Source organism: Neptunitalea chrysea (genome assembly GCF_027924145.1).
In the GTDB taxonomy this organism is placed as follows: domain Bacteria; phylum Bacteroidota; class Bacteroidia; order Flavobacteriales; family Flavobacteriaceae; genus Neptunitalea; species Neptunitalea chrysea.
Genome location: NZ_BRVP01000004.1, coordinates 1 through 57,152 on the forward strand (window position 1 = coordinate 1; position 57,152 = coordinate 57,152).

At 32.8% G+C, this 57,152-nt stretch carries 64 protein-coding genes (1 of these 64 running past the window's edge); 38 read left to right on the forward strand and 26 right to left on the reverse strand.

Annotation, left to right across the window (positions count from 1 at the left end; translation table 11 throughout):
* Positions 1-39 precede the first annotated feature (39 nt).
* The 3 genes from NBRC110019_RS03160 (at position 40) to NBRC110019_RS03170 (ending at position 4,460) form a co-directional block, all read left to right on the forward strand.
* Positions 40-294: a hypothetical protein gene (locus NBRC110019_RS03160; protein ID WP_281752293.1), complete on the forward strand. Its 255-nt coding sequence runs from the start codon at positions 40-42 to the stop codon at positions 292-294.
* A gap of 448 nt (positions 295-742) precedes the next feature.
* Complete coding sequence (katG, locus tag NBRC110019_RS03165) at positions 743-2,971, forward strand: catalase/peroxidase HPI (protein WP_281752295.1); 2,229 nt, start codon at positions 743-745, stop codon at positions 2,969-2,971.
* Positions 2,972-3,458: 487 nt separating this feature from the next.
* The gene (locus NBRC110019_RS03170) at positions 3,459-4,460 is read left to right on the forward strand and encodes a glycoside hydrolase family 43 protein (protein ID WP_281752298.1); all 1,002 of its coding nucleotides are present in this window, start codon (positions 3,459-3,461) and stop codon (positions 4,458-4,460) included.
* 68 nt (positions 4,461-4,528) lie between these two features.
* Here the strand turns inward: NBRC110019_RS03170 and NBRC110019_RS16880 are convergent, their stop codons facing one another.
* The 5 genes from NBRC110019_RS16880 to NBRC110019_RS03190 form a co-directional block, all read right to left on the reverse strand.
* Positions 4,529-4,984: a T9SS type A sorting domain-containing protein gene (locus NBRC110019_RS16880; protein ID WP_373876992.1), complete on the reverse strand. Its 456-nt coding sequence runs from the start codon at positions 4,982-4,984 to the stop codon at positions 4,529-4,531.
* Between the two features lie 24 nt (positions 4,985-5,008).
* Entirely contained in the window at positions 5,009-5,206 is a 198-nt protein-coding gene (locus NBRC110019_RS03175) for a hypothetical protein (protein ID WP_281752300.1), read from the reverse strand.
* Positions 5,187-5,327 (reverse strand): hypothetical protein, encoded by a 141-nt coding sequence (locus tag NBRC110019_RS03180; protein WP_281752302.1) that lies wholly within the window; start codon positions 5,325-5,327, stop codon positions 5,187-5,189. Before NBRC110019_RS03180 ends, NBRC110019_RS03175 begins: the two co-directional genes overlap by 20 nt.
* Positions 5,328-5,432: 105 nt before the next feature.
* The gene (locus NBRC110019_RS03185) at positions 5,433-6,041 is read right to left on the reverse strand and encodes a trimeric intracellular cation channel family protein (protein ID WP_281752304.1); all 609 of its coding nucleotides are present in this window, start codon (positions 6,039-6,041) and stop codon (positions 5,433-5,435) included.
* Positions 6,042-6,098: 57 nt separating this feature from the next.
* Positions 6,099-6,713, reverse strand: a complete 615-nt coding sequence (locus NBRC110019_RS03190) for a tRNA (guanine-N1)-methyltransferase (protein ID WP_281752306.1) — start codon at positions 6,711-6,713, stop codon at positions 6,099-6,101.
* Between the two features lie 279 nt (positions 6,714-6,992).
* Between NBRC110019_RS03190 and NBRC110019_RS03195 the strand changes: the two genes are divergently transcribed.
* The 17 genes from NBRC110019_RS03195 (at position 6,993) to trxB (ending at position 20,684) form a co-directional block, all read left to right on the forward strand.
* A complete protein-coding gene (locus NBRC110019_RS03195) occupies positions 6,993-7,628 on the forward strand; it encodes a GDSL-type esterase/lipase family protein (protein WP_281752308.1) in 636 nt (211 codons plus the stop codon).
* Positions 7,629-7,633: 5 nt separating this feature from the next.
* Complete coding sequence (locus tag NBRC110019_RS03200; protein WP_281752310.1) at positions 7,634-8,362, forward strand: esterase family protein; 729 nt, start codon at positions 7,634-7,636, stop codon at positions 8,360-8,362.
* 354 nt (positions 8,363-8,716) lie between these two features.
* Positions 8,717-9,049, forward strand: a complete 333-nt coding sequence (locus NBRC110019_RS03205; RefSeq protein ID WP_281752312.1) for an ArsR/SmtB family transcription factor — start codon at positions 8,717-8,719, stop codon at positions 9,047-9,049.
* 47 nt (positions 9,050-9,096) lie between these two features.
* Positions 9,097-9,984 (forward strand): arsenite methyltransferase, encoded by an 888-nt coding sequence (locus NBRC110019_RS03210; protein WP_281752314.1) that lies wholly within the window; start codon positions 9,097-9,099, stop codon positions 9,982-9,984.
* Positions 9,985-10,001: 17 nt separating this feature from the next.
* Positions 10,002-10,622: an arsenate-mycothiol transferase ArsC gene (locus NBRC110019_RS03215; RefSeq protein ID WP_281752316.1), complete on the forward strand. Its 621-nt coding sequence runs from the start codon at positions 10,002-10,004 to the stop codon at positions 10,620-10,622.
* Complete coding sequence (gene arsB, locus NBRC110019_RS03220; RefSeq protein WP_281752318.1) at positions 10,619-11,659, forward strand: ACR3 family arsenite efflux transporter; 1,041 nt, start codon at positions 10,619-10,621, stop codon at positions 11,657-11,659. Before NBRC110019_RS03215 ends, arsB begins: the two co-directional genes overlap by 4 nt.
* Positions 11,660-11,832: 173 nt before the next feature.
* Complete coding sequence (locus NBRC110019_RS03225; protein WP_281752320.1) at positions 11,833-12,672, forward strand: universal stress protein; 840 nt, start codon at positions 11,833-11,835, stop codon at positions 12,670-12,672.
* A gap of 191 nt (positions 12,673-12,863) precedes the next feature.
* Positions 12,864-13,220 carry a DUF4890 domain-containing protein gene (locus NBRC110019_RS03230; protein ID WP_281752322.1) on the forward strand — a complete coding sequence of 119 codons (357 nt, stop codon included), beginning with the start codon at positions 12,864-12,866 and terminating at the stop codon, positions 13,218-13,220.
* Entirely contained in the window at positions 13,213-13,641 is a 429-nt protein-coding gene (locus NBRC110019_RS03235; protein WP_281752323.1) for a DUF6515 family protein, read from the forward strand. The genes NBRC110019_RS03230 and NBRC110019_RS03235 overlap by 8 nt, the downstream gene beginning before the upstream one ends.
* A 24-nt stretch (positions 13,642-13,665) precedes the next feature.
* Positions 13,666-14,391, forward strand: a complete 726-nt coding sequence (locus NBRC110019_RS03240) for a hypothetical protein (RefSeq protein WP_281752325.1) — start codon at positions 13,666-13,668, stop codon at positions 14,389-14,391.
* Positions 14,392-14,477: 86 nt separating this feature from the next.
* The gene (locus NBRC110019_RS03245) at positions 14,478-15,497 is read left to right on the forward strand and encodes a sensor histidine kinase (protein ID WP_281752327.1); all 1,020 of its coding nucleotides are present in this window, start codon (positions 14,478-14,480) and stop codon (positions 15,495-15,497) included.
* A 3-nt stretch (positions 15,498-15,500) separates the two neighbouring features.
* Positions 15,501-16,280: a LytR/AlgR family response regulator transcription factor gene (locus tag NBRC110019_RS03250; RefSeq protein WP_281752329.1), complete on the forward strand. Its 780-nt coding sequence runs from the start codon at positions 15,501-15,503 to the stop codon at positions 16,278-16,280.
* A 271-nt stretch (positions 16,281-16,551) separates the two neighbouring features.
* Complete coding sequence (locus NBRC110019_RS03255) at positions 16,552-17,304, forward strand: hypothetical protein (protein WP_281752331.1); 753 nt, start codon at positions 16,552-16,554, stop codon at positions 17,302-17,304.
* Between the two features lie 143 nt (positions 17,305-17,447).
* A complete protein-coding gene (locus NBRC110019_RS03260; protein ID WP_281752332.1) occupies positions 17,448-18,623 on the forward strand; it encodes an MFS transporter in 1,176 nt (391 codons plus the stop codon).
* Positions 18,624-18,697: 74 nt separating this feature from the next.
* Positions 18,698-19,177: a glutathione peroxidase gene (locus NBRC110019_RS03265; protein ID WP_281752334.1), complete on the forward strand. Its 480-nt coding sequence runs from the start codon at positions 18,698-18,700 to the stop codon at positions 19,175-19,177.
* Positions 19,177-19,620 carry a MarR family winged helix-turn-helix transcriptional regulator gene (locus tag NBRC110019_RS03270; protein WP_281752336.1) on the forward strand — a complete coding sequence of 148 codons (444 nt, stop codon included), beginning with the start codon at positions 19,177-19,179 and terminating at the stop codon, positions 19,618-19,620. The genes NBRC110019_RS03265 and NBRC110019_RS03270 overlap by 1 nt, the downstream gene beginning before the upstream one ends.
* Before the next feature lie 101 nt (positions 19,621-19,721).
* Entirely contained in the window at positions 19,722-20,684 is a 963-nt protein-coding gene (gene trxB, locus NBRC110019_RS03275) for a thioredoxin-disulfide reductase (protein ID WP_281752338.1), read from the forward strand.
* 225 nt (positions 20,685-20,909) lie between these two features.
* On the opposite strand, the gene NBRC110019_RS03280 is transcribed toward trxB, so the two are convergent.
* From NBRC110019_RS03280 to NBRC110019_RS03290, 3 genes are all read right to left on the reverse strand, one after another.
* The gene (locus NBRC110019_RS03280; RefSeq protein ID WP_281752340.1) at positions 20,910-22,670 is read right to left on the reverse strand and encodes a PspC domain-containing protein; all 1,761 of its coding nucleotides are present in this window, start codon (positions 22,668-22,670) and stop codon (positions 20,910-20,912) included.
* Positions 22,671-22,676: 6 nt separating this feature from the next.
* Positions 22,677-23,009 (reverse strand): PadR family transcriptional regulator, encoded by a 333-nt coding sequence (locus NBRC110019_RS03285; protein ID WP_281752342.1) that lies wholly within the window; start codon positions 23,007-23,009, stop codon positions 22,677-22,679.
* Positions 23,010-23,121: 112 nt separating this feature from the next.
* Entirely contained in the window at positions 23,122-23,595 is a 474-nt protein-coding gene (locus NBRC110019_RS03290; protein ID WP_281752344.1) for a DUF4870 domain-containing protein, read from the reverse strand.
* Positions 23,596-23,736: 141 nt separating this feature from the next.
* On the opposite strand from NBRC110019_RS03290, the gene NBRC110019_RS03295 reads away from it, so the two are divergent.
* The 3 genes from NBRC110019_RS03295 (at position 23,737) to NBRC110019_RS03305 (ending at position 25,341) form a co-directional block, all read left to right on the forward strand.
* The gene (locus tag NBRC110019_RS03295; protein WP_281752346.1) at positions 23,737-24,192 is read left to right on the forward strand and encodes a DUF4442 domain-containing protein; all 456 of its coding nucleotides are present in this window, start codon (positions 23,737-23,739) and stop codon (positions 24,190-24,192) included.
* Between the two features lie 64 nt (positions 24,193-24,256).
* The gene (locus NBRC110019_RS03300) at positions 24,257-25,057 is read left to right on the forward strand and encodes a TIGR00266 family protein (protein WP_281752348.1); all 801 of its coding nucleotides are present in this window, start codon (positions 24,257-24,259) and stop codon (positions 25,055-25,057) included.
* Between the two features lie 86 nt (positions 25,058-25,143).
* Positions 25,144-25,341, forward strand: coding sequence for a hypothetical protein (locus tag NBRC110019_RS03305; protein ID WP_281752350.1), 198 nt, complete (start codon positions 25,144-25,146; stop codon positions 25,339-25,341).
* 184 nt (positions 25,342-25,525) lie between these two features.
* On the opposite strand, the gene NBRC110019_RS03310 is transcribed toward NBRC110019_RS03305, so the two are convergent.
* Positions 25,526-26,467, reverse strand: a complete 942-nt coding sequence (locus NBRC110019_RS03310) for a hydrogen peroxide-inducible genes activator (RefSeq protein WP_281752352.1) — start codon at positions 26,465-26,467, stop codon at positions 25,526-25,528.
* Positions 26,468-26,820: 353 nt separating this feature from the next.
* Here NBRC110019_RS03310 and NBRC110019_RS03315 point away from each other — a divergent pair, with 353 nt between their 5' ends.
* Together NBRC110019_RS03315 and NBRC110019_RS03320 are read left to right on the forward strand one after the other, a co-directional pair.
* The gene (locus NBRC110019_RS03315; RefSeq protein WP_281752354.1) at positions 26,821-27,099 is read left to right on the forward strand and encodes a T9SS type A sorting domain-containing protein; all 279 of its coding nucleotides are present in this window, start codon (positions 26,821-26,823) and stop codon (positions 27,097-27,099) included.
* Positions 27,100-27,205: 106 nt separating this feature from the next.
* A complete protein-coding gene (locus NBRC110019_RS03320) occupies positions 27,206-27,685 on the forward strand; it encodes a Dps family protein (protein WP_281752356.1) in 480 nt (159 codons plus the stop codon).
* A gap of 88 nt (positions 27,686-27,773) precedes the next feature.
* Here NBRC110019_RS03320 and NBRC110019_RS03325 read toward each other — a convergent pair whose 3' ends face one another.
* From NBRC110019_RS03325 to NBRC110019_RS03355, 7 genes are all read right to left on the reverse strand, one after another.
* On the reverse strand, positions 27,774-28,193 hold the full coding sequence (locus NBRC110019_RS03325) for a DUF2141 domain-containing protein (RefSeq protein WP_281752358.1): 420 nt from the start codon (positions 28,191-28,193) through the stop codon (positions 27,774-27,776).
* A gap of 117 nt (positions 28,194-28,310) precedes the next feature.
* Entirely contained in the window at positions 28,311-29,642 is a 1,332-nt protein-coding gene (locus NBRC110019_RS03330; RefSeq protein WP_281752360.1) for a DUF58 domain-containing protein, read from the reverse strand.
* Positions 29,642-30,652, reverse strand: a complete 1,011-nt coding sequence (locus NBRC110019_RS03335) for an AAA family ATPase (RefSeq protein ID WP_281752362.1) — start codon at positions 30,650-30,652, stop codon at positions 29,642-29,644. The genes NBRC110019_RS03330 and NBRC110019_RS03335 overlap by 1 nt, the downstream gene beginning before the upstream one ends.
* An 8-nt stretch (positions 30,653-30,660) precedes the next feature.
* Positions 30,661-31,935 carry a DUF4350 domain-containing protein gene (locus NBRC110019_RS03340; RefSeq protein WP_281752363.1) on the reverse strand — a complete coding sequence of 425 codons (1,275 nt, stop codon included), beginning with the start codon at positions 31,933-31,935 and terminating at the stop codon, positions 30,661-30,663.
* Positions 31,928-32,650, reverse strand: coding sequence for a hypothetical protein (locus NBRC110019_RS03345; RefSeq protein ID WP_281752365.1), 723 nt, complete (start codon positions 32,648-32,650; stop codon positions 31,928-31,930). Before NBRC110019_RS03345 ends, NBRC110019_RS03340 begins: the two co-directional genes overlap by 8 nt.
* A 1-nt stretch (position 32,651) precedes the next feature.
* Complete coding sequence (locus NBRC110019_RS03350) at positions 32,652-33,590, reverse strand: hypothetical protein (RefSeq protein ID WP_281752367.1); 939 nt, start codon at positions 33,588-33,590, stop codon at positions 32,652-32,654.
* Positions 33,562-34,539, reverse strand: coding sequence for a stage II sporulation protein M (locus tag NBRC110019_RS03355; RefSeq protein ID WP_281752369.1), 978 nt, complete (start codon positions 34,537-34,539; stop codon positions 33,562-33,564). The genes NBRC110019_RS03350 and NBRC110019_RS03355 overlap by 29 nt, the downstream gene beginning before the upstream one ends.
* A 35-nt stretch (positions 34,540-34,574) precedes the next feature.
* On the opposite strand from NBRC110019_RS03355, the gene NBRC110019_RS03360 reads away from it, so the two are divergent.
* Entirely contained in the window at positions 34,575-35,300 is a 726-nt protein-coding gene (locus NBRC110019_RS03360) for an RDD family protein (RefSeq protein WP_281752371.1), read from the forward strand.
* A 9-nt stretch (positions 35,301-35,309) separates the two neighbouring features.
* Here NBRC110019_RS03360 and NBRC110019_RS03365 read toward each other — a convergent pair whose 3' ends face one another.
* Positions 35,310-36,044: a peptidylprolyl isomerase gene (locus NBRC110019_RS03365; RefSeq protein WP_281752373.1), complete on the reverse strand. Its 735-nt coding sequence runs from the start codon at positions 36,042-36,044 to the stop codon at positions 35,310-35,312.
* On the opposite strand from NBRC110019_RS03365, the gene NBRC110019_RS03370 reads away from it, so the two are divergent.
* On the forward strand, positions 36,043-36,684 hold the full coding sequence (locus tag NBRC110019_RS03370) for an NUDIX hydrolase (RefSeq protein WP_281752375.1): 642 nt from the start codon (positions 36,043-36,045) through the stop codon (positions 36,682-36,684). The genes NBRC110019_RS03365 and NBRC110019_RS03370 overlap by 2 nt on opposite strands.
* Positions 36,685-36,730: 46 nt before the next feature.
* On the forward strand, positions 36,731-37,540 hold the full coding sequence (locus NBRC110019_RS03375; RefSeq protein ID WP_281752378.1) for a lysophospholipid acyltransferase family protein: 810 nt from the start codon (positions 36,731-36,733) through the stop codon (positions 37,538-37,540).
* Between the two features lie 28 nt (positions 37,541-37,568).
* On the opposite strand, the gene NBRC110019_RS03380 is transcribed toward NBRC110019_RS03375, so the two are convergent.
* Both NBRC110019_RS03380 and NBRC110019_RS03385 read right to left on the reverse strand, forming a co-directional pair.
* Positions 37,569-38,225, reverse strand: coding sequence for a DUF8845 family protein (locus NBRC110019_RS03380; RefSeq protein ID WP_281752380.1), 657 nt, complete (start codon positions 38,223-38,225; stop codon positions 37,569-37,571).
* 4 nt (positions 38,226-38,229) lie between these two features.
* Positions 38,230-38,724, reverse strand: coding sequence for an RNA polymerase sigma factor (locus tag NBRC110019_RS03385; protein WP_281752382.1), 495 nt, complete (start codon positions 38,722-38,724; stop codon positions 38,230-38,232).
* A gap of 176 nt (positions 38,725-38,900) precedes the next feature.
* Between NBRC110019_RS03385 and NBRC110019_RS03390 the strand changes: the two genes are divergently transcribed.
* A complete protein-coding gene (locus NBRC110019_RS03390; protein WP_281752384.1) occupies positions 38,901-40,217 on the forward strand; it encodes an NAD(P)/FAD-dependent oxidoreductase in 1,317 nt (438 codons plus the stop codon).
* 60 nt (positions 40,218-40,277) lie between these two features.
* Here NBRC110019_RS03390 and NBRC110019_RS03395 read toward each other — a convergent pair whose 3' ends face one another.
* Genes NBRC110019_RS03395 through NBRC110019_RS03405 form a run of 3 tightly spaced genes read right to left on the reverse strand, consistent with a single transcriptional unit; the run spans position 40,278 to position 42,217 of the window.
* Entirely contained in the window at positions 40,278-40,856 is a 579-nt protein-coding gene (locus NBRC110019_RS03395; protein WP_281752385.1) for a DUF1572 family protein, read from the reverse strand.
* Positions 40,846-41,340 (reverse strand): peptide-methionine (R)-S-oxide reductase MsrB, encoded by a 495-nt coding sequence (msrB, locus tag NBRC110019_RS03400; RefSeq protein WP_373876991.1) that lies wholly within the window; start codon positions 41,338-41,340, stop codon positions 40,846-40,848. The genes NBRC110019_RS03395 and msrB overlap by 11 nt, the downstream gene beginning before the upstream one ends.
* A gap of 13 nt (positions 41,341-41,353) precedes the next feature.
* On the reverse strand, positions 41,354-42,217 hold the full coding sequence (locus NBRC110019_RS03405) for an alpha/beta fold hydrolase (RefSeq protein ID WP_281752387.1): 864 nt from the start codon (positions 42,215-42,217) through the stop codon (positions 41,354-41,356).
* Positions 42,218-42,445: 228 nt separating this feature from the next.
* On the opposite strand from NBRC110019_RS03405, the gene glgB reads away from it, so the two are divergent.
* From glgB to NBRC110019_RS03445, 8 genes are all read left to right on the forward strand, one after another.
* Complete coding sequence (gene glgB, locus NBRC110019_RS03410; RefSeq protein ID WP_281752389.1) at positions 42,446-44,350, forward strand: 1,4-alpha-glucan branching protein GlgB; 1,905 nt, start codon at positions 42,446-42,448, stop codon at positions 44,348-44,350.
* A gap of 87 nt (positions 44,351-44,437) precedes the next feature.
* Positions 44,438-46,840 carry a glycoside hydrolase family 31 protein gene (locus NBRC110019_RS03415; protein ID WP_281752391.1) on the forward strand — a complete coding sequence of 801 codons (2,403 nt, stop codon included), beginning with the start codon at positions 44,438-44,440 and terminating at the stop codon, positions 46,838-46,840.
* Positions 46,841-46,868: 28 nt separating this feature from the next.
* Positions 46,869-47,675 (forward strand): M48 family metallopeptidase, encoded by an 807-nt coding sequence (locus NBRC110019_RS03420; protein ID WP_281752393.1) that lies wholly within the window; start codon positions 46,869-46,871, stop codon positions 47,673-47,675.
* 114 nt (positions 47,676-47,789) lie between these two features.
* A complete protein-coding gene (locus tag NBRC110019_RS03425; protein ID WP_281752395.1) occupies positions 47,790-48,653 on the forward strand; it encodes a CPBP family intramembrane glutamic endopeptidase in 864 nt (287 codons plus the stop codon).
* A 155-nt stretch (positions 48,654-48,808) separates the two neighbouring features.
* On the forward strand, positions 48,809-49,519 hold the full coding sequence (locus tag NBRC110019_RS03430; RefSeq protein WP_281752397.1) for a hypothetical protein: 711 nt from the start codon (positions 48,809-48,811) through the stop codon (positions 49,517-49,519).
* 100 nt (positions 49,520-49,619) lie between these two features.
* Positions 49,620-50,951 carry an MFS transporter gene (locus NBRC110019_RS03435; RefSeq protein ID WP_281752399.1) on the forward strand — a complete coding sequence of 444 codons (1,332 nt, stop codon included), beginning with the start codon at positions 49,620-49,622 and terminating at the stop codon, positions 50,949-50,951.
* Positions 50,952-51,252: 301 nt separating this feature from the next.
* Positions 51,253-51,786 carry a hypothetical protein gene (locus NBRC110019_RS03440; protein ID WP_281752401.1) on the forward strand — a complete coding sequence of 178 codons (534 nt, stop codon included), beginning with the start codon at positions 51,253-51,255 and terminating at the stop codon, positions 51,784-51,786.
* Between the two features lie 20 nt (positions 51,787-51,806).
* Positions 51,807-52,895 (forward strand): FIDD domain-containing protein, encoded by a 1,089-nt coding sequence (locus tag NBRC110019_RS03445; RefSeq protein WP_281752403.1) that lies wholly within the window; start codon positions 51,807-51,809, stop codon positions 52,893-52,895.
* 98 nt (positions 52,896-52,993) lie between these two features.
* Here NBRC110019_RS03445 and NBRC110019_RS03450 read toward each other — a convergent pair whose 3' ends face one another.
* From NBRC110019_RS03450 to NBRC110019_RS03465, 4 genes are read right to left on the reverse strand one after another with little or no spacing between them, the layout of a single operon-like run.
* A complete protein-coding gene (locus NBRC110019_RS03450) occupies positions 52,994-53,722 on the reverse strand; it encodes a head GIN domain-containing protein (protein ID WP_281752405.1) in 729 nt (242 codons plus the stop codon).
* An 11-nt stretch (positions 53,723-53,733) separates the two neighbouring features.
* Positions 53,734-54,819 carry a hypothetical protein gene (locus NBRC110019_RS03455; protein ID WP_281752407.1) on the reverse strand — a complete coding sequence of 362 codons (1,086 nt, stop codon included), beginning with the start codon at positions 54,817-54,819 and terminating at the stop codon, positions 53,734-53,736.
* Positions 54,803-55,369 carry a hypothetical protein gene (locus NBRC110019_RS03460; RefSeq protein ID WP_281752410.1) on the reverse strand — a complete coding sequence of 189 codons (567 nt, stop codon included), beginning with the start codon at positions 55,367-55,369 and terminating at the stop codon, positions 54,803-54,805. The genes NBRC110019_RS03455 and NBRC110019_RS03460 overlap by 17 nt, the downstream gene beginning before the upstream one ends.
* Positions 55,360-55,917 (reverse strand): RNA polymerase sigma factor, encoded by a 558-nt coding sequence (locus NBRC110019_RS03465; protein WP_281752411.1) that lies wholly within the window; start codon positions 55,915-55,917, stop codon positions 55,360-55,362. Before NBRC110019_RS03465 ends, NBRC110019_RS03460 begins: the two co-directional genes overlap by 10 nt.
* 242 nt (positions 55,918-56,159) lie before the next feature.
* On the opposite strand from NBRC110019_RS03465, the gene lon reads away from it, so the two are divergent.
* Positions 56,160-57,152, forward strand: the beginning of a protein-coding gene (lon, locus tag NBRC110019_RS03470) for an endopeptidase La (protein ID WP_281752413.1). The gene runs 1,458 nt beyond the window's last position; the window shows 993 of its 2,451 coding nt (coding positions 1-993); the start codon lies at positions 56,160-56,162; the stop codon falls past the right edge of the window.

Here is a 57,152-nt window from a genome sequence, read left to right on the forward strand (position 1 = left end):
ATATGAATAAAAATTTGTCGAATTTAGTAATGTCTGATTTTGGGTAAGCCTACAAATGTAGATGTAGATCATTTTCAAAACAGAGTGGCATCTGTAAAGGAGAATAATTATTTTTTGAATCTGGGATATCAATTTACCTTCAGTAAATATCATATAGATGCTAAGCTAGAATGGAACAATGTACTTAATACCAAAAGTTATATACGCTATATAAATAGTGATTTTTATAGTATTCAGAATAGTTTTATAATTAGACCTTCACAAATTTTGTTTAGTTTACAATTCAATTTGTAGTGTTCTTAGGTATAAATTCATACTAGGTTAATAGACTTTATCGTTAGTAACGGTGAATATTGTTATCACATGGAGAAAATAGTTTAAATATCATAGCGCTTTATGAATATACATTAGGAAGATCTGTCCTAATATGGAGGAAGTCCGTGGTATATAAATTAGTTAATGATTCTTATACAAGAATTATTTTTTTTGAGTTTTTTCTCACATTTAATTTTTTATTATTAAAAGCATAAGCCTAATGTGTTAAAAGTTACCAGTAATAACACCCTGTTGTAACCTGTATGGATATAATATAATAACAAGAATTTAACGTATTACAACGTTGTAATTTTTGCTATTCTATTTGCTATTAGTTAAATTGCAGTAAATCAATATGCTATATTTCAAAAAGAAACTCCCCCTTTGTCGTAGCATTATCATTTATTAAATTCTAACAAGTAGTATAATGGAAAAAGAAACCTCTAGAGGGAGAAGTTTCGAAGTAAACGATTCTAGTAAATGCCCATTCTCGGGTAGAGCTCCAAAACATACCGCAGGTGGTGGTACCGGAAATTTAGATTGGTGGCCGGATCATCTTCGTGTGGAAATTTTACGCCAGAATTCACCCAAATCAAATCCTATGGGATCAGATTTTGATTATGCAGCGGCATTTAAATGTTTAGATTTTGCGGCGTTAAAAAAAGATTTAGAAAATTTAATGACCGACTCTCAAGATTGGTGGCCAGCCGATTTTGGTCACTATGGAGGGTTATTTGTACGAATGGCATGGCACGGTGCCGGTACCTATAGAGTAGGTGACGGGCGTGGTGGTGCCGGAGGCGGGCAACAACGGTATGCACCTTTAAATAGTTGGCCTGATAATGCCAGCTTAGATAAAGCAAGAAGGTTGTTGTGGCCTATCAAACAGAAGTATGGGAATAAAATTTCGTGGGCCGATTTAATGATATTAACTGGGAACGTGGCGTTAGAAACCATGGGCTTTAAGACTTTTGGTTTTGGTGGAGGTCGTGCAGATACTTGGGAACCGCAAACCGATGTGTATTGGGGTTCTGAAACCAAATGGTTAGAGGATAAACGATATTCAGGTAAAAGAGATTTAGAAGATCCGTTGGGGGCTGTAGTAATGGGACTTATTTATGTAGACCCGGAAGGGCCTAACGGAAATGGAGATCCGATTTCTGCGGCAAATGATATTAGAGAGACCTTTAAGCGTATGGCTATGAACGATGAGGAAACGGTAGCATTGATTGCCGGTGGTCACTCTTTTGGGAAAACCCATGGAGCAGCCAATCCAGCTGAGTATGTAGGGCCAGAACCGGAAGCAGCACCCATTGAGGAGCAAGGGTTTGGATGGAAAAATTCCTTTGGAACTGGAGCTGGGACGCATGCGATTACAGGCGGACCAGAAGTTACCTGGACGCAAACGCCTATTATGTGGAGCAATCATTTTTTTGATAACTTATTTAAATATGAGTGGGAGCTAACTAAGAGTCCAGCTGGAGCAAAACAGTGGGTTGCTAAGAATGCAGAGCCTTCCATACCCGATGCTTTCGATCCGCATACCAAACATTTACCAACCATGTTAACGACCGATTTATCGTTAAAAATGGATCCCGAGTATGAAAAAATATCCAGACGTTTTTATGAAAATCCAGATGAATTTGCCGATGCTTTTGCCAGAGCATGGTTTAAGTTGACTCATAGAGATATGGGACCTTTGTCTCGTTATTTAGGACCAGAAGTACCGGAAGAAGAATTACTATGGCAAGATCCCATACCTGCAGTAAATCATGAATTGGTAACCGAAGCTGATGTAGAAGCGCTTAAAGAAAAAATATTAGCTACTGATGTGGCAATAGTTGAATTGGTGTATACTGCTTGGTCTTCGGCCTCTACATTTAGAGGCTCAGATAAAAGAGGTGGTGCTAATGGTGCCAGAATACGTTTAGCACCCCAAAAAGATTGGGAAGTTAACAAACCAGAACAATTGACCAAAGTGTTAGGTGTTTTAGAAGGTATTCAAAATGCCTTTAATGCAGAACAGTTAGGCAACAAAAAAATATCACTGGCAGATATGATTGTGTTAGCTGGATGCGCAGCTGTTGAAAAAGCGGTGAAAAATGCGGGGTACGAAATAACTGTTCCGTTTACACTGGGTAGAATGGATGCCTCTGCTGAACAAACTGATGTTGAAGGATTTGGTTATTTAGAACCTATAGCAGATGGGTTTAGAAACTACAGAAGAACCAAGTTTGATGTAAAAACAGAGAAATTGTTACTCGATAAAGCACAGTTGTTAAGCTTAACAGCGCCAGAAATGACCGTATTGTTAGGTGGTATGCGAATGCTTAATACCAATTACAACGGATTAGATTATGGTGTTTTTACCGATAAGGTAGATACATTGTCAAATGATTTCTTTGTGAATTTATTGGATATGAATACACAATGGAAACCTGTAGATGATAGCAACGAATTTTTTGAAGGAACAGATAGAAAAACAGGAGAACCTAGATGGAGAGCTACCAGAGCCGATTTAATTTTCGGATCGAATGCTGAGCTAAGAGCCTTGGCTGAGGTATATGGTACTTTTGATGCAGGAGAAAAATTTGTTGCTGATTTTGTAGCAGCATGGAATAAAGTAATGAATCTAGATCGGTTTGATCTGGGTTAATTTTGTTGTATACTTTTAAGTTTAAGGGGGTTCTTAAAATGAGAACCCTTTTTTACGTTATAATCGAGGTTAAATATACCTAATATTGTTCTAAATATATCTTGTAAAGTGGAGAATTAAGGTAATTACCCTAGTTGTTTTCCTAAGTAATAAATTTCTCTTCTCCTTTCAGTTTCAAAAAAATAACTAGTTAACACTTAAATCTTCAAGTAGCTGAACATCTTCTCGGAATAATAAAGAAATTAAGGTATGCTGCTGTAATAAGCCTTCATATAAGGTAATGTCTTTATCGGTTAGTAATTGATAGGTTTTTACATTAGTTATAAATTACCAGGTGTTCTAAAGATATTTATAACTATTTTAAAATTGTTGGGTATACTAAGTGATAGTATTATAAAATTAAATGTATAAATAACACTTTTTATTTCTGCATTTTTTTTGAACTCATTTAATCTCTTAAATTTGTACTGTTTAGAAACTACAACAAATGAATTATTTTAAAACTTTAGTCCTTATTTTATTAACTATCATATTTTTAAATGATAGTGTAGCGCAAACGTATGAGTTTGATAATCCGATAGCTGAAAAAAGAGCAGATCCATGGGTATATAAATCGGAAGATGGTTTTTATTACCTCATAGCTACCGTACCTGAATATAATAAGATAGTACTTAGAAAGGCAAAGAGAATTAATGAGCTAAAAGGAGCAAAAGAAAAAGTAATTTGGAAGAAGCATGATAATGGAGTTATGGGGAGTCATATTTGGGCTCCTGAGCTACATAGAATAAATGGGAAATGGTACATTTATTTTGCGGCAGGGGATGTGGATGATATCTGGAAAATTAGAATGTGGGTTTTGTCATCGGATAATAAGGATCCTATGAATGCTATTTGGAAAGAAGAAGGGCAAATAAAAACTGATTACGACTCGTTTTCTTTGGATGCTACGACTTTTGAACATAATGGAAAAAGATATCTTATATGGGCACAGAATTTAGAAGGAATGCAAGGAACTGCGTTGAAAATGAGTGAAATGAAAACCCCAACAACCTTAACAGGTTCTGAAATTGTAATTACACGTCCTGAGTTTGATTGGGAGCGAGTAAAGTATAATGTAAATGAAGGCCCTGCTGTTATAAAACATGAGGGGAAGATTTTTGTAACGTATTCTGCCAGTGCTACAAACAAAAATTATTGTTTAGGATTACTTTGGATAGATGAGAACGCTAATTTATTAGATGAGGCAAACTGGAATAAGTCACCAGGACCGGTATTCACTTCGGAAGAAGACTTTAAAAGATATGGACCAGGACACAATAGTTTTACTGTATCGGAAGATGGAAAGGCTACTATTATGATTTATCATGCCCGAGATTATAAAGAGATTGAAGGGCCTGAATTGAATGATGTTAACAGAGCTACGCGTGCCCGTGAGGTAAAGTGGTTGCCTAGTGGTTTCCCAGATTTTATGCAAAAACATAAAGATTAATTGGGTCACTATCCTAAACAATAGAAAATATACTGGTACTGTTGTTTAGGATAGCATTCCCAAATGGATTATTCTTTAATTAATTTAGTTGTAGAACTACCTTTTAATGTTTGTACCTTAAGAAGGTAAACACCTTTTTCTAGAGCCGCCATATCAATTTGATTATTAGAAAAAGTTACATCTTGTTTTTGCCCAAGTACATTATAGATATCAGCAGCAATAATATCTTCTGCTTTAATATTTAGAATATTTTTTATAGGATTAGGATATATTTCTGTATTGCTAACATTTATGTTATTTAAACCTAAAGTGGCATCAACAGTAGCAACGTTGTCAACTCTTATGTTTACCGAAGTATCACTAGCTGTACCATTTACTCTAAACGCAATATGAACATCTTGCCCAAGATAATTAGTTGGTATATTAACTACAAACGTTTCGTAGTCATCTAATGTGAAATTTACGGTTTGTAAAAATGTAAAATCATTTGCAGATGTATTTCCAATACCAGTAGATATTAAAATTTCTAGATCTAACGTTCCAAATGCTCAGGTTGCATCAAAACTAATGGCATCTGTACTTCCCGAAACAACATTGAAAGCTGGTGTAATTAGATAGTCATCATTGGTAGATCCGTAAGAGGTCCAAGATCTCATAACACCAGTATCATTAACGCCAGTATCATTAACGCCACTAGCTGCAATTTGATACCATGCATTATAACTACTAGTTGACCCCCCCGTCAATAACTGTCCAGGTAGTTGGAATTACTCCGTTGTCGAAATTCTCATTAATTTGAGATACTGCTAAAGAAGGTAGCAACAATAATAATAGTTGCCACTGAATTTTTGAATAGAAATGACTCATTTTGTTAAAAAACATATAAATGTTGAATGATTAACAAGTTTATATGTTTTTTAACAAGATAAAAGTTGTTTCTGAATTTAATTAACAGTATTTCTCTGTGTTTTTTTATGATTTATATAAATAAGGTAGCTTTAGTTTGTATTTAACAGCTAATATTCTAATGATAATTATTACTAATATTGAAAGACTATTAATAACAAGAGAATTTTGAGGTGATATTTGATGTAACCCAAAATAGGTAATACCCCCAAGCATACAGGTGGTGGCATAAATTTCTTTTCTAAAAATAACGGGTATCCTTTGGCAAAGAATATCTCTTAGTACACCACCAAAACATGCAGTAATAATTCCGATAGCAATACAAATAACCGGATTTGAATTAATTATAAGACTTTTTTCTATCCCAGAAATAGTGTATAGAGCTAATCCAAGAGTATCGAACAGGAAGAGTGATTTGTTTAGAATTTTTAAGTATTTTCTAAAAACGATAGCCAGTATTGTAGTGCAAATAATGGTATACACAATAGAGGTGTCAATTAACCAAAATACGGGTCGAACCCCTAATAGCAAATCTCTGATGGTACCACCTCCGGTAGCTGTAATAAAACCAATAATAAGAATACCAAATGCATCGAGCTTCGTTTTAAGTGCTACAAGAACTCCGGATATGGTAAAGGAAATAACAGCAAGAAAATCAATAATAGTTAATAGCATATAGATTCTGTATTTCGATAAATTCGAAATATAAAAGGTTATATATTAAAATTTAGATTAATTACCGTGTTTACGCTTGTTTAATTCATCTTGTAGTTGTCTACGTACCTTTTGTTCGCGTTCAAGAGCTAATCGTCTGTGGTTGTCATATTCTTCTTGTAATTCAGATAGTCGGTCTTGCGCTTCTTTAGTTACCAAATGGCTGTTTTTAAACTTGTATATAAACAATAATAAGGCTACCATTAACGCTATTATAGTTCCCCAAAGTACCATATTGTAACCTGTTTTAGACATTTGCATGCCAAATAATAACATACTGTCTTTTTCAGAACGCGTTTCGTCTAAAGTAATTTTAGTATCTGCTAGTTTTGATTTTAGAGTAGTAATTTCTGCTTCTTGACTAGTAACATTTTCATTAGAAGTAATTAAATCTTTACGAACTGATTTTAAAGAGTCTAAGGTGTGCTTTTTAAGTGCCTCAAACCATTCTATTTTAATCACTTTGTTACTTTTATACTTATATGACTTTTTGAAAACATAATTAAATTGACTTTCTAGTGTTCCACTTTCTAAGGAAGGTTCTTCTTTTTCAGTAGCATCATTTTGAGCAGAAACAGTTAGTGTAATACAGGTAAAAAGGAATAATAGAAAGTGTAAGCGAAATGTTTTCATAATGTCTTGGAATGTTATTCGAAATTTAAAATTAATTTTTTAGTTAGCAATAAATTAATAGTAGGAATCAGTTGTAAAAATATATAAACCATTTTTGGTATACTATATTTGAGCAACGTATTTGTGTTAAACTTTATTATCAAGAGGAGGTTAATAAATTGATGGATGAAGATTAAACCTGATATTTTGAGTTAAATAATAGTAATCAAATTAGCTGTAACTGTATGATAATCTGTTTTTTCATATTTTTGCAGTACAAAATAATGACAATAGAAGGATATGTTTTGGTACCATGAAGAAGTAGAAAGACTAGAGCGCAAAGAAGTTTTACCAAAAGGAGAAAAGTTAAGAGTTTTATTTTACGGCAGTTCATCCATAAGGTTATGGCCAAATCTTGAAGAAGATTTTTCTGAACTCGATATTATTAATCAAGGATTCGGAGGGTCTACACTAGCGGCTTGTTGTTGGTTTTTTAAACGACTTGTTCCGCAATACAAACCAGACATAATTGTGTTTTATGGAGGTGATAACGATTTAGGAGATGGAAGACACCCAGAAGAAGTGTTTATTTTTTTTAAAGAAATAATGGGATTGATAAAGGAGTTCTGTGGAGATATACCAGTTGGTTTTATATCTGTAAAACCGAGTTTTAATAGAGAGTACTTACTTAATTCAATTGATTATACCAATAAAATTATTGGAGAAGAAATTACAGATAGATATCCGAATTGCCAAATGATTGATGTGTATACCGAAATGTATGCTATTAATAAGGTAAGTGGAGAGCTTTTTGAGAGCGATGGTTTACATATGACGGAAGTGGGATATGATATATGGAGAACAGCAGTAAAAGAGCAATTTCTAAATAGGTTTATTTCAGAATCCTTTCCTATAGATAAAACACCCAAAATTTAAATGCTATGAAACGAGCGTACCATAAATGGTTTAGTCCTAATTTACAAAGAGATATGGAGTTACTTATTTATGGTCATGCAGGGGCAAGGGTGTTGTTTTTTCCAACGCGAATGGCACGTTTTTATGATTATGAAAACTGGCGTGTAATACAGTCGGTAGAACATATGATTAGTAATGGCTGGATTCAAGTTTATTGCCTTGATAGTGTAGATAGCGAAAGTTTTTACAATTCTTGGACACATCCTGCGGGAAAGGTAGCGAGGCATTTACAGTTCGAAAACTACGTGCTTAGAGAAGTAATGCCTTTTAGTTATAAACTAAATCCTACTAATTATTTAATGTCTGTTGGTTGTAGCATGGGAGCTTATCATGCTATGAATATCGCTTTACGACACCCTAAATGGTTTTCTAAAATAGTAGCTTTAAGTGGCAGATTTGATATTGCCATGCAGGTAGGGTATTTTGGGAATTTGCTAGATGGTTTTTATAATGAAGATGTTTATTTTCATATGCCTAGTCATTATATGGCAAATATGCCGGAAGGCGAACAACTGGAGCAAATAAGAAGACTAAATATTACTTTTACCATAGGAAAGGAAGATCCGTTTCTTCAGAATAACCGTGAATTTAGTAGAAAGTTAAAAGAAAAGCACGTTACTCATAACTTTTATGAGTGGAATGGGTTGGCACATAGTGCACGGTATTGGCGTCAAATGCTACCGTTATATGTATAAGATTATATTTTGTGTAACGAAAGTTTAAAAAGTATATAATATATCTAAAAAATTAAATAGTAATTCCTTAACCTGATTTTAATCTTTGGTCAATACGCCTTAACTACACTTGTATGTAAAGGTAAATAGTTCATGTTCTAATAAAGGTAACTGCTCCGTCATGTCTATCTAAACAATCAATTATAGCGTTAAGAGCAATTTTTTTTGCTTTTAGTTGATTTTGAGCCTTAAAACCATTGTAAAATGATGTTTTTTATAATTTCAAAGCAGTAAAGTTTAAGAAAAATAAGAGGCAATTTTTTTTGTATGATATATATTTATCGTAATATTGCAATATAACAATTAATAGAATTAATGGGAGTATCTAAAACAGAGATTTTTACAGAGGAACAAAACAGAATAGCGCTTTATGCTAAAGTGTTAGGGAATCCTGCACGGGTAGCTATTTTACAGTATTTGTTTAGCATAAGCGAATGTGTTTGTGGTGATCTTGTAGATGTTATTGGTTTAGCACAACCAACAATTTCTCAACATTTAAAAGAGTTGAAGAACTTAGGAATCATACAAGGTAATGTAGAAGGCACTAGTGTTTGTTATTGTGTAAATATGGAGAATTGGAATACCATGAAAACAGTGATGCATCAATTTTTAGATTTAGATGCTGCACCAAAAAAGAAATGTTGTTAAGAAATTTGAATTAATTAATCGTAATATCACAATAAATAGATTTTGTTATGAAGAATGAACAAGAATTAAAACAAGTGGTAAAAGAGCGTTATGCTCGCATTGCTGAACAAGGAAAAGCAGAAAATGCGGCTTCTTGTTGTGGTGCAACAACACCTTCTAATAAGGTGTATAACATTATGATGGATGATTATTCGGAAACTGGAGGCTATATTGAAGATGCCGACTTAGGTTTAGGATGCGGATTGCCAACTCATTTTGCAAAAATTAAAAAGGGAGATACTGTAATTGATTTAGGTTCTGGAGCTGGAAATGACTGTTTTGTAGCTAGACATGAAACAGGAGTTGAAGGTAAAGTAATTGGAATTGATTTTACCCTTGCTATGATAAACAAGGCTCGAATAAATGCTGAAAAGTTAGGATTTAACAACGTAGAGTTTAGAGAAGGAGATATTGATGATATGCCTGTAAACAATAATGTTGCAGACGTAGTAGTTAGTAACTGCGTATTGAATTTAGTGCCTAACAAGCAAAAGGTAATAAACGAAATTTTTAGGGTATTAAAACCGGGAGGTCATTTTAGTATTTCTGATATTGTTTTGGTAGGAGAGCTACCTGATGCTTTACATAAAGATGCTGAAATGTATGCAGGATGTGTAGCGGGAGCTATTCAGAAAGTTGATTACTTAAAAGCTATTGAGGACGCTGGTTTTAGTGAGATTTCATTGCAGAAAGAAAAAACCATTACCATACCTGATGATATTTTAGAAAAGTATCTTTCTGAAAAGGAGATTACTGATTTTAATAATGGTACTACCGGAATTTTTAGCATTACCGTATATGCTGAAAAACCTGGACAAACCTTAGAAAAGAAAAAAGTTAAACTAGAAGATTTACAAACAACCTCATGTTGCGATCCTTCAACTGGTTGTTGTTAAGATAAAAAAAACAGTAGATGGCATTATATCCCAAAATTTTCGATTTTGTAAAATCACTTTCTTTAGAAGGAGTTTCTGAAGAGCGAAAGAAAACCTTACAACCTTTAATAGAGTTTATAGAAACTAAAGTAAAAGCTAAAGAGGCTGTGCGAATTAATTTTATATGTACCCATAACTCAAGACGTAGTGTACTGTCGCAAGTTTGGGCGCAAGCTTTGGCACATTATTTTAATATAGAGAATCTGTATTGTTATTCTGGAGGAACAGAAGCAACGGCTGTATATCCCGAAGTTATTAAAACTTTGGCAGCTAGTGGTTTTAAAATAGAAACACTTTCAGAAGGTAATAATCCGGTGTATGCTATAAAGTATAGTGCTATTGAGCATCCTGTTATTGGTTTTTCAAAAACATTTGATAGTCCTTTTAATCCAGATTCTGGTTTTGTGGCTATTATGACATGCTCTAGTGCAGATGCGGGATGTCCTTTTGTACCCGGATCTGAAAGGCGTGTACCCGTTACGTACGAAGACCCAAAGCAGTTTGACGAATCACCTTTAAAAGCTCATAAGTATATGGAACGTAGTATTCAAATAGCAAGTGAGTTATTCTATGTATTTTCAGAAGTTAAAAGCAAATGAGTAAAAAAGTAAAGCTTAGTTTTTTAGATAGAAATTTAACCTTATGGATTTTTCTAGCTATGTTAGTAGGGGTAGGACTTGGTTATTTTTTGCCATTGGTACCCGAAAAAATAAATGCATTAGGCGATGGAACTACCAATATACCTTTGGCTATAGGACTTATTTTAATGATGTACCCACCTTTGGCTAAGGTAGATTATAAACTTTTACCCAAGGTATTTAAAAATGTAAAGATACTATCGGTGTCCTTATTGTTAAACTGGATTATAGGTCCGATTCTAATGTTTCTCTTAGCTATTATTTTTTTAAGAGATTATCCAGAATATATGATTGGTTTAATTCTTATAGGTTTGGCTAGGTGTATTGCTATGGTTTTGGTATGGAATGATCTTGCAGAAGGAAGTAGCGAATACGGAGCAGGATTAGTAGCACTAAACAGTATTTTTCAGGTATTTGCATATAGCTTTTATGCGTGGATTTTTATAACAGTACTACCTCCGATTTTTGGTTTTGATGGAGCATTGGTAGACATATCTATTGCTACAATAGCTAAGAGTGTAGCTATCTATTTAGGAATTCCTTTTGCTTTAGGTATCGCCACTAGATTTATCGGTGTTGCTTTAAAAGGTGAAACATGGTATATGAATAAATTTATTCCTACCATTGCACCCTTAACATTAATAGCACTGCTGTTTACTATAGTAGTAATGTTTTCCTTAAAAGGAGAATTAATAGTAGAAATACCTTTAGATGTACTTATAATAGCACTTCCTTTATTAATTTATTTTGCTTTAATGTTTGTTATTGGCTTTTTCGTAACCAAGGCATTAGGAGGAAGCTATGATAAAACAGCTTCGGTTGCTTTTACTGCTACAGGTAACAATTTTGAGTTAGCTATTGCTGTTGCTATTGCTGTTTTTGGTTTAAATTCTGGGCAAGCCTTTGCAGGTGTAATAGGTCCTTTAGTAGAAGTACCTGCCTTAATTTTATTAGTACGAGTATCTTTCTGGTTCCGTAAAAAATATTTTAAAAGTTAAACTTATTATTATCTATTTAAAAAAGATGATATGCCCATATAGTCCCCAGAAGAAAGCCCTTTTAATAAGGGCTTTTTTTTATATAAAAAAATGAAAGAGTACATGAAAAATTAACGCTTCATATTATTTAAATATGTGAAAATTCGTTAAATTTAAGTATAAATAATGTTGTTATGAGAAAGCTGTTAATACCTACCGATTTTTCCGAAAATTCGCTAAATGCTCTCGAGTATGCTGTGGAATTATATAAAGATGAAGAATGTATTTTTTATTTGTTGAATACCATTTACGATACAGATAATATTTTACATAGTAGTATTTATGATATTTATAAAGAACGTGCTTTTAAGGAACTAGATCAATTAGAGCATAAGATGCAATCTAAGTATAATAATGAGAAACATACCTTTAAAAAAATCGCTACTGTAAATTTATTAAACGAACAGATTAAGTCTACTGTAAAGACAGAAGAGATCGATTTAATAGTGATGGGTACTCAGGGAGCTACCGGAGCTCAGGAAGTGCTTTTTGGTAGTTATACAGTGAGTGCTATAAAAGTATCGGAGTGTCCATTATTAGCGGTGCCAGAGGGATTTAAATATAAGAATCCTAAAAACATTGTTTTTGCTACTGACTTTAATAAAGACTTTGAAAAATATCAGTTAGATATATTGCAAAAAGTAGCAAGAGGGAATAATTCCAATTTAAATGTATTACATGTAAATATAGACTACTTGCCACTTAATGAAAAACAACAGCAATCTAAAAGGGCTTTTAAGGATGCTATGGCAGATATTAATGTTGTATTTGATGAGATTGAAGATGAAAGTGTACAAAGAGCCATTTTTAAATATGATACCATGAATCCAGTTGATTTACTAGTTATGATTAAAAACAAACACACATTTTTTGAAAGATTGTTTTTTGGATCTGAAATTAATAAAATAGGATACCATACAACTTTTCCGTTTTTAGTACTCCCTAGTGAGAATTATACAGAAGTACCTGCCTAATTTATTAGAGCATAAACCTATAATACTTCTTATTTATTATAGGTTTATGCCTTTCTATACCACAATACAGACACTATATGAGTCTGTGAATATGTTATTTCAACCTTAAAATTTTCTGCTTCACCTTGTTGTACTCAAAGTTGCTTTGTACTTATAACTATTATTGTTCTAGAAATTAAAAAACAATAGTTATGAGGAAATTATTAGTAGTAGTAATGTTGTTACTGGGAGTAGTAGCATTTGGACAAAGTACAGATAAGGAAGCTTTCAAAGAAGAGGTAAAACAGAAGTTTGCTGCCTTAGAGTTATCGGATGAGCAAAAAGAAAAGTTTGAGGAAATTCAGCTTAAATATTTCGATAAAATTGATGAGGTTAAAGAATCTGAGGCTTCTCGTATGAGTAAGTTTAAAACCTTAAAATCGCTTCAAAAAGAAAAAAATGAAGAAGTGAAGGAAGTTTTATCTGAAGAGCAATATGATGAATATCTAGAACTTCAGAAAGAATTAAAACAATCTATGAAAGATAAATTCAAATCACGAAATGAATAGATTGTTGCTACTATTGGTACTAGGCTTGTTTTTCTGTACTTCGGAAGTGCATAGTCAAGTAGTTGTGGTAAGACGTCCTGTAAAACCGGTTTATTACCGTCCGTGGGTGCGTCCAGTACCAAGAAGATTACCCCCACCGGTTGTAGTTCCGGCGGTGGTAGTAAGAGTGTTGCCTCCGCATAGGGTTATTTATTATGCAGGAATCCCTTATTATTATGCATCTGGTGTATACTATGTTCAGGTACAAAATACAGAAACTTATAAAGTTGTAGAAGCACCATCTGGTATGATGAGAGATACATTACCCGAGAATGCTAAACAAACTGTAATAGATGATGAGGTGTATTATGTAGCAGCAGGAGTATACTATAAAGTAGTTAAGATAGACGGTGTTAAGAAATATACTGTAGTTAAACTTTAAATTTTAAAAATAACAATGAAAATTTTGAGAAAAGTACTAGTAGCCATCTTGGTTTTAATGTTAGGCATTTTGTCATCTTGTCAAGACGACGACGATGTTGTGATAGTAAGATATGTATATGCTTATGAAGATGCCGAAGAAATTTTAGCAGAGTCTATAGCATACGGATCGTATGGTTTTGTGGCTAACCTAAGGCAGGCAAGTGAAGAGATACAAACCAACACCTGTGAACAAAGCATAAACAATTCTGATAGTTTTTCTGATACAAATCTTTGGGGTAGTGTAACCTATGATTATATGTATACCGAGGAATATACCAATTATTGTAATCCTGAGGCGTATGTTACTTACGATTTAGAAGCTACACAGAATTTGGGTGCTTATAATTATGATTTTGAACATGATATTTCACTAAACTTTCAAGTAACAGGATTAGATGTTAGCTCTGATAGTGAGTATTACTTAGGAGATTATGATAGAAGTGGTGAATGGAAAGCTTTATACGATGATGATCTACGATACACATTTATATTAGATATCGATTTTGAAAATCTATCAGTATCTAAATCGTCTAATAAAATTTATGCAGGAGAGGCAAACTTTGTACTAGAACAGGTTTATAATGCGCCCGGATTGGTGTATACCTATAGCGGGAGTATTGAATTTTTGAGTGAAAATGAAGCTAAGGTAACCTATGATAACGGGGAAAGCTTTATAATATATTTGAATAATATTAGTTTGAGCAACTAGGAATAGTTACTTTTATAGTTGGTGGTTAAGGCTCCATTAAGTTATAATGGAGCCTTATTTTAAAGTAGTTTTTTGAGTGACGAGTTATGATAAGCAGATTAGAAAATAAGATTATAATATATGTTTCTATTTTGTTAGGAACTGTATTGAACATACATAAACTATTGGTTTTAGTGCCTCACAAGAAATTGATTAGTTTTTGGGTATTTAATCTTCCCGAACTTGTGTTTCAGTCATTTACTAATATTCTATTTTGTTTACTGATAGGTTTTATAAATCTGAAGATTCTTAAAACTAAAGATAAGAGAAGAAAAAACCTATTTTTATGGGTAGGTAATATTGTTATAACGGTAGTATGCACCTTAATTTTATTTAAAATACAGGAGTTAATTTTTGATAACGTTAAACTACTTCTGGTATCCTTTGGAGGTAACTTACTACGTTTTGGGTTTTCAACCTTATCAATGATTATTTTAGTTCGTTTTCTAATACTCTTAGAAGCAAATGAGATGAAAGAAAAGGAAAACAAAAAATTACAGGAGGCCTATTTAAATGCTGAAATAAATAACTTAAAAGGACAAATTAACCCTCATTTTTTATTCAATTCGTTGAGTAATTTATCTGCCTTGGTAAGAGAAGACACTAATAAAGCACAATTGTTTATTGCTAATCTTTCTAAGGTTTTTAGATATTCATTGAATACACAAAATGTATTTTCTACCACATTAGAAGAAGAACTAAAAGTTTTAAAAGCCTATGCTCAATTACAAGAAATTAGATTAGAGAATAGCCTTAAAATTAGTATAGAGATACCTTTTGGATATTTAAAATACACACTGCCCGTAATAAGTTTACAGCCTTTATTAGAAAATGCTATTAAACATAACCATGCCTCTGAAAGTTCACCATTAGTGGTAATTATTTATGTTGAAGACGATTGTGTTGTAGTTGAGAATAACCTGCAAAAAAATAACATTATTGAGAATAGCACGGGTAATGGACTTGCCAACTTGGCAGAACGTTACCGATTATTATATAAGGAAGAAATTACAATAGTTGAGGGAGACGAATTTTTTAAAGTAGCTTTACCATTAGAATTAGTGTAAATTATGGAATTAAATGTAGTTATTATAGAAGACGAACCGGCAAATGCTCGGAATTTGCAGTACCTTATTAATGAAATAGATGATACTATAAATATAGTGAAAGTATTAGGTTCTGTTAAAGAATCGGTAGAATGGCTACCACAACATTTAGATATCATAGATTTACTTTTTATGGATATTAGGTTAGGAGATGGAATTTCCTTTGATATTTTAGAAAAGATAACTGTAACCAAACCTATAATTTTTGCAACCGCTTACGAAGAGTATGCACTTAAGGCGTTTAATACGTATGGTATTGCATATGTATTAAAACCGTACGAACGTGATGATTTAGAGCAAGCATTAGATAAATATAAGCTTATTACCAGTTCAGGGGAAGCTCCTGAGACCCCTCCTCAAGATATCTTGAGAACGGTTTTAAATACCATTCAGCAAAAAGAACATTTTAAGAAAACCTTCTTGGTTCATTATCAAAATAAATTAATTCCTATAGCAGCCAGTTCTATCGCATGGTTTTACAGTAAAAATGAAATTACCAAGGCGTGTACTGTAGATGGTAAACAGTATTTTATAGAAGATACATTAGAGCATTTGGGTTCCTTATTAAATCCTGATATTTTTTTTAGAGCAAACAGACAATTTATTGTAAACAAAGATGCTATTGAAGTTATAGACTTCTATTTTAATGGAAGGTTATTGGTAAAAGTAACTCCGAAAGCAGATGAACAAATGATTATAAGTAAGGCTAAGGCAAGTGTTTTCAAAAGCTGGTTAGATAGTTAACCATACATTTGTTTTAATGGGGGCTTGTGATATGGGAATCTTTTAATATGTAGCGTTTTTTTATTGGCACCTATTGTAATTGATGGCTATTTATAAAGATACCGTGTAGTAAAACAAAGCCAAAAGTAAGTTTATCTGTAAATGATTCACCCTTATCTAAAGAAATTTCACCCCCAATAAACTCAGTTTAACCTATTTTATGTAGCCAACCCTATCTGAAAATAAACACCTTTGGAGTATCAGAAAAACATAACTTATAAAAATTCAAAAAATGAAAAGAGTCAGACAGGGTAAAAATTATTTTTTAATAATGTTATTAGCAGTAGGGATGCTTGCATCATGTTCAGATAATGATGAAGGATCAGGAACATCTGCAGAACAAGAAGAGGCGGCAGCCGAAGCCATTATGAATGCAATGTCTCCAGAGAGTGGTGGAGCAGTTACGAAAACCGATGAAGCGGTAGAAAAAGCATCTACAATAGAAGAAGCATCTAAAGGAATGGATGAACCGGGAATATCGTGTGGTGTTGTTTACGCAGATGATGCTACTTTATCGGGTACGCAAGGTGGTGTTAATTACTATGTTACAGCTAGCTGGAACTGGATGTTGAGCTGTACAGGTTTTGGGATACCTGAAACATTGGAAATGGGATTTGCTTCTACAAGAGAGTATACCTCTACACGAATGAGTTCTGATGACGAGTCTGACGGAAATATTAAGGTAAGCGGTATAGAATTATTATCAGATGCCTATGTAGTAAATTCTAACGTAGATAATGATGGTACACAGGTTTTTACATTAGGCAATGGGTATACGTTAAGTAGTGACATTTCTTTTACTATAGTTAATTTAACTTACGATAAAGCGACTATGGAAATTGTATCTGGTACTGCAGAGGTTAATTTTAGCGGGGTGTTTAATGGAGCGAGTAGTGCTACTTATAGTGGAACTATTGAGTTTTTAGGAAACAATGAAGCTTTGTTGACTATGAGTAGTGGAAGTACCTATACTTTTTCGTGGTAATAGCTTGTTAAAATGACTTTAGTAAAAATTATATCGTAAATTATTACGTTGTAGTTAATTAAATTAAAGTGAATATTAAAAAGATAGCCTTTTACATTTGTGTAAAGGGCTATTTTAGCATTCTATAACCAGATATTTTATGTATGTTATTTAAGAAAAGCTTAATCTCGTTGGCTATTGGAGGATTTGGAATTGGATTAACCGAATTCATTATGATGGGAATATTAAGGTATGTGGCCAAGGACTTTGGTATAACGATTCCTGAAGCCGGACATTTTATTTCTTCATATGCTTTAGGGGTAGTGGTTGGTGCACCTATACTAGTATTGATTGCAGGTAATTATCCTCCTAAAAAAATACTACTGACATTAATGTTGGTTTTTACCGTTTTTAACTCAATGTCAATATTTGCTTCAAATTATACGTTTTTGGTTATAACTCGGTTTTTATCAGGATTACCACATGGTGCTTATTTTGGAGTGGGAGCAGTGGTAGCCAGTAGACTGGTAGATAGTAGTAAAAGAGCTAGTGCTATTAGTATGGTGCTTGCCGGACTTACTGTAGCTAATATTATTGGTATTCCTTTAACCATTAAATTAGTGAATTTATTAACATGGAGATATGCATTTTTGGTTGTGGGTATAGTAGGTGTTTTAGCTATGTTATTTATTACTATGTGGTTACCTGACTTGAAACAGGAGAGAAGAAATAATGCAAAAAATGAACTGAAAGTATTTATAAAGGCAGAGCCTTGGTTTGTATTAGCTATTACTGCGGTAGGTACAGGAGGCTTTTTTGCATGGTTTAGTTATATAGAACCAATGTTAGTTAAAATTACAGGGTTTTCTGAAGGAAATACCATTAGTGCTATTTTAGCCTTAGCTGGCTTAGGAATGTTTGTCGGTAATTTTGTGGGAGGTTATTTAGCAGACAAAGTAAGTCCAGGAAGAGCCATCATTATCTTATTATCTGTCATGGTACTATGCTTAATTGGCGTATCGTTATTATCTCCTTATAAAATACCAACACTTATAATGACGTTTATTACGGCAGCTTTTGCATTTTCAACAGGATCCCCGATTCAGATGTTAATGATTAATGCGTCTAAAGGAGGAGAAATGCTGGCCTCAGCTTCTAATCAGGCTGGGTTTAATATGGGGAATGCTTTAGGAGCTTATTTAGGTGGGTTACCTATAGCATATGGTTTTGGTTTGGCGTCTCCAGAATGGTCTGGTGCTGGTATGGCAGCTGTAGGTGTTTTAATTACTTTAATGATGCTTATAAGAAGAAAAAAGAAAACAAAGGTAGGTACTATCTAGAGGTAAATTACTTTGTATTTGTAGTTTATAAATTGTATATTTGAGTCGTGCACGACTCAAATATACAATTTATTATGAAAACTTCTTTTTATGATTTAACTGCTAAAACTCCTAAAGGAGAAGAAATTTCTATGAACTCCTATAAAGGGAAAGTTGTTTTAGTAGTAAATACAGCTACGAAATGCGGATTAGCACCACAGTTTACCGGACTAGAAAAATTACATGAAAAGTATAAAGACAAAGGACTGGTTGTACTTGGGTTTCCATCAGATCAGTTTGCAGGGCAGGAGCCGGAATCAAATGATACCGTTGAGCATGTGTGTGAAATGAATTTTGGAGTTACTTTTCAGTTATTTGAGAAATCGCATGTAAACGGATCTTTTACCAATGAGATTTTCAAATTTTTAAAAAGTAAATTGGGGGGTATTTTTGGGAGTAAAATTAAATGGAACTTCACCAAATTTCTTATTGATAAGAATGGGGAACCGATAAAGCGTTTTGCACCTATAACCAAACCGGAATCCATAGAAAAATACATTAAGGATTTATTGTAATGAAGGCCAAAGAAGAATATCAGAAATTAGAAAATCAAATATGTTTTTCTTTGTATGCGGCGTCTCGTTTGGTAACCAAGTGCTATAAACCCTTGTTAAAAGATTTTGAGATTACCTATCCGCAATATTTAGTACTATTGGTTTTATGGGAACAAGAAGCTGTATCTCTTAATTTTATTGCAGAGAAGCTTTTATTGCAATCTAATACGTTAACACCTTTAGTAAAGCGGATGGAGGAATTAGAATTGCTTACCAGAACAAAATCTCATATGGATGAAAGAAGCATCATTATATCATTAGCAGAAAAGGGGAGAGCCATAAAGGATGCGGCAATAGACCTACCTTTTGAATTGGTCTCGGGGTTTAATTTTAGCATGGAAGAAATAACAATGTTAAAAACGTTATTAGATAAGTTAGTAAATAACTTAAACGACGACCAATAGTTTAAGTATCGTTTATAAACCCATAAGAAGTTTCAATAGCGGAATAGTTTGTAAATAATTTAAAAACGATATTTTTGTTTACATAATTAAGAAAGAAGATCATGTCAGAAACAATAGAAAAAGTAAAATGTATTATTATAGGGTCAGGACCAGCAGGATATACTGCTGCAATTTATGCTGCAAGAGCTAATATGAGTCCTGTAATGTATAGAGGAATGCAACCAGGAGGACAGTTAACAACAACCAATGATGTTGAGAACTTTCCTGGATACCCAGAAGGGATAACAGGACCTGAAATGATGATGCAATTAGAGCAACAAGCAAAGCGTTTTGAAGCAGATGTAAGAGATGGTTGGGTTACTAAAGTTGATTTTTCAGGAGAAGTACATAAAGTATGGGTAAATGATGAAAAAGAAATACATGCCGATACCGTAATTATTTCTACAGGTGCTTCTGCAAAATATTTAGGATTGCCATCGGAGCAACACTATTTAAGCATGGGGGGTGGTGTATCTGCTTGTGCGGTTTGTGATGGTTTCTTCTATCGTAACCAAGAGGTAGTTATTGTAGGTGCTGGAGATTCTGCTTGTGAAGAGGCTCATTATTTATCTAAGCTTTGTAAAAAGGTAACCATGTTGGTTAGACGTGATGAGTTTAGAGCTTCAAAAATTATGGCAGAACGTGTAATGAAAACTAGTAACATTGAAATTATGTTTAACACAGAAACTGTTGAAGTTCTTGGGGATGAACAGGTAGTTAGTGGTGTTAAAGCTATTAATAATGTAACCAAAGAGACTACAGAAATACCTGCAACTGGTTTCTTTGTAGCTATAGGTCACCAGCCAAACACCGAAATTTTTAAAGATTATATAGAGTTAGATAGTACTGGTTATATTGTAAATGTATCTGGAACATCTAAAACCAATGTAAAAGGAGTTTTTGTGGCAGGTGATGCTGCAGATAGTGTATATAGACAAGCAGTTACGGCAGCAGGTACAGGTTGTATGGCTGCTTTAGACGCAGAACGTTATTTAGCAGAAGTAGAAGCGCATCAAGAAGCTTAATTGCTATTAAAAGAGAGTAAATAAAAAAGAGGTTGTAAAATTTACAACCTCTTTTTGTATATCTAATCCTTTATTAAAATAAAGGGAATGTTCTATGTTAACTGCTTATAGCATTAATAATACTTTACAAAGTATAAGAATAATTGTAATAACAAGTTTAGATAAAAATTCCATAGCTTTAAATTAGTTTTTAGATGTAAAAATACTATTTATTAATTAATTATATTAATTTTCAGATTTAATTTTTTCAACTTCTAAAAACTGATTACCAGTAGTTTCCGATTTAGTGTCAATTTTTTCAGTTGTAATTTTCTCAGTTTCCTTCAAATTTAAAGAATCAGATGTAGAAGAAAATAAAGGATTGCTCTCGTCTTTCTGATTTTCATCTAGTTCCATTTCTTCTTTTTCTTCTTCAGAATAACAATTTAAACACTCCAATTCTTCATTTCCCATTACCCATTCATAATCGGGCATATCGCGGTCATAAATTCTTTTGTCGTTCTTTATATTACTGATAATGTATTTAATAGAAGGATCTAATTCTACATATATGTCTTCAGGAACGTAAATTGTTACATAAACACTCTGATTTAAATATTTATTTTCGTCATCAGACAATATGTAGTCGTCAAGTTTTATCAAGTTATTGTTGATGGTATAGTTAAAAGAAATATTCTCAGCAATGCTTTTAGCTTGATTGTAATTCTTTCCAGTAGACTTTTTTTCTACCTTAATGTACATGACGGTGTCTATAGTAGGTCTAACATTTAATCGTACATGATGATTTAGTATTTTTTCTTGCCCGTCACTTTCTACTATTGTAATTCCATTCGATTTGTAAGTGTGACTAAATATTCTATCCTGAGACAGGGCAATAGTTACCTTTTTTGGAGAGCCAATGGTATATTCATATTTTTCAGTATTGGTACTGCTAATACTATTCTCAAAGTTATGTTCAATAGCTACATAAATAAGACCAACTATAGCTAATATCCATACAGCTAATAGACTATATCTACTTACATTACCGATAGACTTTGTGTTATTGGCAATAATTTTAATTCCTAAAATTAGTAAGAAAAAGAATGGAATACCCACAGCAAATAAAACAAGCAACATAAAGAACCAAAATGGAACATCATGTAAAAAATAACTTTCATTCATTCCAAATGGTCCAAAGTGCACACTAAATGAGCCACCAATAATAGCTGCTATAACACCCATTAGTAAACCTATAAGCGTAGCAACAGCTACTATAATAAGTAGCACACCAGCAAATTTTCCGAATACTTTTAAAATAGTCACAATAATGTTTCCAATAGTTTCGAAAAAGGTTTGACCAGTAGATTTAATTTTTCTACCTGCTTTTTCATAATCAGCGTTTTTTACTCTATCGGCCACATCCTCAAATCCTTCTTTTACTTTTTTCTCGATATTGCTAATGTTAACCGGCTCCCCCCGCATAGACAATTTTTGCGCAGTAGTAACAGCTTCTGGCATAATTATCCATAAAATGATATAGAGTAAAATAGGAGATCCAAATCCTGCTATTACTAATAATACCCATAATAAACGTATCCATAACGGATCTATGCCAAAGTAATAACTTAAACCAGATGAAACCCCAGCTATATATTTGTTATCTGGGTCTCTAAGTAATTGTTTGTGTGTCCCTTTTGGAGCCGATTTTTGACGTATAGGTTCATCCTCAAAAATTTCTTCATCTACCATGTAATCTTCCGGTTGTCCCATAATATCGATTACTTCAGAAACGTCTTTCATACTTACAACCTGACGTTCGTTCATTAATCGCTCTGAAAATAGTTCGGCTATACGAGCTTCTATGTCACCTATTATTTCGTCTCTTCCTGGTGATGAGGATAACGATCGTTTAATAGTATCTAAGTATTTCTGTAACTTAAAATAGGCTTCTTCATCTATATGAAAAAACAGACCTCCTAAGTTTATATTTATCGTTTTGTTCATGGTACATTAGTGTTTTTGAGTTGTTACAACGGTTACTGCATTATGTAATTCGTTCCAGGTATTGTTTAATTCTTTTAAGAAAATCTTACCAGTTTCTGTAAGTGCGTAATATTTTCTCGGAGGACCGGATGTTGATTCTTCCCAACGATAATTTAGTAATCCGGAGTTCTTTAATCTGGTCAGTAAAGGATAAATAGTTCCTTCAACTACCAGCATCTTTGCGTTTTTTAAGGTCTCAAGAATTTCTGCAACATATTTATCTTCATCTTTTAAGATAGAAAGAATGCAATATTCTAGAACCCCTTTACGCATTTGCGCTTTGGTATTCTCAATGTTCATAAGCCTTTTCTTTGAATGTGATTAAACTGTTCGTTTTTTTGATTGATGATGTTCATTTTTTGATTGATGATGTTCATTTTTTGATTGATGATGTTCATTTTTTGATTGATGATTATTGATTGATGAATTTTAAAAAATTAATACTCAATGGAAACTGATAATATTCTCCTCTATTGGCTTTTATAGCTGCGCTTATAACACACACAAGCTCTAAAACTTTAAGCCCTATAAATAGGCAACCCAAAATAATTGTTTGAAAGAAATTACGGTTTCCAACGTGAAAATTTTCAAATGAAAAGTAATTGCTATGAATGGCATTGTCATATACATCCCAAATGTTACCAATGTTAAAAGCGAAAAGCGAAACACCGGCAATACCTAAGACTATATGATAAATAAGAATACTTAATTGAAAATTAATAGCTTGTTTGCCATGATTGTCAATAAAGGAACTTTTTTCTTTATTAATAGCCCAAAGTACTATTGGTACAATAAAGTTTCCTAACGGAATAACAATTTTACTAAACACAGAAATTTGTATTACTGTGGCTACATTTTTTTGATGATTTGTGATTGATGAGTCCATTACATATTATTTTCTTATACAAATATATGTCTTTAAAAAGGTATTATGCAAAACATAGTACCTAAATTTAACATAAATTTAAGATTTAGCATCAATAATCATTTACTATCTTTTTGTTGAAATAAGATGTATATTTAACATATGAACTTTACTCCTAAAAAATTAAATACTTTTTTAATGGTTAAATTACCTTCTGCATGGCTATGTGGAGTACGAGTACAAACCATTGATACCAATAGCTGTACAGTAAATGTACGCCACAAATGGATTAATAAAAACCCGTTTAAATCTATGTTCTGGGCTGTGCAAGGTATGGCAGCCGAAATGTCTACCGGAACCTTAGTAATGAAAGAGATGTATGAGAGTAAGAAAAAAATCTCTATGCTTGTAGCTTCTAATAAAGCAACGTTTACAAAAAAAGCTGTTGGAAAAATAACCTTTACAACTAATGATGGCGTTAAAATAAAGAAGGCTATAGAAGACACTATTAGAACGGGTGAGGGACAAACGTTTTGGATGGAATCTATTGGGGTAGATGAGGTAGGAGATGTGGTTTCTAATTTTGCATTTGAATGGACTATAAAGGTTAAATCTTAAAAATTAGATGTAACAAATTACTACAGGCATAAACCAATAGTGTATAATTAAAAAAAAAGAAGAAATGACATCACACGAAATAGACTATGAAATTTTTGGAGAAGAAATGCAATATGTAGAAATAGAATTAGATCCTCAAGAAGCTGTAGTAGCTGAAGCAGGTACCTTTATGATGATGGATAATGGTATTGCAATGGATACTATTTTTGGAGATGGTTCTAAACAAAATCAAGGAGTTATGGGGAAACTATTTTCTGCAGGTAAACGTTTGCTAACTGGTGAGAGTTTATTTATGACTGTATTTCTTAATAACGATTATGGAAAGAAAAAGGTAAGTTTTGCTTCTCCGTATCCAGGGAAAATAATTCCTATAGATTTAACTAACTACAGAGGTAAGTTTATTTGCCAGAAAGATGCTTTTTTGTGTGCTGCTAAAGGGGTTACTATTGGTGTAGAGTTTTCTAAAAAATTGGGAAGAGGCTTTTTTGGAGGAGAAGGTTTTATTATGCAAAAGTTAGAAGGAGATGGTATGGCATTTGTACATGCAGGCGGAACCTTAGCTAGAAAAGAATTGGCGCCTGGTGAAATACTAAAAGTAGATACCGGATGTATTGTTGGTTTTACACAAGATGTGGATTATGATATTGAGTTTATAGGGGGGATAAAGAATAGTATTTTTGGAGGAGAAGGGTTGTTTTTTGCAACCTTACGAGGTCCGGGAATTGTTTATATGCAATCGTTACCGTTTAGCAGATTAGCAGGAAGAGTATTAGCAGCTGCTCCACAAGTTGGTGGTAAACAAAAAGGTGAAGGTAGTATATTAGGAGGTTTAGGTAATTTACTTGACGGAGATAACGAATTTTAACTGTTAAATTATTGTATTAACAATTTTTAACAAAATATTTCGCAATATAAACGTTATTTTTAAAGTGACCTAAAATATGAATACCTATGGCTAGAGCAATGTTGGAGTATACCAAAACAATACTTTCAAAAGTTAGTTTTGATGCTGTACTCTTTAAAAAAGAACTGGAGAAAGCAGTTAAGAGATTATTGCCTTATGAGATTGAAGAATTACGATTATGGCTGAAGCGATTTACAATACAAAATCCAGAACTTTCAGAATGTATATTGTTATTAAATAACTAAGAAAACAAAGAGCCACTTACTAAGCGGCTCTTTGTTTTCTTAGTTGTTTTAAAATAAAATTTTAACTCAATAATTGAGATTAAATACTCCGATACTTGTCTCGAAATAGAAATGCCATGCTTACTAAATGTTTCGTGGGGTTGCCCCGAAATAGTTTATTTTTATAAGTATGCTTAGCAGGCTTTTATCTTTTTGCAACTGGGCTAATAATCTGAACATTCTGAAATGCAATAGCACCTCGTATAACACCCATAATAACTTCTCTTAATGCCTCAATAATGTGTAGTTTTAATTCGCTCTTATGATAAATAAGACTTACTTCTCTGGCAGGTGTAGGCTCATTAAAATAGTGTAGATTGTCTTTTTCGGTACCTTTAAGATCTAATGAATGTAAGTACGGTAATAAGGTCATACCCATACCTTCATTTGCCAATTTAATCATGGTTTCAAAACTTCCACTTTCTAATTGGAAACGTTCATCATTAAAACCTTTATTGCTCTTACATAAATTTACAACGCCTTCTCTAAAGCAATGTCCGTCTTCCAGTAATAATATATCTTCTATAGCTAAATCTGTAGTGTCAATTTTTTTGTTGCTATACAATCTATGATTTTGCGGAATATAAGCAACAAAAGGCTCGTAGTACAACACACGTTCTTTAATATGCTCATGTTGTAATGGGGTGGCTGCAATGGCAGCATCTAAATTACCGTCCATCAATTTTTCTATAATTCCTTTTGTATTTAGCTCCTCAATTTTAAGATGAACTTTGCTATATTTTTTTATAAAGTTGGTTAAAAACATAGGGAGTAGAGTAGGCATTACTGTTGGTATGATGCCTAATTTAAATTCACCGCCAATAAATCCTTTCTGTTGCTCAACAATATCCTTAATACGATTGGCTTCGTTTACAATATTTTTAGATTGTTCCACCAGCTTTCTTCCTATTTCGGTAAGTTGTATTGGTTTTTTACCTCTATCAAAAATAAGAATATCTAATTCGTCTTCTAATTTTTGAATTTGCATACTAAGAGTAGGTTGGGTAACAAAACTTTTTTCTGCAGCTAATGTAAAATTTTGATATTTAGCTACAGCTAACACATATTGTAATTGCGTAATTGTCATTAGTTATAATTTAAGGCTATAAAAATACAAAAACTATCAATATTACTTATAGTAAATAAGAAAGTTTATGAGTGATATAAGTTATTGAAAATCAATTTTTTTTTATTTTAAACATTTTGTCTGTTTTAAATATTTAGAATATTTTTATAGTAAGTGGTTAACTAATCTATTACCAATAAGCTTATGAAAAAACTTCTACTTTTATTTTTACTTTTTTAGTTGTCAATTTTTCGGTAGCCCAAACTACAGCAATACCAGATCAAGGCTTTGAGCAATGGTTAATTTAGCAAGGAATAGATAGCGATAATACCTTAAATGGTTAGGCTCCTTATGATCAGTTGAATATTAGTCAATTGCACACACCCATAAATTATTCATCCGATTGTGCCTTAGGAGTAGATGTTGTAGAAGGTAATCAGACGATAGCTGTATATCCTAATCCTACAAGTAACTTTATTACTATAGATACACCAATGGATATAGATTATATAGAACTGTATGATTTAACAGGTAGAAAGCTGAACACATTTTATACAGGTTTTGAAAAGTTACCGTTAGATTGTGCCAAAGGAACCTACCTTCTTAAGATGTACGCTAGTGTTTTAGAAACCAAAAAAGTGGTAGTAAGGTAGGGTATAGGTGTTGTAAATTAAGGTATAAGAACTATCAATGTTATCTATGGTAATTGATTTTTATTATTTGTAAATTTGATACTGTAAATAAGAAAAAATTATTCTAATGAACTATAATAGTTTAGGCCTTGATGCCCAGAAAACAGAAAAAATAGCTGAAAAATTGAATGTTTTGTTGGCTAATTTTCAAACGTACTACCAGAATTTAAGAGGAATACACTGGAATATTCGTGGTAAAAGATTTTTTGATCTTCATGTTAAATTTGAAGAATTATACACCGATGCTAATATTAAGGTAGATGAAATTGCCGAGCGTATACTTACCTTAGGGAAGGTACCACTTCATACATTCGACGATTATGTAAAGGCTTCTAAAGTACCTGTAGGTAAAAATATTCATAATGATGAGCATTCGGTACAATTAGTAGTTAATTCCCTGAGCGAATTATTAAAGATAGAACGTGAAATTTTAGATGATTCTGGGGATGCAAGTGACGAAGGAACAAATTCTATGATGAGTGACTTTATAACTGAGCAAGAGAAAACGGTTTGGATGATGAAGGCGTGGTTAGACGAGAAAATTTAATTTAAGTAATAGTAAATGAAAACGGCTGCCATGTGCAGCCGTTTTTTATTATGTATAGCTCAAAGTATGTTAAATCTTGATTATTGATTTAAAAACGTATTTCAAGAGTTTTATCTTCGCCAGATACCTCAAACTTACTACCGTTAAATTGTGGAGGACCAAATGGCATAGGGTTGTTAGAGCAGCCGTAGCTTTCTTTTGGTATACCATTTACAGTATAATCCATTTTCATGTTTTCATTTTCATCATGTAATACAAGTATAGCATATGTTCCAGGAGCAACGTTTTCGAAACTAGCTTTTGCTACACCATTTTCTATAGTAGCAATAACCGTTTGAACTCCTTTACTTTTTAAAAAAGTTTCTGCTGTGTGTAATCCAAAAATTACTTTTCCGTTGTTATTGGTAACGTTGGCTACTTTAGCAGTAATGGTTGCTGTGTCTGTACTTTGTGAATAAGATACAACAGATGTAAAAACAAATAAAAGAAGTGTAACTAATGATTTCATGGTATAATGTTTTAGTGATTATTAATTTGTACACTTCAAAAGTGCGTTAAATCACTGGTACATGAAAAGTTAGGTTACCCAATTGTGTTTTTTGAGAGATGAATCGTAATGATAGGGTTACAGTAAACCTCTAGCCTTTATTTCAAGATATTTATTAATAGTGTTTACGGTTAAATTTTCAGGGTTGGTAAGTATGGTTTGAATTCCGTGTTTTCTTAATTCGTTTACAATAAGTTTCTTCTCAAACACAAATTTTTCTGCAATCGTTTTTTGAAAAATATCATAGGTTGATACCGCTTTTTTCTCTGTAGCTTTTTTAAGTTCGGTATTCTCGAAGAATATAACCACTAACAAATGATTTTTAGCTAAAGCTTGTAAATAAGGTAGTTGCCTGTGTAAGGCATCTAAGGTCTCAAAGTTTGTATATAACAGTAGTAAACTACGTTGATTAATGGTACGCTTTATTTCGGTATACAATCTAGAAAAATCGGGCTCAGTAAAATTAGTATCAACATTGTATAATGTTTCCAGAATAAGATTCATTTGAGCAGGTCTACGTTCTGCTACAACTCTGTTTTCTATTTTACTAGAAAAAGTCATCATCCCTGCTTTATCTTGTTTCATTAGCGCAATATTGCTAATTACCAAGGTTGCATTTATAGCGTAATCTAATAAGGTAAGTCCGTTAAAAGGCATCTTCATAACTCTACCTTTGTCGATAACACTATATACCGGTTGCGATTTTTCATCCTGAAACTGATTAATCATTAGTTGATTCTTCTTAGCAGTGGCTTTCCAGTTAATATTGCGTATATCATCTCCTTGTACATATTCTTTAATTTGTTCAAATTCCATGGTATGACCAATACGTCTTATTTTTTTAAGACCGAATTCATTAATACGATTAGAAAATGCCATTAACATGTATTGGCGCAACTGCAAAAAAGAAGGGTAATTAGGTGCCATAGCATCTTTTCCGAACTGAAATCTTCTTGATAAAAGATTTATTGGAGAGGTAACGTACACATTTAAATTTCCAAAATGATACTCACCACGTTCTATCGGGCGTAGGTTATAGGTGATTTTTTTTAATTCTGATTTTTTTAATGTGGTGTCTATTTCAAAATCACGTTTTTGATATTGAAAAGGTAACTCATCTATAAGTGTAAGTTCAACAGGAAAATTATAACTGTTTTCAAGTTGAATTTCTATTTTATTATAATCTCCGTTACTTAGCTTTTTTGGTAATACTCTTGTGGCGTTAATTCCTTTTTGTTTGTATAGTAAAATACAATCTGCAAACAGAGTGAATACAAATGTATAAAATAACATTATAGAAATTGAGTATATAGTAGGGTACATGTAGCCCAGAATAAAGAGTATCACTAGAGCTACAATAACCTTAAAAAACCTAGGTTGCAGATATATATTTTTAAAAAGCCTTTTCACTAACGCGGGATTTCAATGGTTTCCAAAATTTGACTTACTACTTTTTCAGTAGTAAATCCTTCCATTTCTCTTTCAGGTGTAAGCACCAATCTATGATTTAAAACGCCTTTGGCACATCTCTTAATATCATCGGGTGTTACAAAGTCTCTACCGTTAATAGCGGCATTAGCTTTAGCAGCATTTAAAATAGCAATAGAAGCTCTTGGCGATGCACCTAAATATAAGTTAGGATTGTTTCTGGTATTAATTACAATAGAGGCTATATAGGAGATTAAATGATCTTCTACTAAAATATCTTTAATAGTGTTTTGATATTCTGCAATTTTATCCGCAGTTAAAATCGGTTGTATTGCATCAAAATCAATAACATCTTTTCTTTGGTGATTCCCCGTGATAATAGCAATCTCTTCTTCTAAGTTTGGGTAATTAACATCTATTTTAAATAGAAAACGGTCTAATTGTGCTTCAGGTAATCTATACGTACCTTCTTGTTCAATAGGGTTTTGAGTAGCAAAAACTAAAAATGGAGGTTGCATATCATGGTGTATGCCATCAATAGTAATTTGTCTTTCTGCCATTACTTCAAAAAGAGCTGCTTGTGTTTTTGCAGGAGAACGGTTAATCTCATCAATCAGAACAATGTTTGAAAAAATAGGCCCTTTTTTAAACTCAAACTCATTTGTTTTTACATTAAAAACAGAGGTTCCTAAAATATCACTTGGCATTAAATCAGGGGTAAACTGAATTCTGCTGAAATCTACATTTAGCGTTTTGGCTATTAGTTTTGCTGTAATGGTTTTAGCTACTCCCGGAACACCTTCTATTAGCGTATGACCATTTGCTAAGATTGAAATAATCATAAACTCTACAAACTCTTCTTGTCCAACAATAACTTTTCCTATTTCAGTTTTAATGGCTTCAACCGCTTGTTGTAAAGGAGATAAATCTATACGTGCGTTAAAGTTTACGTTCTCGTTTTCAGACTCTATATCCCTATTTATATTCTCCATAAGCTATGTTATTGTTTTAAAAATTGTTCTATTTTTTTATTTAAGTTAATTAGGTCGTTTTCAGAATGATTTTTTTTATTGGTTAAGTGTACAATAAGTTTTACTAATTTATTCACCTCTTCAATGTTTTTACCGGATTTAACCGAGAGATTTTCAATAAATTTTTTAGAAAGGTTATTGGTGTCTAAATAATAATAGGTTCTAACATGTTCTAAAAAATAGATGATTTTATTTTTAACTAAGTTGCTGTAATTCTTATGTTCAAAGTACAAGTTGCCTATTGTTCTTGTAAATTCAAGAGTATGATTCTTATTAGGCTCAATTATTGGGATGATACGCTGTTTTCTTTTTCCGTTAAAAATGGTGAACAGAATTAGCGAAACAAGACTTATATAGAAAGCCCATTTTAAGGCTTCTGTTCGCAAAACAAATCGTAGCGGAGAACTAACATTTTTTCTCCCCGATTTATAATAATTGTCCCAAATAATATTGTTTTTAAAAGCATACGATAGAACAGCTTCTGCATACGCTTCATTATTGTTTAACAGATGGTAATTGGTAAAAGCATAAGGGTTACTATGTATATAAAATGCTCCTTGTGAAGCACCATAAGGTACTTTTATATAATTGATTAACTCTTTTTCATAAGTAGGAGTATTATAGTTATAAATATTATCATCCTCATTTACATAATCACCGTAATGTTCAGCATTTGTTGTAGTTTTTTCTTTGTGATATTTTGCATATCCAAGAGCAACAGTCTTTACGGTATCTATTTCAGCAAAATAGCTAAGATCAATAACATCGTTATAGTTCGCCGAGCGATCTTCTAAATAGGGTGAGTAGAATTCATTATCTATATTTTTTACTTTGAACCCCATATTTTGATAGCCCCTTTTAATATAGAAATTTAAGGTGTCACTTAACTTTCCGCTCATTTGAAGGGTACTTATAAATACGTTATTGCCATCTTCTACAAAGTCAAGAAGTTCAGTGGTTTCTTCTTTGTCTATGTCTAAATAATCGTTTATAAGTATATAGGTGCTGTTGCTTTTATTATAAAAAGCATCTCGGTTATCAATAATATTTAAGTTTGATTCTTCAAAATTAGGAAACATTTCTTCTAGCTGATTGTACAGTACATAACAGCCTAACGGAATTTTGTCTGCAGCAGAATAGGAATCATTCCAGTTTACGGGTTTTGGCTTAGCAACATCTGCAATAATAAGTCCAAGAATAAAAACTCCTATTGCATACAATCCAAATTTACTTCTTTTATCCATTAGCAACTAACTTGTTTAATTGGTTAAAATTAGATTGTGTTTTAGCAAAATCCTTTTCATCTATTGAGAACTCACCATACCATACATAATCATAGATATAAGAAACACTTTTAAATATTTCTTTAGTTTCAGGGTTTTTGATTTCGTTCTGGTATTCTGAGTTGGTTTTATCATAGTGCCATTCAATCATATTTTTGGCAGCCAGTAGCTGTAATGATTTTAGATATAAATATCTAACGGCAAGTCTATAGTTTAGAGTACTTAATGCTTGATTTATAAGTATATCAAAGTCAATTTTTTCTATGTTCTCCTCATCAAATTGTAAGGTGTCAATGGTTCTGCTTTCCTTTTTAAAGACAGTGTTTATAGGAGCGTTTATTAAATATTTTATAATAAGATAAACAAGTAAACATATAAATAATACGTAAACAATATACTCTAAGATTTTACGAGTCATGAAGTCTAATTCTATCCCAAATAGGTCTTCAGTCCAACCAAATAGTTTTTTAAATATATTGCGCATTAAATTAACATCTCCCGTATCATTGGAGGTATAATCAAAATCTGAATCGTTGTACTTTTCTTGTAAGTTTTCAGAGAACGATTGTACTTCAATTTTAGCACTGTCAATTTCAACAGGAGGCACTGTTTCCTGAGCTTCCGTAGTAAATTGCACCAGTACTAATAATATAAACAATAACAGTTTCTTGATCATATTATTCGGTTGTTTGACCAATTAATTCTATTCTGGATTGTAAATGGGTGTTGAATTTTTTCTCGTGTAAGTTGTAATAAAGCGTTCCAAAAGCTAATTGGTTAAGCGCTTGTAACCCCGTATATACAATAATGTATAAACAAAAGAACAAGGTAAATAAAACATTTGCTGTAGGACTAGTATATAGCACGGTATTATTCTCAATCGAGAAAAATACGTATATCCCAAACAAGGTTCCCGGAATCATTAAAATTAGGGTTGTAATAATAAGGTTAAGCATAGATAGTGAAAAACTGTACCCAAGTACAAATAAAAAGTTATGGATAAATAACTCCCATGCGTTTGACATACCTTTTCCAATTCCGTTGTTGTTATCGAATATAGCAACAAATATTAACCCCAAAAATATTTTAATTAAAAACTGGAGAATTAAAGTAAAAAAGAAAGGTACATAAGGATGAATAAAACTAAGAGCAACCGTTAATAACCCCGAAATAATAAAATATCCAATCATAAATGCAATACCTATAAAAATCATAAGAGCTAATGATCCTATATTATGCATAACCCTATCCCAAATCATTTTTGAGGTAAAGTTATTTTTATTCTCCACGTATTGACTAATATAAGAACCTGAAAAAGCACTGTTAATCAAATAGGTGAACAAATACACAAATACCCCCAATCCAATACCTAAATATAAATAGCTTTCATAATTATCTGTACTGCTGCTTGCTCCAAACTTAAAAGTTCTACTGCTTAACCCCATAAAACCATGAACTATAAGATAAGCAGTAATCATCATAAAAATGAACCCAATAAAATTATATCTCAGATAGTTGTTTAAGAAAGGCTTTATGTTTTGTTTTAAAAATTTAAAATAGATATCCACCAAATCCCCAAAGGATTCTCTATTTTTCAGTTCTATGTACTTTTGCATGTTTTTTGTTTATAATTATGGGATAGACAATATAGTAATAAACCACTAGAGTTAGTGATAAAAATATGATTGTATAGGCAATAAAAGAAGGCATAAAATCTCCATATCTGGTAATGAACCCTTCAATAAAACCTGCAATTATAAAAAACGGAAGTGTGCTTATCATTATTTTTAATCCGTCTTTAGCACCTTTCATAAATGATACTCTTCTTGTATAGGTTTTAGGAAATAAGAAACTGTTTCCCATTGCTAAACCTGCACAACCTGCTATAATAATAACCCAAATTTCTATAGTGCCATGCAACCAAATAGTACTGGTTTTTTCAAGTAACCCGTATTTATAAAAGAAGGTAACAAAAGAGCCTAGCATTATACCGTTTCGAAGTAAAATAAAAATAGTGCCTACACTAAATATAGCACCCATGGCAAAGGCATAAAAACCTACCTTTATATTGTTAATGGTAATACCTAAAAAAGCACCTATATTACTGCCACTTCTGTAAACAGCCATAGGTTCTCCTTTTTCAATATTTTTAATGGTCATATTTACATAATGATTGCCTAATATTAAACGTATAAAACTATCGTCGTTTAGGGTAGATATTACGCCAATTAAAACAAAGACAAAGAAGAATAAAAATGTGTATAATAGCGTTTTTTGGTGTTGCCCAAAAAATAGAGGGAACTCATACAGCCAAAAATTTTTGATCTTACTTCTAGACTCCGTTTTATTTTTATAAATCTTTTGATGCGCTTCTGTAGTAAGCGAATTTAGGTACGCCAGAGTTTTACTTTCGGGGTAATACGTTTGAGCGTATGATAAATCATTCGTAAGTTGTATGTAATAAGTTGCTAAATCGTCAGGATTTATTTTTATATTGCCATGCAAAGCTTTTTCAAATAAAATCCATTTTTCTTTATTTTGTTTAACAAAGGAAGCTTCGCGCATTGGTTAGTTGGTTTAAATAACGAATATACATTTCAATGAGCAAATTAGCAATTAGCACGGCACAAAATGTAAATATAGATTTCAAAATTGTAGGATTAGGAGAACGCTCTATAGCGTTTTTTATAGATTTTGTTATTTTATTTACCTACATGTTAATTGTAGATGAATTGATGGATGTGTCTGAATTATTTGATAGTGATTGGTTGACATACAAAGGTTTTATGGGCTTATTTTTGTTACCTGCAATGTTTTATAGTCTATACTGCAATATACTTTTTGAAGGGAAAACCATAGGAAAGATGATTATGAAACTTAGAGTGGTTAGAATAGATGGTACTCCGTGTCATTGGAATCATTTATTAGTAAGATGGGTTATGAGGTTGTTAGATATTTGGATGTTTACGTTTAGTGTAGGTGTGTTGAGTATTCTGTTTTCTGAAAAAAAACAACGTGTTGGTGATGCAGCAGCCGGAACTGTTGTAATTTCTACAAAGAATAAAGACAAAATTACAAGTACGATATTAGAAGATTTAGATCTTGATTATGAGCCTGTGTATCCTAATGTAATTCAGTTAACTGATAGAGATGCCGGAATTATAAAAGAGGTTTTTCAGTTATCGGTTAAGAATGCCGATTACAAGACGCTTAACATGCTTAGAGAAAGAGTAGCAGATGTGACTCAAATAAATTCAGATTTATATGATAAACAGTTTATAGAGACTGTTTTAAAAGACTATAATTATTATACACAGCAGATGTAAAGCGGTAAATTATTCCAATATTTCTGCCATCATAATTACATTTTCAAAAGGCCACTCTCTTTCATCTGTTCTTAGTTTGCTAATGGTATCTACAACATCCATTCCGGCAATAACTTTTCCAAATGCAGTGTACTCTCCATCTAAGTGAAATGCCCCAGGATTTTGTACTACAATAAAAAATTCATAAGGAGAAGCAAACTTATGAGGGTTATCTATATTACTACTTGGCATAGATACAATACCTCTTCTATGGCTATGTCCTTTAAAATTATCTGGAGGCAATAGGTAATGACCAATTTCATTACGCTTTTTGCTGGTTTTGTAATTGTCTGTATTACCACCTTGTATCACAAAGTTTGGTACTGCCCTGTAGAAATAAGTACTGTCAAAATATTTTTTCTTGGTTAAGTAGATGAAGTTAGCCCTATGGTATGGGGTGTTCTCAAAAAGCTTAATATCTATATTACCATATTTGGTTTTAAGACGTACTTTGTTTTCGGTAATGGTTTTTTCATAGTTAAAAAAGAAATCTACTGCGTTTTTAGTGGTGAGTCTAAAAGTATCTTTTTCTTTTTTTACCTCTTTTACAATTTCTGCAGAAATTGTATCAGTTTTTTGTTCACTAGTATCTATTTCTTTAGTATTTTGTATAGATGATTTAGAAGCTTTATTATTATCTGAACAAGCCTCTAGTGCAACAACCAATACTAATAATAAAACAGCAGAAAAACGTTTTGAAAACATGAAACTTAATGATTTTGTACAATTAGCTTCAAAAATACAAAATATGCCTTTACCCGGAAAAGAGGCACACTATAAAATGAGTTCCGAAGCACGGATTAGGCATATAAAAAAATTTAATGATAATTTTGATGATGCTCGTAAGGCTGCAGTGTTAGCTTGTTTTTATCCTAATATACAAGAAGATGTGCAGCTCTTATTAACCTTACGGCATTCATATAATGGTGTTCATTCTAACCAAATATCTTTTCCTGGAGGTAAATCTGAAAAGGTTGATGTAAATCTTACAGAAACTGCATTACGCGAAACGGAGGAAGAGGTAGGGATACATAGAAGTAATGTAGAGGTGGTTAAAGAATTAAGTAAAGTGTTTATACCACCCAGCAATTTTTTAGTACAGCCTTATTTGGGATATGTGAAAACCACACCCGATTTTACTATTCAGGAGTATGAAGTAGCTACGCTAATTGAAGTAGCATTTGCTGATTTAATGGATGATCATTTTATTGAAGAGGTGCCAATTACTACATCTTACGCCAAAAATATTCATGTACCGGCATTTAATTTCTATGATAATATTGTTTGGGGAGCTACCGGAATGATACTTAATGAAGTTAAAACGCTTTTTAGACAAGCCATGTAAATTGTAATTTGTATTTTTGTGGTTATCTTAAAAACTAAAACCATACATGGGGTTATTTAAAAAGAATCCTTTCGGACATATACTTTTTCTAAAAAAATGGCTTATTAGGTCTGCCGGAGTCATTACACACAGGCGATACCGTGGATTTAACCAATTGCAAATAGAAGGTTCTGAGATTATTAAAGATTTACCAGAAACCAATGTGCTGTTTATTTCTAATCACCAAACGTACTTTGCAGATGTGGTTGCTATGTTTCATGTATTCAATGCAAGTCTTAAAGGCAGAACAGACTCTATTAAAAATGTAGGGTATCTGTGGAATCCTAAATTGAATATCTATTACGTTGCCGCTATTGAAACCATGAAATCTGGTTTGTTACCTAAAATTTTGGCGTATGCAGGTTCTATTAGTATTGAGCGTACCTGGAGGGCAAATGGGGAAGACGTAAACAGACAGGTTAAAATGAGTGATATTAGTAATATTGGTAGAGCGTTAAATGATGGTTGGGTAATCACTTTTCCGCAAGGAACTACAAAACCTTGGAAGCCTATAAGAAAAGGAACTGCGCATATTATTAAAAGATATAAGCCAATTGTTATTCCTATTGTTATTGACGGATTCAGACGTTCGTTTGATAAAAAGGGACTTAATATCAAAAAGAAAGGAATACTCCAGTCTATGGTTATTAAGGCACCTTTAGAAATTGATTATGAGAATGAGTCGATAGATGATATTGTAGAAAAAATAGAATATGCAATTGAGCAACATCCTTCATTTCTTAAAGTACTTACTCCAAAACAAATTAAAGAAATAGAAGAGCTTAACGAGTTAAGAAGATACGGAACAGACTTATAAAAAAAGCGATGATTAATCATCGCTTTTTTTATAAGTCTATTTTCTTTAATTCTTGGTAGTTATCTTTTAGTTTTTTTAGTAAAATACCATAAATTAATTTGTAGAATAGCCAAATTATTAAAAGGAAAATACCAATTAAAAATATGATTAAACCGTACATGATTACATAGAAAACAGTCTCTTGTCCGTTTTTGGTAAATTGCTCATGTAGCTGAATGGTATCGGCATGACTATTAATAAGTATGGTGAGTAATATGAGGCTTGAAACCCCAAAATAAACAAGATTAAACCATACATAATAATTTACAGTTTTACGGGTTCGTAAAATATTTTTTAATAGTGTTTTTACACTATCAATAGAACATATTCTTTTATAGTTTAAAAAGAATAGGTAAATAAATACCAAGAGTCCTGCATAGTATATAATATTAATGACACGTATTATTACACGGTGATAAATTTCTTCTATAATCTCAACATCATACCCGTTATAAGAGCTAGGAATGTTGCTTATTAAAACCATTGCAATCCAAAATACAAACTCAATAATGCTTATGTAAAAAATCCATTTCACTTGTGAAGACGATTTTTTCCACAACATTTGGTGTATTTGGTCGTAAGAAAGCTTTGGAAGCTCTTTTTCCTTACGTTGCCAGTCTTTCTTTAAAAATTCTAATTCATCCATAACTTTATGGGTTCAAGACAGTCTTTAGCTTAGTTTTAATTCTATTCATTTTCACTCTAGCATTTACCTCAGATATCCCTAAGGTTTCAGATATATCTTTATAGTCTCTATCTTCGAGATATAAAAAAACAAGCGCCTTGTCTATATCATTTAATTCTTTAATGGCTTCATACATTAGCTTTAATTGTTGTTCAATAGCATCGTCATATTCTTCAGCCTTCATTTTAAAGCTAATAGGTTCTATCTCCTGTGTTTTTACCTTCTTTTTAGATTTACGGTATAAGGTAATAGCAGTATTAAGTGCAACTCTATACATCCAGGTGCTGAATTTAGCATCTCCTCTAAATTTAGGATACGCTTTCCATAGCTGAATGGTGATTTCCTGAAACAAGTCATTATGTGCATCCTGATCAGAAGTATATAGCCTGCAAATTTTATGGACTATATTCTGGTTTTCTTCTAAAAGGGTTACAAAAGTATGTTGTAATTCTTTATTCACTAATGAGTATTGTTTCTAATATAAGTAGAAAAACGAGTTAAATTGTTACGAAAAAATTTTAATACTATTTAAATTTTTTCTCTTTAGTCATAATTAAATCCTAAAAATGCTAAAAATAAATTAGTTACTGTTTTTTTCATCGTAAATTTATAAAGATAAATTAAATAATTAGTTTTATGAATATACCCAAAACCAAAATGCCTAGAGTTGTAATTGTGGGAGGTGGGTTTGCAGGCATCTCAATAGCTAAAAAACTTAAGGGTCTGCCTATACAACTAGTGATGTTTGATCGTCACAATTACCATACTTTTCAACCTTTATTATATCAGGTTTCCACGAGCGGTTTAGAACCCGATTCAATTGCTTATCCGCTAAGGAAAATCATGAAGAAGCATAAGAACTTTCATTTTAGATTGGCAGAAGTAATTGGCATACATCCTGAAGAAAATTTGGTAGAAACAAGTTTGGGTAAGTTATCTTACGATTATCTGGTGGTGGCAACCGGAACAAAAACCAATTATTTTGGGAATAAGAAAATAGAGGCGAATGCGATGCCTATGAAAACGGTACCTCAGGCATTGAGTATTCGTAGCTTTATGCTTCAGAATTTTGAAAAAGCGAGTGTGACCGAAGATGAAAATGAACGCCAATCATATTTGAATTTTGTAATAGTTGGAGGTGGCCCTACAGGCGTTGAATTGGCAGGTGCTTTGGCTGAGTTAAAAAGAAATGTCTTCCCAAAGGATTATCCAGATATAGATATTTCCAATATGCAAATTCATTTGCTTGAAGGAGCAGACAGGTTGTTGCCTCCAATGAGTGCAACGGCGTCTAAAAAGGCATATGAATTTTTAACGAAGCTAGGGGTTAGTATTCATTTAAACATGTTGGTTACACAATATGATGGTGCAAATGTAGAAACCAAAGACGGAATCTTTTTAAAGGCAAAAACCTTTATATGGTCTGCAGGGGTTACAGGGAATCCGGTGCCGGGAGTTGCAGAAAATGCCATTCATGACAGAGCACATAGGTATATGGTAAATCAATTTAATCAGGTAGAGGGGTATACCAATATTTTTGCCATAGGAGATATTGCTTTAATGATGTCTGATGAGTATCCTAAAGGACACCCACAGCTGGCACAGCCAGCTATTCAACAAGGAGACTTGCTCGCTAAGAACCTGATGAAGTTATTACAAAATAAACCAATGGAACCTTTTAAATATATAGATAAGGGGTCTATGGCTACTATAGGAAGAAATAAGGCTGTTGCCGATATTAAAAAGCTACACTTTGGAGGCTTCTTTGCTTGGTTTATCTGGATGTTTGTACACTTGTTTTCGTTGGTAGGTTTTAGAAATCGTGTAATTGTATTTTTTAATTGGATGTACAATTATATCAATTATGATAAGGCAGCACGTTCTATTTTTAGACCTTATGTGAGAGAAACGAGTGCTAAAGAAGAAGAGGCAACTGTGGTTGCCGAATCGTGAATTATGATAAAATAGGAAACACTCATGGTTAGTGAATTAATCTATAAATCATGAGTGTTTTTATGAAAGTTTTCTAAGCTCATCATCTGTAAAATGAGTTCTTTTTTTCTCTTGTTTAAATTTTTCCTGATTGTATTGACTCGATTGATTTTTAGGAATAGATAAAGAGACCCAATCTGAATCTTTAATCATTTTCCCCAAAAAAACCATTTGACCAATATGGTATGGGTAATGCGCTAATTGACGATTAATAGCTTCGGTAATGGTGTGTCCTTGATTGCGAATATAAACCAGATTAGTAAAGTTGTCTTGGTGTACACTATCTAAAGCTTTAAAAAGGCATGTCCAACCCTTTTCCCAGTAGGCTACTATTTCTTCTTTAGAGGTAAGTGTATCCTCAAATTCATCATCACGGTGACGCCATTTTTTTTCACCATCTTCAGTTAAGAAGTTAGTCCATCTGCTAAGCATATTACCAGCAATATGTTTTATTATAACCGCTACACTATTGGAGGTCTCGTTATAAGTGTAATGAAGTTCCTCTTCGGTAAGTATCGTAATTGTTTTATCTCCTAAGGTTTTATAGTAGATAAATTGTTTTTTAACACTTTCTAAATAGTTTAACTCATTACTCTCCATCAGTGTCAACAAAGTTTATACTTGCAGAATTTACACAATAACGTTTTCCTGTTTCAGTTGGTCCATCATCAAATACATGACCTAAATGTCCGCCACATTTGGCACAAACAATTTCTGTACGAATCATGCCATGACTGGTGTCCTGAATGTATTCTACAGTACCTTCAATGGCGTTGTCAAAACTTGGCCAACCACAATGGCTTTCAAACTTGTTGGTGCTGTCAAATAATTTGGTTCCACATCCTTTGCAGGTATAGGCTCCGTCTTCAAAATATAAGTTGTATTTACCTGTATGCGGATACTCAGTTCCTTTATTTCTTAGAATTCTATATTCTTCAGGAGTTAATTTAGCTTTCCATTCGGCTTCTGTTTTTTCAACAGCATATTTTTTTTCACTCATATTTTTAGTTTCTTTTTCCGTTTGGGCTTTTCCGTTGCAACTTATTAAAATAGCAGTTAGCAATACAAATAATAACCTTTTCATTTTCATAAGCAATTTAATTTTTAATATAAGATACAATTTTTTCAATTACTTTATTGTCTCCAAGTATTTTACGGTGTCCTAATTCCTTTGTAATATAGAGTGTACCGTTTGTAAGGTGTTCTTCTATTTGGTAAGCAGCAGTAACCGGAACATCAACATCGTTTTCATCATGGATTACTAAAACCGGAATTGAGATTTCTTTTGCAGCTATATATGAAGAGAAATCATTCATGGTTTCATTAATCTTGGTTTCAATACGTTTTTTCATCAATTTCCCTACTACAGGTTTCATTTGCATTTGCTTGATGAAGTCCTTAATAATGTCGTCTATTACATTGCCACTACCTATGGTAATAATTTTTTTTATGCTCTTTGGTTGTTTGTAAGCATTAAGTAACGCCATGCCACCTAAAGAATGACCAATAGCGGCTTCAAAAGGGCCTAGTTGCTTTTCTAATTCCAGAATTACCTCTATAAATTCTTTCATATTGGTTTGTTTTCCAGGAGATTTTCCATGGGCAGGAGCATCAAAGCTAACAGTGCTATACCCTTCTTTTAATAAGGCATCGGCAATTTTATATAATTGAGTACCTCTACCACACCAACCATGACTTAGTAATATTTTTTTATTAGAATCACCGTAGGTGTATAAGGTAATCTTTTTTTCTAGTGAAGGAATTTCTATGGTAGTTTGAATGCTGTTAGCATCCATGTGATGTTCTCTTTTAGGAAGCTTATATTTAATAGGCGTCATAAAGAGATTACCTGCATAGAAGGCTGCTAATTTTATAGAAACAAATTGTAATGCTTTCCCTAAATAAATAAATTGAGAAGGTATTTGAATACTTTGTTTTTGGGCCTTGTTTTCTTGTGTCATACTTATGAATAAACTTTATGAAAATAAATTAAGATAGCTTTTAATTTTCTCATCTAATTATTTTAAATTTATCGAGAGTAAAGTTAAATCTTCATGTTTGTTTATAGAACTTCTTTATGAAAAAATTGTGTATTCATAAATTAGATGCGCCTAAATAACTTTACACACCTATTTATTAGACAATGTAAAATTTAAAACCTTACACATAATTTTAAAAAATTAACATAGATGCATCAGGTACAAACTTACTCGTTATTCTCAGACTTTGACATTCATTTATTTAAAGCTGGTAAACATTTTAAATTATATGAAAAATTAGGTGCCCATTTAATGACTGTTAACGGAGTAGAGGGGACCTACTTTGCGGTTTGGGCACCTTCTGCTAAAGAGGTTAATGTAATAGGTGATTTTAATTATTGGGTAGACGGTGAATGCAAGCTTAATGTACGATGGGATTCTAGTGGTATTTGGGAAGGTTTTATACCACATGTAACTAAAGGGGTACGTTATAAATATAAAATTTATTCACACCATAATGGGGTGGTTACAGAGAAAGCAGACCCGTTTGCATTTTTCTGTGAAAGACCACCTAACACGGCTTCTGTTATTTGGGATTTAGATCATACTTGGGATGATGTAGATTGGATGCAGAAGCGTAAGGATATAAATAGGTTAGATCGCCCGTTTTCTGTATATGAGGTACACTTAAGTTCATGGAAAAAGGTAGTGGAAGAAAATCGTTCATTAACTTACAAAGAAATGGCTCAGGATCTTGTACAATATGTTAAGGAACTTGGCTTTACACATGTAGAGTTTATGCCCATTATGGAGTATCCTTTTGACCCTTCATGGGGATATCAGATTACAGGTTATTTTGCCCCAACATCTCGTTTTGGTTGTCCGCAAGATTTTATGATGCTAGTGCAAGAGTTTCATAAAGAGGGAATAGGTGTTATTTTAGACTGGGTGCCTTCGCACTTCCCTGATGACGCCCACGGTTTAGCTAATTTTGATGGAACTAATCTATATGAGCACCCAGATTATAAAAAAGGATATCACCCAGATTGGAAGAGTTGTATTTTTAATTACGAACGTAATGAGGTACGCTCTTTTCTAATTTCTAATGCCATGTTTTGGTTACAACATTACCATGTAGATGGTTTACGTGTAGATGCTGTAGCGTCTATGTTATACTTAGATTATAGTAGAGAGCATGGGCAATGGGATCCGAATAAATATGGGGGAAATAAGTATTTAGAAGCGGCTTCTTTTCTTAAAGAAATGAATGAAGCTGTTTATGGTTCTTTTGAAGGAGTGCAAACTATTGCAGAAGAGTCAACTGCATTTTCAGGAGTATCTAAACCCACATACTTAGGAGGTTTAGGTTTTGGTATGAAATGGATGATGGGCTGGATGCATGATACCTTACTGTATTTTAAGAAGGAGTGTGTTTATAGAAAGTATCATCAGAACGATATTACATTTAGTTTGACGTATGTTTTTTCCGAAAATTTCATGCTACCGTTAAGTCATGATGAGGTGGTACACGGTAAGAAATCTATTTTTGGAAGAATGCCAGGAGATGAATGGCAACGCTTTGCTAATATAAGAGCTATGTATAGCTATATGTTTACGCATCCGGGGGCTAAGTTGTTATTTATGGGCGGTGAGTTTGCACAGAGTAGCGAATGGAATTTTTCTAAGAGTTTAGATTGGCACTTGCTTAAATACGATTTTCATAAAGGAGTAAAGTCGTTAATATCCGATTTAAATAAGCTTTATAAATCGAAACCGGCGTTGTACGAAAAGCAATTTAGTCCGGAAGGTTTTGAGTGGATTAATTTATCGGATGGTAATAATTCGGTACTTACGTATATAAGAAAAGGACATGATGAGAAAAATGATCTTATCATTGTATGTAATTTCACTCTTATGAAACGAGATGTGTACAGAATAGGACTTCCTAAAAGAGGTAAGATTAGGGAGATTTTTAGTTCTGATTATAAAAAATATGGAGGTTCAGGAGTGCGAAATGTAAAAGCCATAGAATCAGATGCAATAGCATGGGATGGCAGAGAACATAGTTGTGAAATCGTTTTAGCACCACTAAGTGTTATGGTTTTCACATATTAATGAAAATTATACCAATATTATTAAATAAAATTTAACAAGAAATTGGTTTATTAGTTATAGATTTATAATCCAAAAACCGATTGTATTATGATTACAAATACTCAGTTAGAATATAGAGGGAATCAATTTCCTTCCGCTATAAAGTCTTTTGAGCAAACTATCAACAATCTTTTCTTTACAACTGAAAATAATGTTGTGTTGTGTGTTACTGTATTGAGAGATAGTTTGTTACGTTTTAGATTTAACACCGAAGGTGTATTTGGAAATGATTTTTCGTATGCCATCGATGAGGAATGTGTACATGGGTATAATAAACTTGAGGTAGAAGAAGATAACTACAAATACATTATAACTACAAATAAAGTTCAGTGTATCTTAAATAAGGCAGATCTTAGAGTAGGTATTTACGATTTAGACGGGAATCCTATTTTAGAAGATGAGTTAGGTTTTCATTGGGAAGAAAATTATGAATACGGAGGTAACATTGTTAAAATGAGTAAGGTTACCGTTGATGGAGAAAGTTTTTTTGGCCTTGGTGATAAAGCTACTCACTTTAATTTAAAAGGAAAGCGTGTTTCTAATTGGAATACAGATGAGTATGCTTATGGGGTAGATAGAGATCCGCTTTATAAAACGGTTCCTTTTTATGTAGGTTTAAGAAGAGGTGTTTCATATGGTATTTTCTTTGATAATACATTTAGAACCTATTTTGATTTTTGTCAGGAACGTAGAAATGTGTCTAGTTTTTGGGCTGACGGTGGAGAAATGAATTATTATTTCCTTTATGGACCGGCCATGGATAGCGTTGTTTCTGTGTATACAGAATTAACCGGGAAACCAGAGCTTCCGCCGTTATGGGCGCTAGGATACCACCAATGTAAATGGAGTTATTATCCTGAAGCTAAAGTAAGAGATGTAACTAGCAAGTTTAGAGAATTACAAATTCCTTGTGATGCCATTTATCTAGATATTGATTATATGGATGGATTTAGATGTTTTACTTGGAATAAAACCTATTTCCCTGATCCTAAAAAAATGGTATCCGATTTAAATGAGGAAGGTTTTAAGACAGTGGTTATTATAGATCCCGGAATTAAAGTAGATCCGGAATACGATGTGTATCAACAAGCTTTAGAAAATGATTATTTCTGTCATAGAGCTGATGGTCCTTATATGCGAGGTAAAGTTTGGCCGGGAAGATGTTATTTCCCTGATTTTACGAATCCTCAAGTACGTGATTGGTGGGTAGATTTATATAAAGAGTTAATAGAGGATATAGGAGTTAAAGGGGTTTGGAATGATATGAATGAGCCTGCAGTAATGGAAGTACCAACAAAAACATTTCCGTTAGATGTACGTCATGATTATGATGGTAACCCTTGTAGCCATAGAAAGGCGCATAATATCTATGGAATGCAAATGGCTAGAGCTACTTATGAAGGGGTAAAGAAATTTGCGTACCCTAAGCGTCCGTTTATTATAACAAGGGCAGCGTATTCGGGAGCACAGCGTTTTACATCGTTTTGGACAGGTGATAATGTAGCAAGTTGGGAACATTTATGGTTGGCTACTGTGCAGGTACAGCGTATGTGTATAAGTGGAATGAGTTTTGCCGGAACTGATATTGGAGGGTTTGCAGAGCAGCCAACGGGAGAATTATATGCACGTTGGATACAGTTAGGAGTGTTTCATCCGTTCTGTAGAACGCATTCTTCTGGAGATCATGGAGAGCAAGAGCCTTGGTCATTTGATGAAGATGTACTGAATATTACGCGTAAGTATATTGAACTACGCTATACATTATTACCTTACTTATATACAGCTTTCTGGAAGTATAGTGATAAAGGAGAGCCTATATTAAAGCCATTAGTGTATTTTGATCAGGAAGATACACAAACACACTACCGTACAGATGAATTTGTATTTGGTCGTCAGATTTTAGTATGTCCAATATTAGAATTTAATGTGCAAGGTAGAAGAATGTATATGCCAAGAGGTAAATGGTACAATTTCTGGACAGATGAGGTGGTTACAGGAGGTAGAGAATTATGGGTAGAAGCCCCATTACATATTATTCCTATTTTTATTAAAGAAGGAGCCATGATACCAAGATACCCTGTTCAGCAATATGTAGGGGAGAAGAAGATTGAAGAATTAGTAATGGATGTATATTATAAACTTGGAGAAGAAAAGAGTGTAGTATATGAAGATGGGCAAGATGGATATGATTATACAAAAGGAAGATATAGTTTAATGAATTTTAAACTTATAGGGAAGAAAGACGAGTTGTTGTTAAAACAGCATTATGAGGGGATGTTTGAAACTTCATATGATGATATTGTGTTTAGATTGCATGGGCTTCCTTTTGAAATAGAGAAGGTGTTTATCAATAATGAAGAGATAAGCTTAGAAAGTTTAATAGTTGAGTCTGGGAATGCTCTAAAGGTTAATAAGATTTTTACTGACTTACGTATTATAGGTAAAAAATAGTGTCGTATTTTTGTAAAAACTCTAATTTATGAAAAGAATAGCTATAATAGCTACATGTTTGTATGTAGTATTGTCGTGTAAAACGAATCCGTTTACAGGGTCGAGTACATTGAATTTTTATCCGAATAGTAAAATTTTCCCAACATCTTTTGATCAGTACAATACTTTTTTGTCTGATAACAAAGTGGAGAAGGGAACCTCTGATGCCCAAATGATAACCAATGTAGGCAAAAAGATAGCAGCGGCTGCTGAGAAATGGTTAACTGCCAATGGGCATGCCGATTATTTAGATGATTACGAATGGGAGTATAATTTAGTACAAGACGAAACGGTGAATGCCTGGTGTATGCCGGGAGGTAAAATAGTTTTTTATACGGGTATTTTGCCCATAGCGCAAGATGAAACAGGGGTTGCGGTGGTAATGGGGCATGAAGTAGCCCACGCCTTAGCCGATCATGGTGCGCAACGTATGAGTGCTTCTACGTTACAACAATTGGGAGGAGTTGCTGGAAACGTAGTTATTAAAGACGAACAAACACTAAGCTTGTTTAATACTGCTTATGCAACAGGTACACAGGTAGGTGTTATGTTGCCTTTTAGCAGAAAGCACGAGATAGAGGCAGATAAAATAGGTCTTACTTTAATGGCAATTGCAGGATATAATCCTGAGGAAGCTGCTGAATTGTGGAAGCGTATGAAAGCAATGGGCTCAAGCTCTACTCCTGAATTTTTAAGTACACACCCGTCTCATGATACCCGAATAGGAAATTTAACCGCTTGGGCTCCTGAAGCTAAAGCTGAAGCCAAGAAATTTGGGGTAACATCTTTTAAATAGATAGAAAAGTTAAGAAATATATAAAAGTACTCTTGTTAAAGGGTGCTTTTTTTATGGCGTAAAATGTTGTTTTGTGATACATTTATAGTCTTAATGATTAAATTTTTTTCCACTATGGAAGTAAAAAGCATATTGTATAAAACCGTGTACTTTCCTTTAATTAAAATTATTATAGGTGCTGTTGTGTGTATTGCATCTTATGTATTAGTAGAAAACCTTTTTATTTATTTATTGGAATTGGTTGGTATACAGGGCGAGTTAAAATTTCTTATTTCAGGAGTTGCTACTGCCATAGGTGTAATTGTAGTATATAAATATTTGTTTCAATTTTATGAAAATCGAAAGGTTACTGAAATCTCTGGAGATAGATTTTTTAAGAATATAGGGTTAGGTGTTTTTGTTGGGGTATTAATGATGTCTCTTACCATAGGGGTTATTTATGTTGCAGGTGGTTATAAAGTAGAATCGGTAAACCCAATATGGTATGTGGTACCAGCCTTAACCATGGCAATAACATCAGCAATTTTTGAGGAAATATTATTTAGAGGTGTTTTGTTTCGGGTGGTAGAAGAAAAGTTAGGTAGTTACATTGCGCTAGTAATATCGGCATTTGTATTTGGGTTATTGCATATGATGAACCCTAACAGTTCTTTAAACGCAGGGATTAGTATTGCCATAGAAGCAGGTTTTTTATTGGGTGTAGCGTATATGTATACTAGAAACTTATGGTTTCCTATAGCAATTCATTTTGCATGGAATTTTACACAATCTACTATTTTTGGTGCGAATGTTTCGGGTACTCAAGTATCTAAAACATTTATTACAGCAAGCATTGAAGGTCCGGAGTGGTTAACTGGAGGAGCTTTTGGTCCGGAGGCATCTATACAGGCACCTATCTTTGGAGTCATTTTATCGGTAGTTTTATTGTTTCTTTGCTATAAGCAAGGACATATTATAAAGCCATTTTGGAAGAAATAAAATAATGCGATTGGGTAATGAACTTTTTAAAATCATTTATCTAATATTGTTAGAGATATTTTTGATTTTTAAGTAAATTGTAAAATAATTCTCAATGTAATTGGTTATTGTCTGTAAATAATTTTATTTTTGGGCTGAACCAACTATAATTATCCATGAAAAAATTAAACTTATTTACAGTTATTCTACTGTGTTTGGTAGTAAACGTTACTACTATATCTTGTTCTAATGATGATGATACAACAGCTGAAGATCCGCAAGTAGAAGACCCTACGAGTAATTATTTTCCTTTAGCTTTAAACAATACTTGGAACTATGATTTTACAGGAGGGGATGATTTAGTTATTGATTTGTATTCTACCTTAACCCATAACGGGAATACCTTTTATATTACAGATTTTATAAACCCTGTGGATGGTGGTGATATGATACAAGGATACCGAGTGGATGGCAGTACGTATTACGGGTATAATGGAGAAACTACTATTGATTATGATTATTCTGGTTTTTCGACTACCGCAACAATTGATCCTGCAGAATTTGTATTTTTTAATGATACAATGGAAGTAAATGAAAGTATAACAACTACTGTAGCGGCTCCAACCGAAATATCTGCTTTAGGAATTTCTGTAGATACTACAACTAATTTTGAGTTTATTGCCACGGTTGTTGGTAAGGATTTAGAAATGACTGTAAACGGAGAAATGTATACGGATGTTATTAAGGTGTATTTAGTAGTGAATGCAGATATTTCAGGCTCTATAGTAACTGAAGAATTGTATTATTATTTTGCTAATAATGTTGGGCCTATTCAGTTAGAAAGCTCTTTAGGAGATTATACACTGTTAACATATACATTAAATTAGTAACTTTTCAGTATTAATCATTTGGTTACTTTTTAAATAAAATTTAATACTATATTTAGCTGTCTTTATTAAGGCAGCTTTTTTTTTAAACTAACTTGTTATGAGTCAAAAATTACAGAAGGGAGATAAGAAATTATTAAACGCTTGGGCTTTTTATGATTGGGCTAACTCGGTTTATAGCTTAGTAATAGCTTCGGCTGTATTTCCTATATTTTATGGAGCATTATTTTCTCAATTAGGAACAACTCATTTAGATTTTTTTGGATTTTCTTTCAAAAACTCGGCCTTAATTAGTTTTGTTACAGCTTTTGCTTTTTTAATAGTGGCTATTATATCACCGTTACTTTCAGGTATCGCCGATTACTTAGGGAATAAGAAGTTTTTTATGAAAGTATTCTGTTATATGGGGGCGCTTGCCTGTATAGGTTTGTATTGGTTTAGTTTAGAGAATATATATATAAGTGTTTTATTCTACTTTTTAGGGTTAGTTGGTTTTTGGGGAAGTTTAGTTTTTTATAATTCTTATTTGCCTGATATAGCATTCGCTGATCAACAAGATGGTATTAGTGCAAAAGGATATTCTTTAGGATATATAGGGAGTATATTTTTATTAATCTTTAATCTTGCTATGATAATGTTTCCTGATGCCTTTGGGATTACGGATGTACCAGGTGACTCTGCAGCCATTAAAGCGATGCGTTATTCATTTATTTCCGTAGGTATTTGGTGGATAGCTTTTAGTCAGTATACATACTATTACTTGCCAAAAGGAAATCATGAAAGACCTAAGGTAACCAAAGACGTTGTATTAAACGGATATAAGGAGTTGCGTAATGTATGGAAGAGTTTGTCTGAAAATAAACGTTTAAAATCTTATTTAGGAGGATTCTTTGTTTACAGTATGGCGGTACAAACAGTTATGTTAGTAGCTACCTATTTTGGTGAGCAGGAGATAGGCTGGGGTGGAGATAAAGAAAAACAAATGGGATTAATAGTAAGTATATTGCTAATTCAGATTATTGCAGTTTTAGGTGCTGTACTAACTTCAAGAGCTTCTAAGAAATTTGGTAATATCCCAACTTTAATAGTTATAAATGTTATTTGGGCAATTATATGTGTAGTGGCTTTTTTTGTTACAGATCCTATTCATTTTTATGTTACCGCTGCTTTTGTAGGATTGGTTATGGGAGGTGTTCAGTCCTTATCTAGATCTACTTACTCTAAGTTTTTACCAGAAACAAAAGACACAACCTCGTTCTTTAGTTTCTATGATGTAGCCGAAAAGATTGGGATTGTTATAGGAATGGCACTCTATGGAATTATAGATCAGATTACAGGCTCTATGAGAAATTCAGTGTTGTTTTTAGTGGTGTTTTTTGTGATTGGAGTCATTTTGTTATTTAGGGTACCAAAAGAAACACAGGCAAGTTAAAACAGCTATTTTTATGTTGACATACTAAAACCCCACTAATGTTCGTTATAAAAAGGCGTATAACATAACGAGGGGAATGAGATTTGTTAAAATTAAAAAATGACATTTAGATGATTTTTGTTAAAGTTTTTATGAGGATTAGCAACTTGTAAACTTTACCAAAATATTAAGTGCAATTTTAAAAAAGCACTAAACAATTTTGTATGTTTTTCATTTTTTAATAAAAATTTAACTTAGCTTTAAAAATACTTTCAAGTTTTAAATAATACGCTATATTTGTGTTTTCGCAAAACAAACCAATATGCATATAAAGAAAATTATTAAGGGTTCTATTGCTTTAGCTTTTACAATTTCACTAGTTTCTTGTAGTGAAGATATTACATTAACTCCGCTTGCTGAAGACGTTCCTCCAACATTTGCAGCATCTGTAGATGGGTCATCTTTCGTAGATACGTTAACAGTGGATGCATATACTACCGAGGTAGACTACGATTTTAATGATGAGGATAATACTATTATCGAACAAGGAACTTACGAGGCTGTTAGAATTTTAGCATCAGATGAAGCTTCTGCTTCAAGTATGGCTATTGTTTTTCCAACCGATGCAGTTGAGGGTACATATGAATTTTCAGATACTCAAGGGTATTATTTAGCTAACTATTTAGTTGCTGGTGCAGATGGTGTAACAGAAGCTAATAGAGCAACTACAGGTATGTTAACTTTAATATTACATAATCAGTCATCGCATTATGTAGAAGGTTATTTTGCTTTTGAAACGCAAGAAAATACAATCACTGGTGGTGTGTTTAAAACCTTCTATACGGTAAATGATTAATCAATCCTAAACCAATTTTAATGAAAATTACTTACAAGTCTTTACTTTATATATCACTTGCAGCTACTACATTATTTTATTCTTGCGATAATGAAATAGTTGATTACGGACAAACAATTGACGATGTTGAGACTGGGACAGCTGATTTAACAGATACAGATGGCGATGGTTTGTCTGATGTGGCTGAAAACATGCTGTTAGGTCAAGATACAGATAGTGATAATATCCCTGATTATTTAGATGATGACGATGATAATGATGGTGTTTTAACAGTGGATGAAATGCCTGATGAAAATGGAAATGGAGTACCTGATGACTCCTATGATTTAGACGGTGATGATATTCCTAACTATTTAGATACTGATGATGACGGTGATGGTGTGTTAACTGAAGATGAAGGTCCACTTGTTATTCAAGATACAGATGAAGATGGGGTTTTAGATTATTTAGATGATGATGATGATAATGACGGAGTGCCAACTTTAGTAGAAAATGGAGGTACGCTTCAAAATTCTGATAGTGATGGTACACCAGATTATTTAGATACTGATGATGATAATGACGGTATCCTTACTATGTATGAAGATTATGAAAATGGATTGGATAGTGATGGAGATGGTATATTAAATTACTTAGAAGAAGATGATGATGGTGATGGAAAATTATCTGACTTTGAAAATGCAGATCCTGACGGAGACGGTGATCCAGTAGATGCATACGATTCTGATGGTGATGGTACACCAGATTATTTAGATATTTACAATTATGATATGACTTCTTGCGATGGGAGTGATAGTGTTGTAGATAATTTTGCTTTATTTGATTTAGAGCTTTATGTATCGGATGTTATGGAGGCTAATTTACCTACAGGTGCATCGATTACAGTATCGTTCCATACAAGTGAGAATGGTGCGTATTATAATAATAATATGGTAAGTAGCACAACAGATTATGTAAATAGTTCACAATCTGAAGATATTGTGTACATGAGAATAATGGACAATATTACAAGTACGTTTACAATTGAAGAATTGTATTTGTTTGTAATTGTTCCTGATACAGCTGGGGGTACAGCTGTGTATGACACATTTGGTAATGAGTGTCTATAAAATTTGTTGCTAATTCAATTTTAAATAACTCACAAAAAAACACCCCTTAACGATATTGTTAAGGGGTGTTTACTATTATAAGGGTTTGTTTTAGGGAGTTAATTTACCTTAGTAATATTACCAGAGCCTGCTGTGTTTAGCTCTCTTGTTACAGGATTTCCTTTGTAATTAATGTCACCAGAACCTGTTATATTTGCTTTTAACGATTGTTTACAGTATAGTTCAACTCCGCCTGAACCAGAAATAGTAACTTTTGCATCGCTAGAAGTTAGTCTGTAGGCTTGAATATCTCCTGAGCCGGTTATATCTGCTCTAAATTCCTCAGTTGTTCCTTCTAATTCTAAGTCACCTGAACCGGTTACGGTAGCTTCTGTCTTTTTTGCATTTATCTTGAAATAAATATCACCCGAACCTGTTACAGAAGTAGTAAACATATTTGTAGCGTAAGTTTCATTAGATGTAATCGATCCAGAACCAGCAAGGCGAGCACTGGCAATTGTGTTTACATTAACTTTAATGTGAATCCCTTTACGAGAGTTGATGCTGTATCCGTCTTTGGTGTAAATGTGTAAAGTATTGTTCTCTACCTCGGTAATAATGTACTCAATAAGATTTTCTTCGGCATCTATGGTAATTTCACCTTCTTTACCTTTAACTAGTTGAACATCATATGATCCGGCCACTTCAATACCGTCAAAACTTGATACATTTCTGGTTTCTGTAGTTTTGTAACCGTTGCCTTTTACTCCATTCCACGAAGCATTACATGCTGTGAAAACTAATAGTGTTAGGATACCTACAATTGTTAGTTTAGTAATTTGTTTCATAATTGATTATTTTATTTTCTATTTAATGTCACGCCACCATATTCACTCTTTATTCTTATATACTTACCAGAATTGTTGTGGGTATAATAGCCTTTATAATGATGACTTGTGTAGTCGGAGTCTTTTAGGGTGAAGGTTAAATTATCCTTACCACTTAGTCCGGCATATTCTAAGTCAATGTCAAAGTTGAAATAGTATTGAGGGTCATAGCCTAAACGGATGCCTGTATAATCGCCTTCAATAGTGATATTGCCAGCTTTGGGGGTAATGTTGTTAATACGAACAGAACCAAATTCTAAGTCTAAATCAATATTACCAAATACACTATCTATTTTAGCAGTTAGGTAGTCGCCGTTTCCTTTTAAGTTCATAATGTCTCCAAAGTAAACGCTGCCATAGTCACATTGATAATAAACGTAATCAGCTTTTTCAACTTTACTATTTGTGTAATCGGCTATAATTTCAAGATGTTTAGTTTTTTCAACTACAAATCCAGAGTAGTCGGCCTGTATTTTACCGTTTTTAATAATGCCAATTCTAGAGTTGGTGGTATAGTCAAACTTTAGGTAGTTATTATCTCCCCATAATTCTCCGATATCTAATTTACCATAATCACAAGAGATTTTGGCGGTGCCGTTTAGTTTGTCAATAATAATGGCTCCGTAGTCATTGTTCAGGTCTACTTCGTTGTTTATCGGAACTTTTATGGTGTAATTAACTTCTATATTTACATTTTTACTATTCCAGCCCCAACCCCATTTACTGTCGCTAAAAATAGTACTAGCACTTACCATGTCACTATTGGCATCAAAATTAACATGTATTTCATTTAGTTTTTCGATTACTTTTTTTTCATTGTTACCGCTGGTTTTTATAACTACTTCAATAATGGTTTTATTCTCATTCCAGCTGGTTATATTTAAGTTACCATAAGAATTATCAACTTTTAGTAAAGCATATGGAGTAACAGTAAACTCTTTTTTAACTGTCTTTTCTTTCGTATATTTACCTTTAGGAACTCCGTTATTATGAGTGTTAGCAAATGCTATTTGAATAGAAAATACTACTAAAAGTAGGGATTTACATAATGTTTTCATGGGTTTCGGTTTTAATAGTTTTAACATCATCAATAGTTTGTAGAACTTGTTGTAATAGTTCTATTCTTCTTTGTAAGTTACTTATCATGGCATAAATAACACGTTTATCGGTACCCTTTTCAATAAGGTCTGTTTTAAGTTTTTTATAATCATTCTCTAATTTGTTCACTTGTTTTACAGCATCGTCAACAATTTGTTTGGTTTCAGGGGAGTTGTTTTCCTTCTGAAGTTTTTCTAATTCTTGGTTGATAATACCAGTAAAATAGGTTTGTGATTCATAAAGCTTAGGTGCTACACTTGCTAAATCATCAGACTTTTGTATGTTATTGTTGAGAACTCCAAAAGTAGCTGTAAACATAATAACGATAGAAGCGGCAACATACCACCAGGTTTTATTAAATGTTCTTTTTTTAGATTGTGTGGTTAGTCCTTGTTGATTTTGCAACATTCTTTCAAAATTTGCCATATGATTTTCAGAAGGTTCATGTATATCTAATGACCCTTGTAAATCGCCAAATAAATCATCTATTTTATCTTTGTCTAAACGCATTGGACTATTAATTTTTTTCTTAAACTTTCTTTCGCTCTAGATATAATGGTTCTACAGTTGGCTGCAGAGATTTGCATGATATCACATATTTCCTCATAATCAAATCCTTCAATTAAGAATAAGGTTAAAGCAACTCTGTAATTGTCGTTAAGCGTTTTCATGATTTCCAATACTTTTTGAGCCTTCACATTGGTAAACTCATAATCAGCTTCAATTCCGTCATTGTCTTCAACCTTATATAAAATATTGTCAATATCTACAGATTGAGATTTTTCATTTTTACGGTATTGTTGAATACTGTTATTTATTACTATTCGTTTTAACCAAGCACCAAAAGTAACTTCTCCTTTAAAAGAGTCTAGCTTTGTAAAAGCACTTAAAAAAGACTCTTGCATAATATCTTCCGCTTCAAAGGAGTCTTTTACAATTCGTATAGCAGTGTTGTACATAGCTTTATAATACGAGTTATAAATTTCCAACTGCGCACTTTGGTTTCCCTTTTTACATAAGCGAATCAGTTCCTTAATATGTTGGTTATCGTGGCTCAAAAAGTTATTCTTTCTAGTAAAGATGAAGTTACTTAGTTTTTGTTACACTTTCAAAAAAATATATTTTCAAAATAGGTAGCATACACATTATAAAGTAATTGGCATAACTATTGCCTTAAAGTAGTAGTAATATACTTGATAAGAGTGTATTTTTGTGATTAATAATTGTTTAGAAAGAAAAGTTGATAATGAAAGTGATTGAAACATTGCTTTTAATGTGACATATTGACTGATAAAATAATATGAAGAAATTGAAATTTTCAAATATGGACATGTTGTCATTACAGGGTATTGACGAGGATTCTGAGTTAATTCCTTTAATGACTCCGGAAGACGAAGAAGAAATACAGAGAGAAGAGCTGCCTGAATCGTTATCAATTTTACCTTTACGAAATACCGTATTGTTTCCTGGGGTAGTTATCCCGATATCTGCCGGGCGCGATGCCTCTATTAAATTAATTAATGATGCAAATAATAGCGGTAAGGTAATTGGTGTAGTCTCTCAAAAGGATGAAAATGTTGAAACACCGACTTTAGAAGATATTAATACAGTAGGAACTGTAGCTAGAATATTAAGAGTGTTAAAAATGCCTGATGGTAACGTAACTGTTATTATACAGGGTAAAAAACGTTTTGCTATTACCGAAATAGTAGAAGATACTCCTTATTTAAAAGCTGCTATTTCTGAAGTGCCAGAACAAAGACCAGAGATAGGAGATAAAGAGTTTTCGGCAATCATTGAATCTGTTAGAGATTTATCATTACAGATAATTAAAGATAGCCCTAATATTCCTACTGAGGCTTCTTTTGCTATTAAAAATATTGAGAGTAATTCGTTTTTAATAAACTTTGTTTCTTCTAACATGAATCTTAATGTGAGTGAGAAGCAGGAGTTGTTAGAGATAAATGACCTTAAAGAGCGTGCTTTAGCTACTTTGAAATTTATGAATGTAGAGTCGCAAAAACTGGCTTTACGTAATGATATTCAATCGAAAGTAAGACACGATTTAGACCAGCAGCAACGTGAGTATTTCTTGCATCAACAAATGAAGACTATTCAAGAAGAATTGGGAGGGGTTTCATATGAGGCAGAAATTGAAGAAATGCGCGAGCGTGCTAAGACTAAAAAATGGGATGATAAAATAAAAGAGCATTTTGAGAAAGAGCTAGCTAAAATGCAACGAATGAATCCTCAGGTAGCAGAATATTCTATTCAACGAAATTATCTTGATTTG

What these genes read in the sequence shown, in the direction of transcription:
- NBRC110019_RS03235 (WP_281752323.1), top strand. Translation starts at nt 13,213, where the DNA reads ATGAATAGATTGTTGCTACTATTGGTACTAGGCTTGTTTTTCTGTACT.
- NBRC110019_RS03195 (WP_281752308.1), top strand. Translation starts at nt 6,993, where the DNA reads ATGTTTTGGTACCATGAAGAAGTAGAAAGACTAGAGCGCAAAGAAGTT.
- NBRC110019_RS03215 (WP_281752316.1), top strand. Translation starts at nt 10,002, where the DNA reads ATGGCATTATATCCCAAAATTTTCGATTTTGTAAAATCACTTTCTTTA.
- arsB (WP_281752318.1), top strand. Translation starts at nt 10,619, where the DNA reads ATGAGTAAAAAAGTAAAGCTTAGTTTTTTAGATAGAAATTTAACCTTA.
- NBRC110019_RS03340 (WP_281752363.1), bottom strand. Translation starts at nt 31,935, where the DNA reads ATGGATAAAAGAAGTAAATTTGGATTGTATGCAATAGGAGTTTTTATT.
- NBRC110019_RS03365 (WP_281752373.1), bottom strand. Translation starts at nt 36,044, where the DNA reads ATGTTTTCAAAACGTTTTTCTGCTGTTTTATTATTAGTATTGGTTGTT.
- NBRC110019_RS03200 (WP_281752310.1), top strand. Translation starts at nt 7,634, where the DNA reads ATGAAACGAGCGTACCATAAATGGTTTAGTCCTAATTTACAAAGAGAT.
- NBRC110019_RS03310 (WP_281752352.1), bottom strand. Translation starts at nt 26,467, where the DNA reads ATGACAATTACGCAATTACAATATGTGTTAGCTGTAGCTAAATATCAA.
- NBRC110019_RS03270 (WP_281752336.1), top strand. Translation starts at nt 19,177, where the DNA reads ATGAAGGCCAAAGAAGAATATCAGAAATTAGAAAATCAAATATGTTTT.
- NBRC110019_RS03435 (WP_281752399.1), top strand. Translation starts at nt 49,620, where the DNA reads ATGAGTCAAAAATTACAGAAGGGAGATAAGAAATTATTAAACGCTTGG.
- NBRC110019_RS03225 (WP_281752320.1), top strand. Translation starts at nt 11,833, where the DNA reads ATGAGAAAGCTGTTAATACCTACCGATTTTTCCGAAAATTCGCTAAAT.
- NBRC110019_RS03450 (WP_281752405.1), bottom strand. Translation starts at nt 53,722, where the DNA reads ATGAAACAAATTACTAAACTAACAATTGTAGGTATCCTAACACTATTA.
- katG (WP_281752295.1), top strand. Translation starts at nt 743, where the DNA reads ATGGAAAAAGAAACCTCTAGAGGGAGAAGTTTCGAAGTAAACGATTCT.
- msrB (WP_373876991.1), bottom strand. Translation starts at nt 41,340, where the DNA reads ATGAAAAGGTTATTATTTGTATTGCTAACTGCTATTTTAATAAGTTGC.
- NBRC110019_RS03300 (WP_281752348.1), top strand. Translation starts at nt 24,257, where the DNA reads ATGACATCACACGAAATAGACTATGAAATTTTTGGAGAAGAAATGCAA.
- NBRC110019_RS03280 (WP_281752340.1), bottom strand. Translation starts at nt 22,670, where the DNA reads ATGAACAAAACGATAAATATAAACTTAGGAGGTCTGTTTTTTCATATA.
- NBRC110019_RS03405 (WP_281752387.1), bottom strand. Translation starts at nt 42,217, where the DNA reads ATGACACAAGAAAACAAGGCCCAAAAACAAAGTATTCAAATACCTTCT.
- NBRC110019_RS03290 (WP_281752344.1), bottom strand. Translation starts at nt 23,595, where the DNA reads ATGGACTCATCAATCACAAATCATCAAAAAAATGTAGCCACAGTAATA.
- NBRC110019_RS03320 (WP_281752356.1), top strand. Translation starts at nt 27,206, where the DNA reads ATGAACTATAATAGTTTAGGCCTTGATGCCCAGAAAACAGAAAAAATA.
- NBRC110019_RS03185 (WP_281752304.1), bottom strand. Translation starts at nt 6,041, where the DNA reads ATGCTATTAACTATTATTGATTTTCTTGCTGTTATTTCCTTTACCATA.
- NBRC110019_RS03415 (WP_281752391.1), top strand. Translation starts at nt 44,438, where the DNA reads ATGATTACAAATACTCAGTTAGAATATAGAGGGAATCAATTTCCTTCC.
- glgB (WP_281752389.1), top strand. Translation starts at nt 42,446, where the DNA reads ATGCATCAGGTACAAACTTACTCGTTATTCTCAGACTTTGACATTCAT.
- NBRC110019_RS03205 (WP_281752312.1), top strand. Translation starts at nt 8,717, where the DNA reads ATGGGAGTATCTAAAACAGAGATTTTTACAGAGGAACAAAACAGAATA.
- NBRC110019_RS03440 (WP_281752401.1), top strand. Translation starts at nt 51,253, where the DNA reads ATGCATATAAAGAAAATTATTAAGGGTTCTATTGCTTTAGCTTTTACA.
- NBRC110019_RS03425 (WP_281752395.1), top strand. Translation starts at nt 47,790, where the DNA reads ATGGAAGTAAAAAGCATATTGTATAAAACCGTGTACTTTCCTTTAATT.
- NBRC110019_RS03370 (WP_281752375.1), top strand. Translation starts at nt 36,043, where the DNA reads ATGAAACTTAATGATTTTGTACAATTAGCTTCAAAAATACAAAATATG.
- NBRC110019_RS03210 (WP_281752314.1), top strand. Translation starts at nt 9,097, where the DNA reads ATGAAGAATGAACAAGAATTAAAACAAGTGGTAAAAGAGCGTTATGCT.
- NBRC110019_RS03180 (WP_281752302.1), bottom strand. Translation starts at nt 5,327, where the DNA reads ATGAGTCATTTCTATTCAAAAATTCAGTGGCAACTATTATTATTGTTG.
- NBRC110019_RS03265 (WP_281752334.1), top strand. Translation starts at nt 18,698, where the DNA reads ATGAAAACTTCTTTTTATGATTTAACTGCTAAAACTCCTAAAGGAGAA.
- NBRC110019_RS03455 (WP_281752407.1), bottom strand. Translation starts at nt 54,819, where the DNA reads ATGAAAACATTATGTAAATCCCTACTTTTAGTAGTATTTTCTATTCAA.
- NBRC110019_RS03245 (WP_281752327.1), top strand. Translation starts at nt 14,478, where the DNA reads ATGATAAGCAGATTAGAAAATAAGATTATAATATATGTTTCTATTTTG.
- NBRC110019_RS03360 (WP_281752371.1), top strand. Translation starts at nt 34,575, where the DNA reads ATGAGCAAATTAGCAATTAGCACGGCACAAAATGTAAATATAGATTTC.
- NBRC110019_RS03250 (WP_281752329.1), top strand. Translation starts at nt 15,501, where the DNA reads ATGGAATTAAATGTAGTTATTATAGAAGACGAACCGGCAAATGCTCGG.
- NBRC110019_RS03430 (WP_281752397.1), top strand. Translation starts at nt 48,809, where the DNA reads ATGAAAAAATTAAACTTATTTACAGTTATTCTACTGTGTTTGGTAGTA.
- NBRC110019_RS03420 (WP_281752393.1), top strand. Translation starts at nt 46,869, where the DNA reads ATGAAAAGAATAGCTATAATAGCTACATGTTTGTATGTAGTATTGTCG.
- NBRC110019_RS03305 (WP_281752350.1), top strand. Translation starts at nt 25,144, where the DNA reads ATGGCTAGAGCAATGTTGGAGTATACCAAAACAATACTTTCAAAAGTT.
- NBRC110019_RS03285 (WP_281752342.1), bottom strand. Translation starts at nt 23,009, where the DNA reads ATGAACATTGAGAATACCAAAGCGCAAATGCGTAAAGGGGTTCTAGAA.
- NBRC110019_RS03375 (WP_281752378.1), top strand. Translation starts at nt 36,731, where the DNA reads ATGGGGTTATTTAAAAAGAATCCTTTCGGACATATACTTTTTCTAAAA.
- NBRC110019_RS03295 (WP_281752346.1), top strand. Translation starts at nt 23,737, where the DNA reads ATGAACTTTACTCCTAAAAAATTAAATACTTTTTTAATGGTTAAATTA.
- NBRC110019_RS03460 (WP_281752410.1), bottom strand. Translation starts at nt 55,369, where the DNA reads ATGCGTTTAGACAAAGATAAAATAGATGATTTATTTGGCGATTTACAA.
- NBRC110019_RS03380 (WP_281752380.1), bottom strand. Translation starts at nt 38,225, where the DNA reads ATGGATGAATTAGAATTTTTAAAGAAAGACTGGCAACGTAAGGAAAAA.
- NBRC110019_RS03230 (WP_281752322.1), top strand. Translation starts at nt 12,864, where the DNA reads ATGAGGAAATTATTAGTAGTAGTAATGTTGTTACTGGGAGTAGTAGCA.
- NBRC110019_RS03355 (WP_281752369.1), bottom strand. Translation starts at nt 34,539, where the DNA reads ATGCGCGAAGCTTCCTTTGTTAAACAAAATAAAGAAAAATGGATTTTA.
- NBRC110019_RS03335 (WP_281752362.1), bottom strand. Translation starts at nt 30,652, where the DNA reads ATGGAGAATATAAATAGGGATATAGAGTCTGAAAACGAGAACGTAAAC.
- NBRC110019_RS03255 (WP_281752331.1), top strand. Translation starts at nt 16,552, where the DNA reads ATGAAAAGAGTCAGACAGGGTAAAAATTATTTTTTAATAATGTTATTA.
- NBRC110019_RS03325 (WP_281752358.1), bottom strand. Translation starts at nt 28,193, where the DNA reads ATGAAATCATTAGTTACACTTCTTTTATTTGTTTTTACATCTGTTGTA.
- NBRC110019_RS03350 (WP_281752367.1), bottom strand. Translation starts at nt 33,590, where the DNA reads ATGCAAAAGTACATAGAACTGAAAAATAGAGAATCCTTTGGGGATTTG.
- trxB (WP_281752338.1), top strand. Translation starts at nt 19,722, where the DNA reads ATGTCAGAAACAATAGAAAAAGTAAAATGTATTATTATAGGGTCAGGA.
- NBRC110019_RS03190 (WP_281752306.1), bottom strand. Translation starts at nt 6,713, where the DNA reads ATGAAAACATTTCGCTTACACTTTCTATTATTCCTTTTTACCTGTATT.
- NBRC110019_RS03390 (WP_281752384.1), top strand. Translation starts at nt 38,901, where the DNA reads ATGAATATACCCAAAACCAAAATGCCTAGAGTTGTAATTGTGGGAGGT.
- NBRC110019_RS03395 (WP_281752385.1), bottom strand. Translation starts at nt 40,856, where the DNA reads ATGGAGAGTAATGAGTTAAACTATTTAGAAAGTGTTAAAAAACAATTT.
- NBRC110019_RS03345 (WP_281752365.1), bottom strand. Translation starts at nt 32,650, where the DNA reads ATGATCAAGAAACTGTTATTGTTTATATTATTAGTACTGGTGCAATTT.
- NBRC110019_RS03170 (WP_281752298.1), top strand. Translation starts at nt 3,459, where the DNA reads ATGAATTATTTTAAAACTTTAGTCCTTATTTTATTAACTATCATATTT.
- NBRC110019_RS03445 (WP_281752403.1), top strand. Translation starts at nt 51,807, where the DNA reads ATGAAAATTACTTACAAGTCTTTACTTTATATATCACTTGCAGCTACT.
- NBRC110019_RS03260 (WP_281752332.1), top strand. Translation starts at nt 17,448, where the DNA reads ATGTTATTTAAGAAAAGCTTAATCTCGTTGGCTATTGGAGGATTTGGA.